The sequence below is a fragment of the Sphingopyxis sp. H073 genome, assembly GCF_001468395.1.
Taxonomy (GTDB): Bacteria; Pseudomonadota; Alphaproteobacteria; order Sphingomonadales; family Sphingomonadaceae; genus Sphingopyxis.
The window spans coordinates 1-57,538 of sequence record NZ_LNSG01000003.1; the positions used below are offsets into that span (position 1 = coordinate 1).

General features: G+C 64.4%; 52 protein-coding genes and 1 tRNA gene (1 of these 53 cut by a window edge). 22 read left to right on the plus strand and 31 right to left on the minus strand.

Going from position 1 to position 57,538, the window contains the following annotated elements; genetic code table 11:
• Positions 1-60: 60 nt before the first annotated feature.
• Positions 61-465 carry an Arm DNA-binding domain-containing protein gene (locus ATE64_RS21030; protein ID WP_231729091.1) on the minus strand — a complete coding sequence of 135 codons (405 nt, stop codon included), beginning with the start codon at positions 463-465 and terminating at the stop codon, positions 61-63.
• Positions 466-596: 131 nt separating this feature from the next.
• Here ATE64_RS21030 and ATE64_RS21530 point away from each other — a divergent pair.
• Positions 597-689: transfer RNA gene (locus ATE64_RS21530), tRNA-Ser, on the plus strand.
• Positions 690-699: 10 nt separating this feature from the next.
• Here the strand turns inward: ATE64_RS21530 and ATE64_RS22315 are convergent.
• Positions 700-981 (minus strand): helix-turn-helix transcriptional regulator, encoded by a 282-nt coding sequence (locus ATE64_RS22315; protein ID WP_082657881.1) that lies wholly within the window; start codon positions 979-981, stop codon positions 700-702.
• A gap of 24 nt (positions 982-1,005) precedes the next feature.
• Between ATE64_RS22315 and ATE64_RS05595 the strand changes: the two genes are divergently transcribed.
• Together ATE64_RS05595 and ATE64_RS05600 are read left to right on the plus strand one after the other, a co-directional pair.
• A complete protein-coding gene (locus tag ATE64_RS05595; protein ID WP_058456483.1) occupies positions 1,006-2,127 on the plus strand; it encodes a DUF5938 domain-containing protein in 1,122 nt (373 codons plus the stop codon).
• Positions 2,128-2,138: 11 nt separating this feature from the next.
• Positions 2,139-3,677: a long-chain fatty acid--CoA ligase gene (locus ATE64_RS05600; RefSeq protein WP_058456482.1), complete on the plus strand. Its 1,539-nt coding sequence runs from the start codon at positions 2,139-2,141 to the stop codon at positions 3,675-3,677.
• Between the two features lie 22 nt (positions 3,678-3,699).
• Here the strand turns inward: ATE64_RS05600 and ATE64_RS05605 are convergent, their stop codons facing one another.
• A complete protein-coding gene (locus tag ATE64_RS05605; RefSeq protein WP_058456481.1) occupies positions 3,700-4,788 on the minus strand; it encodes a flavin reductase in 1,089 nt (362 codons plus the stop codon).
• Between the two features lie 109 nt (positions 4,789-4,897).
• Positions 4,898-5,878, minus strand: a complete 981-nt coding sequence (locus tag ATE64_RS05610) for a nitronate monooxygenase family protein (RefSeq protein WP_058456480.1) — start codon at positions 5,876-5,878, stop codon at positions 4,898-4,900.
• A 118-nt stretch (positions 5,879-5,996) separates the two neighbouring features.
• Between ATE64_RS05610 and ATE64_RS05615 the strand changes: the two genes are divergently transcribed.
• From ATE64_RS05615 to ATE64_RS05650, 8 genes are all read left to right on the plus strand, one after another.
• A complete protein-coding gene (locus ATE64_RS05615) occupies positions 5,997-7,178 on the plus strand; it encodes an acyl-CoA dehydrogenase (protein WP_058456479.1) in 1,182 nt (393 codons plus the stop codon).
• Between the two features lie 124 nt (positions 7,179-7,302).
• Positions 7,303-8,397, plus strand: coding sequence for an acyl-CoA dehydrogenase family protein (locus ATE64_RS05620; protein WP_058456478.1), 1,095 nt, complete (start codon positions 7,303-7,305; stop codon positions 8,395-8,397).
• The gene (locus ATE64_RS05625; protein WP_058456477.1) at positions 8,394-9,599 is read left to right on the plus strand and encodes an acyl-CoA dehydrogenase family protein; all 1,206 of its coding nucleotides are present in this window, start codon (positions 8,394-8,396) and stop codon (positions 9,597-9,599) included. Before ATE64_RS05620 ends, ATE64_RS05625 begins: the two co-directional genes overlap by 4 nt.
• A 13-nt stretch (positions 9,600-9,612) precedes the next feature.
• Positions 9,613-10,395: an SDR family NAD(P)-dependent oxidoreductase gene (locus tag ATE64_RS05630; RefSeq protein ID WP_058456476.1), complete on the plus strand. Its 783-nt coding sequence runs from the start codon at positions 9,613-9,615 to the stop codon at positions 10,393-10,395.
• 65 nt (positions 10,396-10,460) lie between these two features.
• Positions 10,461-11,711, plus strand: coding sequence for an acetyl-CoA C-acetyltransferase (locus ATE64_RS05635; protein WP_058456475.1), 1,251 nt, complete (start codon positions 10,461-10,463; stop codon positions 11,709-11,711).
• A gap of 101 nt (positions 11,712-11,812) precedes the next feature.
• Positions 11,813-12,943, plus strand: a complete 1,131-nt coding sequence (locus ATE64_RS05640) for a CaiB/BaiF CoA-transferase family protein (RefSeq protein ID WP_058456474.1) — start codon at positions 11,813-11,815, stop codon at positions 12,941-12,943.
• Between the two features lie 102 nt (positions 12,944-13,045).
• A complete protein-coding gene (locus ATE64_RS05645; RefSeq protein ID WP_058456473.1) occupies positions 13,046-13,849 on the plus strand; it encodes a crotonase/enoyl-CoA hydratase family protein in 804 nt (267 codons plus the stop codon).
• 2 nt (positions 13,850-13,851) lie between these two features.
• Entirely contained in the window at positions 13,852-14,631 is a 780-nt protein-coding gene (locus tag ATE64_RS05650) for a tyrosine-protein phosphatase (protein ID WP_058456472.1), read from the plus strand.
• An 18-nt stretch (positions 14,632-14,649) separates the two neighbouring features.
• Here ATE64_RS05650 and ATE64_RS05655 read toward each other — a convergent pair whose 3' ends face one another.
• From ATE64_RS05655 to ATE64_RS05680, 6 genes are all read right to left on the minus strand, one after another.
• Entirely contained in the window at positions 14,650-15,975 is a 1,326-nt protein-coding gene (locus tag ATE64_RS05655; RefSeq protein WP_058456471.1) for an amidohydrolase family protein, read from the minus strand.
• Positions 15,976-16,067: 92 nt separating this feature from the next.
• Complete coding sequence (locus ATE64_RS05660; protein WP_058456470.1) at positions 16,068-16,481, minus strand: hypothetical protein; 414 nt, start codon at positions 16,479-16,481, stop codon at positions 16,068-16,070.
• 45 nt (positions 16,482-16,526) lie between these two features.
• Positions 16,527-17,132, minus strand: a complete 606-nt coding sequence (locus tag ATE64_RS05665) for a phosphatase PAP2 family protein (protein WP_058456469.1) — start codon at positions 17,130-17,132, stop codon at positions 16,527-16,529.
• Between the two features lie 142 nt (positions 17,133-17,274).
• Entirely contained in the window at positions 17,275-18,672 is a 1,398-nt protein-coding gene (lpdA, locus tag ATE64_RS05670) for a dihydrolipoyl dehydrogenase (RefSeq protein ID WP_058456490.1), read from the minus strand.
• A 31-nt stretch (positions 18,673-18,703) separates the two neighbouring features.
• The gene (locus tag ATE64_RS05675; RefSeq protein WP_058456468.1) at positions 18,704-19,093 is read right to left on the minus strand and encodes an endonuclease domain-containing protein; all 390 of its coding nucleotides are present in this window, start codon (positions 19,091-19,093) and stop codon (positions 18,704-18,706) included.
• A 69-nt stretch (positions 19,094-19,162) separates the two neighbouring features.
• The gene (locus ATE64_RS05680) at positions 19,163-20,479 is read right to left on the minus strand and encodes a pyruvate dehydrogenase complex dihydrolipoamide acetyltransferase (protein ID WP_058456467.1); all 1,317 of its coding nucleotides are present in this window, start codon (positions 20,477-20,479) and stop codon (positions 19,163-19,165) included.
• A gap of 171 nt (positions 20,480-20,650) precedes the next feature.
• Between ATE64_RS05680 and ATE64_RS05685 the strand changes: the two genes are divergently transcribed.
• On the plus strand, positions 20,651-21,106 hold the full coding sequence (locus tag ATE64_RS05685; RefSeq protein ID WP_058456466.1) for a universal stress protein: 456 nt from the start codon (positions 20,651-20,653) through the stop codon (positions 21,104-21,106).
• Here the strand turns inward: ATE64_RS05685 and ATE64_RS05690 are convergent.
• Positions 21,103-21,495 carry a hypothetical protein gene (locus ATE64_RS05690; RefSeq protein WP_058456465.1) on the minus strand — a complete coding sequence of 131 codons (393 nt, stop codon included), beginning with the start codon at positions 21,493-21,495 and terminating at the stop codon, positions 21,103-21,105. The two genes, ATE64_RS05685 and ATE64_RS05690, sit on opposite strands and share 4 nt — an antisense overlap.
• A 117-nt stretch (positions 21,496-21,612) precedes the next feature.
• Here ATE64_RS05690 and ATE64_RS05695 point away from each other — a divergent pair, with 117 nt between their 5' ends.
• Positions 21,613-22,395, plus strand: a complete 783-nt coding sequence (locus ATE64_RS05695) for a helix-turn-helix transcriptional regulator (RefSeq protein ID WP_058456464.1) — start codon at positions 21,613-21,615, stop codon at positions 22,393-22,395.
• Here the strand turns inward: ATE64_RS05695 and ATE64_RS05700 are convergent.
• Genes ATE64_RS05700 through phaR form a run of 3 tightly spaced genes read right to left on the minus strand, consistent with a single transcriptional unit; the run spans position 22,392 to position 26,829 of the window.
• Positions 22,392-24,722: a VacB/RNase II family 3'-5' exoribonuclease gene (locus ATE64_RS05700; protein WP_058456463.1), complete on the minus strand. Its 2,331-nt coding sequence runs from the start codon at positions 24,720-24,722 to the stop codon at positions 22,392-22,394. The two genes, ATE64_RS05695 and ATE64_RS05700, sit on opposite strands and share 4 nt — an antisense overlap.
• Positions 24,723-26,249, minus strand: coding sequence for a proline--tRNA ligase (gene proS / locus ATE64_RS05705; protein ID WP_058456462.1), 1,527 nt, complete (start codon positions 26,247-26,249; stop codon positions 24,723-24,725).
• A 40-nt stretch (positions 26,250-26,289) separates the two neighbouring features.
• Positions 26,290-26,829, minus strand: coding sequence for a polyhydroxyalkanoate synthesis repressor PhaR (gene phaR / locus ATE64_RS05710; protein ID WP_058456461.1), 540 nt, complete (start codon positions 26,827-26,829; stop codon positions 26,290-26,292).
• A 502-nt stretch (positions 26,830-27,331) separates the two neighbouring features.
• On the opposite strand from phaR, the gene ATE64_RS05715 reads away from it, so the two are divergent.
• Both ATE64_RS05715 and ATE64_RS05720 read left to right on the plus strand, forming a co-directional pair.
• On the plus strand, positions 27,332-30,541 hold the full coding sequence (locus tag ATE64_RS05715; RefSeq protein ID WP_082657887.1) for a TonB-dependent receptor: 3,210 nt from the start codon (positions 27,332-27,334) through the stop codon (positions 30,539-30,541).
• An 83-nt stretch (positions 30,542-30,624) separates the two neighbouring features.
• A complete protein-coding gene (locus ATE64_RS05720) occupies positions 30,625-31,623 on the plus strand; it encodes a 2OG-Fe(II) oxygenase (RefSeq protein WP_058456459.1) in 999 nt (332 codons plus the stop codon).
• A gap of 6 nt (positions 31,624-31,629) precedes the next feature.
• On the opposite strand, the gene alr is transcribed toward ATE64_RS05720, so the two are convergent.
• The gene (gene alr, locus ATE64_RS05725; protein WP_058456458.1) at positions 31,630-32,673 is read right to left on the minus strand and encodes an alanine racemase; all 1,044 of its coding nucleotides are present in this window, start codon (positions 32,671-32,673) and stop codon (positions 31,630-31,632) included.
• Positions 32,674-32,713: 40 nt separating this feature from the next.
• The gene (locus tag ATE64_RS05730; RefSeq protein WP_058456457.1) at positions 32,714-34,357 is read right to left on the minus strand and encodes an MFS transporter; all 1,644 of its coding nucleotides are present in this window, start codon (positions 34,355-34,357) and stop codon (positions 32,714-32,716) included.
• 194 nt (positions 34,358-34,551) lie between these two features.
• Here ATE64_RS05730 and ATE64_RS05735 point away from each other — a divergent pair, with 194 nt between their 5' ends.
• Complete coding sequence (locus ATE64_RS05735; protein ID WP_058456456.1) at positions 34,552-35,319, plus strand: cyclase family protein; 768 nt, start codon at positions 34,552-34,554, stop codon at positions 35,317-35,319.
• Positions 35,320-35,722: 403 nt separating this feature from the next.
• Here ATE64_RS05735 and ATE64_RS05740 read toward each other — a convergent pair whose 3' ends face one another.
• Positions 35,723-36,130, minus strand: coding sequence for an MAPEG family protein (locus tag ATE64_RS05740; protein ID WP_058456455.1), 408 nt, complete (start codon positions 36,128-36,130; stop codon positions 35,723-35,725).
• Between the two features lie 120 nt (positions 36,131-36,250).
• Between ATE64_RS05740 and ATE64_RS05745 the strand changes: the two genes are divergently transcribed.
• On the plus strand, positions 36,251-37,624 hold the full coding sequence (locus ATE64_RS05745; RefSeq protein ID WP_058456454.1) for a peptide MFS transporter: 1,374 nt from the start codon (positions 36,251-36,253) through the stop codon (positions 37,622-37,624).
• Here ATE64_RS05745 and ATE64_RS05750 read toward each other — a convergent pair.
• From ATE64_RS05750 to ATE64_RS05785, 8 genes are all read right to left on the minus strand, one after another.
• Positions 37,621-37,992, minus strand: coding sequence for a tRNA-binding protein (locus tag ATE64_RS05750; RefSeq protein WP_058456453.1), 372 nt, complete (start codon positions 37,990-37,992; stop codon positions 37,621-37,623). The two genes, ATE64_RS05745 and ATE64_RS05750, sit on opposite strands and share 4 nt — an antisense overlap.
• 4 nt (positions 37,993-37,996) lie before the next feature.
• Positions 37,997-40,003, minus strand: coding sequence for an acetyl/propionyl/methylcrotonyl-CoA carboxylase subunit alpha (locus ATE64_RS05755; protein ID WP_058456452.1), 2,007 nt, complete (start codon positions 40,001-40,003; stop codon positions 37,997-37,999).
• Entirely contained in the window at positions 40,003-40,218 is a 216-nt protein-coding gene (locus ATE64_RS05760) for a hypothetical protein (protein WP_058456451.1), read from the minus strand. The genes ATE64_RS05755 and ATE64_RS05760 overlap by 1 nt, the downstream gene beginning before the upstream one ends.
• Complete coding sequence (bioB, locus tag ATE64_RS05765; RefSeq protein WP_231729092.1) at positions 40,215-41,333, minus strand: biotin synthase BioB; 1,119 nt, start codon at positions 41,331-41,333, stop codon at positions 40,215-40,217. Before bioB ends, ATE64_RS05760 begins: the two co-directional genes overlap by 4 nt.
• On the minus strand, positions 41,330-43,477 hold the full coding sequence (gene scpA, locus ATE64_RS05770) for a methylmalonyl-CoA mutase (protein WP_058456450.1): 2,148 nt from the start codon (positions 43,475-43,477) through the stop codon (positions 41,330-41,332). The genes bioB and scpA overlap by 4 nt, the downstream gene beginning before the upstream one ends.
• Before the next feature lie 196 nt (positions 43,478-43,673).
• On the minus strand, positions 43,674-44,114 hold the full coding sequence (gene mce / locus ATE64_RS05775) for a methylmalonyl-CoA epimerase (RefSeq protein ID WP_058456449.1): 441 nt from the start codon (positions 44,112-44,114) through the stop codon (positions 43,674-43,676).
• Positions 44,111-44,440: a contact-dependent growth inhibition system immunity protein gene (locus ATE64_RS05780; RefSeq protein ID WP_156417345.1), complete on the minus strand. Its 330-nt coding sequence runs from the start codon at positions 44,438-44,440 to the stop codon at positions 44,111-44,113. The genes mce and ATE64_RS05780 overlap by 4 nt, the downstream gene beginning before the upstream one ends.
• Positions 44,441-44,463: 23 nt before the next feature.
• Entirely contained in the window at positions 44,464-45,996 is a 1,533-nt protein-coding gene (locus ATE64_RS05785) for an acyl-CoA carboxylase subunit beta (RefSeq protein ID WP_058456447.1), read from the minus strand.
• Positions 45,997-46,104: 108 nt separating this feature from the next.
• Between ATE64_RS05785 and ATE64_RS05790 the strand changes: the two genes are divergently transcribed.
• Positions 46,105-47,514: a helix-turn-helix transcriptional regulator gene (locus ATE64_RS05790; RefSeq protein WP_058456446.1), complete on the plus strand. Its 1,410-nt coding sequence runs from the start codon at positions 46,105-46,107 to the stop codon at positions 47,512-47,514.
• On the opposite strand, the gene ATE64_RS05795 is transcribed toward ATE64_RS05790, so the two are convergent.
• Complete coding sequence (locus ATE64_RS05795) at positions 47,511-48,404, minus strand: LysR family transcriptional regulator (RefSeq protein ID WP_058456445.1); 894 nt, start codon at positions 48,402-48,404, stop codon at positions 47,511-47,513. The two genes, ATE64_RS05790 and ATE64_RS05795, sit on opposite strands and share 4 nt — an antisense overlap.
• 117 nt (positions 48,405-48,521) lie before the next feature.
• Between ATE64_RS05795 and ATE64_RS05800 the strand changes: the two genes are divergently transcribed.
• A complete protein-coding gene (locus ATE64_RS05800) occupies positions 48,522-49,307 on the plus strand; it encodes an SDR family oxidoreductase (protein WP_058456444.1) in 786 nt (261 codons plus the stop codon).
• 34 nt (positions 49,308-49,341) lie between these two features.
• Here ATE64_RS05800 and ATE64_RS05805 read toward each other — a convergent pair whose 3' ends face one another.
• The 3 genes from ATE64_RS05805 to pgi form a co-directional block, all read right to left on the minus strand.
• On the minus strand, positions 49,342-50,358 hold the full coding sequence (locus ATE64_RS05805; protein WP_058456443.1) for an aldehyde reductase: 1,017 nt from the start codon (positions 50,356-50,358) through the stop codon (positions 49,342-49,344).
• A 159-nt stretch (positions 50,359-50,517) separates the two neighbouring features.
• A complete protein-coding gene (gor, locus tag ATE64_RS05810) occupies positions 50,518-51,864 on the minus strand; it encodes a glutathione-disulfide reductase (RefSeq protein WP_058456442.1) in 1,347 nt (448 codons plus the stop codon).
• A gap of 106 nt (positions 51,865-51,970) precedes the next feature.
• Positions 51,971-53,476: a glucose-6-phosphate isomerase gene (gene pgi / locus ATE64_RS05815; protein ID WP_058456441.1), complete on the minus strand. Its 1,506-nt coding sequence runs from the start codon at positions 53,474-53,476 to the stop codon at positions 51,971-51,973.
• Positions 53,477-53,590: 114 nt separating this feature from the next.
• Between pgi and lepB the strand changes: the two genes are divergently transcribed.
• From lepB to era, 3 genes are read left to right on the plus strand one after another with little or no spacing between them, the layout of a single operon-like run.
• Positions 53,591-54,484, plus strand: coding sequence for a signal peptidase I (gene lepB / locus ATE64_RS05820; RefSeq protein ID WP_082657889.1), 894 nt, complete (start codon positions 53,591-53,593; stop codon positions 54,482-54,484).
• On the plus strand, positions 54,481-55,164 hold the full coding sequence (gene rnc, locus ATE64_RS05825) for a ribonuclease III (protein WP_058456440.1): 684 nt from the start codon (positions 54,481-54,483) through the stop codon (positions 55,162-55,164). The genes lepB and rnc overlap by 4 nt, the downstream gene beginning before the upstream one ends.
• On the plus strand, positions 55,161-56,054 hold the full coding sequence (gene era, locus ATE64_RS05830; protein WP_058456439.1) for a GTPase Era: 894 nt from the start codon (positions 55,161-55,163) through the stop codon (positions 56,052-56,054). The genes rnc and era overlap by 4 nt, the downstream gene beginning before the upstream one ends.
• On the opposite strand, the gene ATE64_RS05835 is transcribed toward era, so the two are convergent.
• A complete protein-coding gene (locus ATE64_RS05835; RefSeq protein WP_058456438.1) occupies positions 56,051-57,172 on the minus strand; it encodes a lipase family protein in 1,122 nt (373 codons plus the stop codon). The two genes, era and ATE64_RS05835, sit on opposite strands and share 4 nt — an antisense overlap.
• A gap of 161 nt (positions 57,173-57,333) precedes the next feature.
• A protein-coding gene (topA, locus tag ATE64_RS05840) for a type I DNA topoisomerase (RefSeq protein ID WP_058456437.1) crosses the window boundary here: on the minus strand, positions 57,334-57,538 show its 3' portion. The gene runs 2,348 nt beyond the window's last position; the window shows 205 of its 2,553 coding nt (coding positions 2,349-2,553); its start codon lies off the right edge, out of view; the stop codon is at positions 57,334-57,336.

Consider the following 57,538-nt stretch of genomic DNA (forward strand, 5'->3'; position numbering starts at 1 on the left):
GCAACACCGCAAACTCGCCGCCTAATATCAACCCCCAGACGAGGCCCGCACTCCACTAATCTACGCCGCGAGTTGTGCCGAATGTTCTGACGACGGACACAGATAGTGTTGGACAAAACTGTCGGCATAGGTGTCAAAACTAAAGGCGCGTCTTCGAAGTTCAGCCTGTGCCTCCAACTGCTCCCGCGCCCTCGCTTCCTCCAGCAGTCGCCTCTCCTCTTCAACAGGGTCCACTCCACCGCGCACCTGGAGGAGCCGCCTCTCTGCTTCCCGACGCGCCGTTTCAGTTGTCCATGGATTGCCATGACCGCCAATCGTCATTCGACGCGCAGCTCGTCCCTTGATGCGATACTGGAACACGTATGACTTTACTCCCCCAGTACTGACGCGCAGGCCAAACCCGCTCAGCTCAGTGTCCCATATAAATTGGTCACCCCGAGGGGATGGCTCGGCCGCATCGACCACACGCTTTGTGAGCCTTGAATTTACCAATATCCGATTCCTGCGTAATCACCACGTAATCAGTTTTCCGAAAACTGCAGGATATTTTATCAAATGACAGAGTAGCAGTAAATGACTATTTTCTGCGGATTATAGTGCCCTGGAGTTCTCCCGGGCACCTCCAGCGCAGGCTCAAAAATTTACTTTTAATCAGTAGGTCGCTGGTTCGAACCCAGCAGGGCTCACCATATCTCGCCTTTACGGCGCGGGCGCCTTTTCGATCAGCTTCAGGCCAAGCATCATCGCGTTGACGACCGCTTCCTCGCGGCTGCCCGCGCGCAATTTGCGCATCACATTCTTGAGGTGCCATTTCACCGTTTCGGGCGCGAGGTGCAGCGTTCGGGCGATTTCCTTGTTCGACTCGCCGACATTGAGCGCGCTGAGGATTTCGATCTCGCGCTCGGTCAGGAACGAAAATGCCTCGCCGGGCGCTGCGCTGTATCCGCCCCGACGGCGGCTACACCGCCGTCTGATCCAAATCCTTCACAACTGGGACGACAATCCATGAGCAAGAAACCGGTCATCGTCTATGGCGCCTCGGGCTACACAGGCCGCCTCGTCTGCGAATATCTGCGCGAGCTCGGCATTCCGTTCATCGCCGCCGGGCGCGACGCGAAGCGCGTGCAGGAGGTGATGGACAAGGTGCCCGGCATCGAGACCGCCGACTATGAGGTCGCCGAGGTCGAACATAGCGTCGAAGCGCTGACGAAGCTGTTCAAGGGCGCAAAGGTCGTGTGCAACATGGTCGGCCCCTTCATCAAATATGGCCCCGAAACCGTCGAGGCGAGCCTCGCAGCGGGATGCCATTACCTCGACACCACCGGCGAGCAGGACTGGATGATGCTGGCGCAGGAAAAATGGGGCGAGGGTTTCGCGAAAAAGGGCCTGCTGCTCTCTCCGTGCGTCGCGCATATGTACACGACGGGCGAGATCGCGGCGAACATCGCGCTCGAAACCATGCCGGGGCTCGATACGCTCGACATGCTCGTGCTGTGGAAGGGCTTCCCGACCTATGCCTCGGTCCAGACGATCTTCACGATCCTGAAGGCCGACTGGTATTATCTGGATAACAATCAGTATGTCCAATGGCCGACGCTGACGACCACCGAATGCCATGTCCCCGGCCAGCACGCCACCGCGCTGACCCTGCCGTGGGGCGGGACATCGCACCCGCTCTGGTTCAAGGACGACCCGCGCGTCTCGACCGTCAAGGTCTATGGTGGCGTTTTCGCGCGCGAGGTGATGGACAATGTCGTGAACATGACCAAGATGATCGATACCGACATCAAGCCGCTCCCCTTCAAGGAACAGGAGGCGGCGCTCGCCAAGATGGCGGAATCGGTTCAGGGCGACATGCCGCCGCGCGAAAATCCGCGGCTCAACACCAGCATCGATTCGGTTCACGCCTCGGGCCCGCTCGGCCGCGTGCATGTGCTGATCCACGGCAATTGCAACTATAAGCAGACCGGCCTGATGCAAGCGTGGGCAGCGGTGAACCTGCTCCAGCAATCGCCGCGCCGCGTCGGCTTTGCGTCGGCGTGCCAGGCGTTCGGGCATCGCGAGATATTCGGCGCGCTGCGCCAGTTCGGGCTGGTGCTGAAACCGGTCGTCACGGTTCACGACTGAGGAGGCGGCGGATGCGGCTGGTCGACTGGCTCGACAAGGGGGCGTCGCTGGGCGCCGGCGCCCCCTGCCTGACGATGGACGGCAAGAGCCTGTCCTATGCCGAGGTGCAGGCGCTGACGCACCGCGTCGCACGCAGGCTGAACAGTGCGGGGATCACGCCGGGAAAGCATGTCGCGATCCTCTCGGGCAACGATCCCGTTGCCTTTGCCTGCGTCCTTGCGATCTCGCGCGCCGCGGCGGTCTGGTGTCCGATCAATCCGCGCAACGAGGCGGCCGAGAACGCCTATGTTCTCGACAATTTCGATTGTGCGGCATTGCTCTTCCATTCGAAGTTCGCCGATCTGGTCGACGAACTGCGTCGGCAGTTGCCGAAACTCGAGCTGCTCGTCTGCCTCGATGCCGAGCAGCCGTTCGCGCCGTCGCTCGACCAGTGGCTCGCGGGCGTCCCCGACGGCCCGTTTCAGGCGGAACCGGTCAGCGACCTCGCGATGCTCCCCGGCACCGGCGGGACGACGGGCCACCCGAAAGCTGTCATGCTGACGGGCCGCAATCTCGAGGCGATGACCGCGCTGACGCTGATCGGCTATCCGTTCGAGGGACGCCCGGTCTATCTGGCGATGGCACCGCTGACGCACGCCGCCGGTGTGCTGACCTTCCCGATCATGGCGCATGGCGGTGAGGTCGTGATCATGCCCTATCCCGATACCGGAGAGTTCCTGGCGCTGGTGTCGCGGCACCGCGTCACGCACAGCTTCCTGCCGCCGACACTGATCTACATGCTGCTCGATCATCCAGCGCTCGGCGCCACCGACCTCTCGTCGCTCCAGTGCTTCTGGTACGGCGCGGCGCCCATCTCGCCTGCGCGGCTCGAAGAGGCGATCGACAAGATCGGGCCGGTGATGGCGCAGCTTTTCGGTCAGACCGAGGCACCGATGATGATCTCGATGATGGCGCCGAACGATCATTTCAACCCGGACGGGTCGGTTGCGCGCCACCGCCTGTCGTCAGCGGGCAAGCCCGGCCCGCTCGTGCAAGTCGCCATCATCGATGAAAGCGGCAGCGAACTGCCGCAGGGCGAGCGCGGCGAGATCGTCGTCAGGGGCTCGCTTGTCATGGCCGGTTATTACAGGAACCCGGAAGCAACGGCCGAGGCGACGCTGAACGGCTGGCACCGCACCGGCGACATCGGCTATCTCGACGCCGACAATTTCCTCTACATCGTCGACCGCGCCAAGGACATGATCATCACCGGCGGCTTCAACGTCTATTCGGCCGAGGTCGAGGCGGCGCTGCTGTCGCACCCGGCGGTTCAGGACAGCGCGGTGTTCGGGCTTCCCGACGACAAATGGGGCGAGCGAGTCTGCGCGGTCGTGCAGCTTCGCGCGGGCCGGCAGGCCGCGCCCGAAGAGATCATCGCGCACGTCAAGGCGGCCATCGGCAGCGTCAAGACGCCAAAGGAGCTCGAAATCTGGGACGACCTGCCGCGGTCGAAAGTCGGCAAGGTACTGAAGCGCGAAATTCGCGCTGGCAAGCTCGGTTCTCCGGCCTGATTCGAAGCTGCGAGCCACCCGGTCAGGCGAAATGGAGCCGCCGGTACTTGCCGCGAAAATAAAGCAACGGGTCGCGGTGCGGCTCGAACTGCGCGCGCACCACTCGCCCGACGAGGATAAAATGGTCGCCCGCTTCATGCAGCGACTCGCGCTGACATTCGAACGAAACGAGTGAGCCGCCGAGCAACGGCACGCCGGTCTGGCCAGGCGCCCATGGCAGGTTGGCGAAGCGGTCCTCGCCCTTCGACGCGAAACGGTTCGACGCCGGTTGCTGCCCGATCTGGAGGACGTTGACGCCGAAATGCACCGCGTCGCGCAGGACCGGCGCGGTCCCCGACGTATTGGCGATGCAGACGAGCAGCAGCGGCGGGTCGAGCGACACCGAGGTGAAGCTGTTCGCCGTCAGTCCCGCCGGTGCCCCCGACGCGTCGAGCGCGGTGACGATCGTGATGCCGGTGGCGAAACAGCCCATCGCATCGCGCAGCGTGCGCGGGTCCGATCCAGCCTTGAACTCCATCGCTTCGCGCGGCTGGCGCCGTTCGAGGAATTCGAGCAGCTGGCCGAGCAGTGCCTCGTTGCGATCGACCGCGAACGCCAGGTCTCTGTCCTCGATATCGGCGCTTTCGCCGATCGGCAGCGCCGCGGTGAAAGCGTCGCTCGCCGCGGTGCATTCGGCGGGCGAAAAGCCGCCGCGAACGACCAGCGTCGGAAGCGCGAGGCGCGGCGCCGCCGCGACCGCCTCATCGCTCACCGGCATGTCGACCAGAATCAACCCCGCCGCGAGATGCGCGCCATCAGGGGCCAGCGCCTGCGTCGCGACCAATCCCCCTCGCCGCGCGGTCGCGACGACGGGGCGCGACCCCATCTGCGCCAGGATAGCGCGCAGATCCTCGACATGCGCAGCGATATCGCCCGCTTCCATTGCAGAGGCACGTGGCTCGACATTGACGACGCGTCGCCCGGACAGGACGAGCGCTTCGGCCGCTGCGCGCCAGACCTCGCGCCCCTGCCCCGGTTCGGGGAGCAGCAGGACGGCGGGATCATTTTCGTCGCCCAGAACATCGGCGGACAGACGAAGGCCGCCAAATCCCTTATATTCGATGATAGCCAAGCAGCCCCCTCGACGGGCCGGCGAGTAAAGAGGCCGGCAGGTTGGACCCTGCCAGCATAGCGGCACCCGTTGCCGGACCGCAAGGACGGAGCGCAAGGATGGGCGGGCGTCAGCTCCTGAAACCGGCAAGCCGCTGGTCGATGATCGCTTCGGCGTCGCCGATAATCCGGTCGATCAGTTGCTGACAGGTCGGGATATCGTGGATCAGCCCCTGCACCATCCCGGCCCAGAACACGCCCTTCGACAGGTCGCCGGTCTGGAGCAGTTCGCGCCCTGCGGCGCCCGACACCAACTCCTGCACGTCGCTGAACTGCGCATCGGGATTGGCGAGGCGACGCGCGACCTCTTCGCTCACCGGGCTGCGGCCGACGCGCGCGGTATTCTTGAAGTTGCGAAAGATCAGAAAGCTGCCGCGCTCGTCATTGTCGATATAGGCCTGCTTCACATTGTCATGGATCGGCGCCTCGACGGTCGCGCAGAAGCGCGTGCCCATGTTGATGCCCTCGGCGCCGAGCGACAGCGCGGCAACGAGGCCGCGCCCGTCGCCGAAGCCGCCCGAGGCGAGCATCGGAATCTTGACCTTGTCGGCGGCGGCGGGGATCAGGATCAGGCCCGGAATATCGTCCTCGCCCGGATGGCCGGCGCATTCGAAGCCGTCGATCGAGATGATATCGCAGCCCGCCTTCTCCGCCGACAGCGCGTGACGGACCGCCGTGCATTTGTGGAGGATCGTGACGCCATGGGGCTTCAGCATCTCCCAGATCTCCCGCACCGCCTGCGTGCCCGCGGTTTCGACGATCTTCACCCCGCCGTCGATGATCGCCTGCGCATAGGCTTTGTAATCGGGCGCGTTGATCGTCGGAAACACCGTCATGTTCACGCCGAAGGGCTTGCCGGTCATCGCGCGGCAGCGCTCGATCTCGGCGCGCAGGGCGTCGGGAGACGGCTGGGTCAGCGCGGTCAGGATGCCGAGGCCCCCCGCATTCGACACCGCGCTCGCAAGCTCGGCATAGCCGACGCTCTGCATACCGCCCTGAACGATCGGATGTTCGATGCCCAGCATCTCGGTGATACGCGTCTTGAAAGCCATGCCACGTCCTTCCCTAATTTTATTACCCTTACGGCACCGTCGTCTTTGCACATGAATTAACTTGACGCTTACGTCAACGTCGGGTTGAGCGATTGCAGAAGCGGCGAAGGGAATCGGGATGACGACGAACCAAGGCATATCGGATCGGGCGCTGGCGATTGCTGCAAAGGTTGAGACCTTCGTCCGGGAAACCGTCATCCCCTATGAACGCGATCCCCGCCGCGACCATCATGGCGCTCCGACCGACGAGCTGGTCATGGAAATGCGCGAGCAAGCACGCGCTGCGGGCGTGCTGACGCCGCACATCCTGCAAGACGGCAGCCACCTTAACCAGCGCGAGACCGCCGTGGTGTTGATCAACAGCGGCTTGTCGCCGCTCGGCCCGCTCGCCTGCAACACGATGGCGCCCGACGAGGGCAATATGTATCTGCTCGGCAAGGAGGGAAGCCCCGAGCTCAAGGCCCGCTTCCTCAAGCCGATGGTCGATGGCCATGTGCGCTCGGCCTTCTTCATGACCGAGCCTGCCGAAGATGGTGGCGCGGGCTCCGACCCGTCGATGATGAAGACGACGTGCCACCCCGACGGCAATCACTGGGTCGTCAACGGTCGCAAGACCTTCATCACCGGCGCGCAAGGCGCGCGGGTCGGCATCATCATGGCCAAGGCCGAGCAAGGAGCGTGCATGTTCCTGGTCGACTTGCCCGACCCCGCGATCCGTATCGACGAGATCCCGAATACGATCGACAGCTCGATGCCCGGCGGCCACGCCACGCTGACAATCGACAATCTGCGCATTCCCGCCGACCAGATGCTGGGCCAGGCAGGTGAAGGCTTTCGCTATGCGCAAATACGCCTGTCGCCGGCGCGCCTGTCGCATTGTATGCGCTGGCTCGGCTGCTGTATCCGGGCGCATGAGATCGCGACCGATTATGCCAACCGCCGCGAGGCGTTCGGGAAGCCGCTGATCGAGCATGAGGGCGTCGGCTTCATGCTCGCGGAAAATATGATCGATCTCAAGCAGGCCGAACTGATGATCGACTGGTGCGCAGGCGTCCTAGACACCGGATCGCTCGGCACCGTCGAAAGCTCAATGGCGAAGGTGGCGGTGTCGGAAGCGCTGATGCGCATCGCCGATCGCTGTGTCCAGGTCATGGGCGGCACCGGCGTCACTGACAAGACGATCGTGGAACAGGTGTTCCGCGAGGTCCGCGCCTTCCGCATCTACGATGGCCCGACCGAGGTTCACAAATGGAGCCTCGCCAAGAAGATCAAGCGCGATTGGAAAGCCGGCCACGCCTGAGCGCCGCGAAGTTTGTTGGCGCGGAATGATTTCGCTGCGCCCGAAACGTAACGTCAAAAGACTTGACGTTTACGTTAACGTACAGATGATGGGCACAAACAGACCAGGGTGAGGAATCGGGCCGATGTCGATATTGCACGATGAAGGACAGCAGGCGATCGCGACCGAGTCGCGCCGTGTTCTCGAAGCACGGATCAGCAAGGACGACCTGCTGCCGCTGCTGCAGACCAGCGGCCGTTACCACGAGGGCTTCTGGACGACGGCGAAGGAACAGGGCTGGACCGCCCTCGCCCTTCCTGAAGCCTATGGCGGTCTCGACCTCGGCCTCGTCGAACTCGGGCTGATCGCGCATCAGGCCGGACGCTCGCTGAGCGGCGCCCCCTTCCTGACCTCGGGTTTCGGCGCCGCGAAAGCAATCGAGCTCCTGGGCACCGATGCGCAGAAACAGCGCTGGCTGCCTGGCCTCGCCAGCGGCGAAGCCATCGGCGCGGTCGCCTTCGCCGCCGGCGCCGACCCGCTTCCCGCCCGACCGGACCTCACCTGTGCAAACGGCCATATCGAGGGGCGCGCGAGAAGCGTCACTGCGGGGCTGGCCGCCGATGTCGCCGTCGTTCTCGCCGACGAGGCCGGCACGCCGGTCCTCGCGCTCGTCGATCTCGCCGGGGTCGAACGATCGGCGATCGACAGCTTTGACAACAGCCGCCTCATCGCCGACCTCCGCTTCGCCGGGACGCCTGCCGAGGTGATCGCCACGGGTCCGGCGGCACGCGGCGCAGCGCTTCAAATTCTGACGCTGCAGGCCGTCGTCACCGCGCACGAACAGACCGGCGGCGCCGAGGCCTTGATGGAAATCGCCCGCGATTACGCCGTGACGCGCAAGGCGTTCGGGCAGCCGATCGGCGCTTTCCAGTCGATCAAGCATCGCATTGCCGAACTGTACGGACTGGTCGAGCTCGCCCGCGCGAACTGCATTCATGCCGCAGCACGCGTGGATCAGGCGGACTTCATCACGGCCGCAGCCGCGGCGCGCCTTTCGGCAACCGAAGCCTATGATACCGCCGCGCGCGACTGCGTGCAGATCCATGGCGGCATCGGGGTCACCTGGGAGATCGGGCTGCACCTTCACATGCGCCGTTCGCGCAGCCTCGCGCTCGAACAGGGAAACAGCCTTTTCTGGGAAGATATACTCGTCGACCGCCTGGCAGGAGAAGCCGCATGAGCGATCTCGAAGCCTTCCGCGCGAAAGCCGCTGCGTGGTGCGAATCGATGGTGCCCGCCTTCGGAAAGGCGGCGCGCAAGGGGCTGAGCGTCGAAGAGGATCTCGCGCTCGGCCGCCGCTATCAGAAGGCGAAATTCGATGCGGGCTTTGCAGGCATCAACTGGCCGACCGAATATGGCGGCCAGGGGCTCGGCCACATCGAGAAGATCACCTTTGAAGGGGAAGAGATGAAGCATGGCTTCCCCAACGTCTATTTCGGCATTTCGCTGGGGATGCCCGTCCCGGTCCTGATGCAGTTCGGTGCCGACAGGGACTTTGTGAAGGAGCGTGTCGTCAAGGCGCTGCAGGGCGAGGAAATCTGGTGCCAGCTCTTTTCGGAGCCGTCGGGCGGCACCGACCTCGCGGGCCTCCGCACGCGCGCGGAGCCCGACGGCAACGGCTGGAAGATCAACGGTCAGAAGGTCTGGACCAGCTGGGCCCAATATTCGGACTATGGCGTCATCGTCGTGCGCACCGATCCCACGGTCGCGAAGCACAAGGGCCTCACCTATTTTTGGGTCGACATGAAAGCGCCCGGCGTCACCGTGCGCCCGATCAAGCTCGCGGGCGGCGACAGCCACGTCAACGAAGTCTTCTTCGACGATGTAAAAATCAGCGACGATCACCGCATGTCGCCGGTCGGTGGCGGTTTCGCGGTTGCGCTCACCACGCTGATGATCGAGCGTTATGTCGCCACCGACAGCGCCGGTTTCGGTCCGCACCTCGACCTGTTCGTCGACCTCGCCAAAGATGTGAAGATCAACGGCAAGCCCGCGATCGAGGATGGCCGCATCCGCCAGCAGATCGCGCGCAACTATGCGATGCGCGCCGGACTCGACTCGATCAACCGCCGCGCACGGCTGATGATGCAGGCGGGGATGACCCCGGGGCCTGAAGGCTCGCTCAACAAGCTCGTCGCGGTGCGGTCGCGCCAGAAGCTGTCGGAGCTCGCGCTCGACCTGCAGGGCACTGACGGCTTCCTGTTCGACGAGCATGCCTCGCCGAAAGATGACTGGGCGTCGAGCTGGATCAACGCGCCGACCGGGCGCATCGCGGGCGGGTCGGACGAGACCTTGCTCAATACCATCGCCGAACGCATCCTTGGCCTGCCGCAGGACCATCGCCCCGACAAGGGCATCCCGTTCAACAAGATTCCGGCCTGAAGGAGCCTGCTTCATGATTATCGATTCCTCGACCGCAGCCGTCGTAACCGGCGGCGCCTCCGGCCTCGGCCGCGCGACGGCCGAGGCGCTTGCCGCAGCGGGCGTGAAGGTCGCGATCTTCGACATCAACGACGCGCTCGGCGAAGAGGTCGCGAAGGCGATCGGCGGGCTGTTCGTCCATGTCGACATCACCGACGAGCAGTCGGTCCTCGATGGCTATGCCAAGGCCCGCGCGGCGCATGGGCAGGAGCGCATCTGCGTTCACTGCGCGATGACCTCGCGTCGCGGCAAGACGCTCGCTTATGACAAGGAGACCGGCAAGTTTCGCCGCACCCCGACCGAGGATTATGCCTATGGCGTCGCGGGCATCCTGACCGCGAGCTACCGCATCGGCTCGATCGCCGCCGAGGGGATGGCGGGACTGCCCGAACTCGAGGACGGCGAACGCGGTGTGATCATCTTCACCGCCTCGGTCGCCGCGCAGGATGCGCAGATCGGACAGGTGATCTATGGCTCGGCAAAGGCGGGGGTGAATGGGCTTGTCCTGCCGATGGCCCGCGACCTGATGGACCTTGGCATCCGGGTCAATTCGATCATGCCCGGCGTGTTCGAAACGCCGCTGCTCGGCAACATGAACCCGAAGGTCAAGGAAAGCCTGGAGGCCTCGGTCCCCTTCCCCAAGCGCCTCGGCAAGGCGAGCGAATATGCCAGCCTCGCGATGGAGATGGCGCGCAACAGCTACTTCAACGGCCAGGCTGTGCGCCTCGACGGCGCGATCCGCATGGCACCCCGCTGATCACGCCGACGACGCTTCTTCAATCCCCTGACGACCCGGATAAATACCCAAGAAAGGAACTCCCCATGGCAGACGCCTACATCATCGACGCCGTCCGCACCCCGCGCGGGATCGGCAAGCCCGGCAAGGGCGCGCTGTCGCACCTGCACCCTCAGCACCTCGCCGCGACCGTCCTCGCCGCGATTCGCGACCGCAACAATCTCGATACCGCGACGGTCGACGACATCGTCTGGTCGACCTCGTCGCAGAACGGCAAGCAAGGCGGCGACCTTGGCCGCATGGCGGCGCTGTCGGCGGGTTATGACATCAAGGCGAGCGGCACCACGCTCGACCGTTTCTGCGGCGGCGGTATCAGCTCGGTGAACTTCGCCGCGGCCAGCGTGATGAGCGGCATGGAAGACTGTGTTATCGCCGGCGGCACCGAAATGATGAGCTACACCGCTGCTTATGCGGCCGAACAGGCGAACGCCGGGCTACCCCCGCGCATGATGGGTTCGGGTCACGAGGCGCTCGACGCCCTGCATCCGCAATCAAACCAAGGCGTGTGCGGCGACGCGATTGCGACGATCGAAGGGATCAGCCGCGAGGATCTCGACGCGCTCGCGCTCGTCAGCCAGCAGCGCGCCGACCGCGCCATCAAGGAGGGCCGCTTCGCCAAGTCGGTCGTGCCGGTGCTCAATCCCGACGGCAGCGTCGCGCTCGACCACGAGGAGTTCCCGCGTCCCGAAACGACCGCCGAAGGACTGGCCGCGCTCAAGCCCAGCTTCGCAGCGCTCGCCGACTTCGACCTCGGCGGCGGCGTGACCTTTCGCAAGCAGATCAACCGCCGCTATCCCGATGTCGACATCCAGCATTTCCATCATGCGGGCAATTCGTCGGGCGTCGTCGACGGTGCCGCCGCGATCCTGCTGACTTCAAAGCAGTACGCCGACAAGCACGGCCTGAAGCCGCGCGCCCGCATCGTCGCCTATGCCAATATCGGCGACGATCCGACGTTGATGCTCAACGCCCCGGTTCCCGCGGCGAAGAAGGTGCTCGAGAAGGCCGGTCTCGGGAAGGACGACATCGATGTCTGGGAAATCAATGAGGCGTTCGCCGTCGTCGCCGAAAAATTCATCCGCGATCTCGATCTCGACCGCGAGAAGGTCAATATCAATGGCGGTTCGATGGCGCTCGGTCACCCGATCGGCGCTACCGGGTCGATCCTGATCGGCACCGCGCTCGACGAGCTCGAACGCTCGGGCGGACGGTACGGCCTCGTCACCATGTGCGCCGCGGGGGGCATGGCGCCGGCGATCATAATCGAACGACTCTAAATTCGTCACCCCGGCCCGTGTAGCCACGGGAGGCATCCTGCCAGCCGACCGCCCATCGGCTGGCAACGCCTTCCAGATATAGCATTCGAAAGGAATATGATGTGACTGGTCCCCTCAAAGGCATAAGGATCGTCGAGTTCGCCGGCCTGGGCCCCGGCCCCTTCGCCGGCATGATGCTCGCCGACCATGGCGCCGAAGTCATCCGTATCGACCGCCCCGGCGCCGCGCTCGATCCGCGCGATCCCTTGTCGCGCAACCGGACGTCGATCGTTCTCGATATGAAAAATCCCGAGGCGCTGAAAGTGGCGCGGGAATTGTGCAAGAGCGCCGACGGCCTCATCGAGGGCTACCGCCCTGGCGTCATGGAACGCCTCGGCCTTGGCCCCGACGTGCTGCTCGCCGACAATCCAAAGCTCGTTTACGGCCGCATGACAGGCTGGGGCCAGTTCGGCCCATACGCGCAGGCGGCAGGGCACGACATCAATTATATCGCGCTGTCGGGCGTGCTGCATACCGTGGGGCGGGCGGGCGAGAAGCCGGTGCCGCCGGTCAATTATGTCGGTGATTTCGGCGGCGGCGGCATGATGCTCGCTTTCGGCATGGCGAGCGCGCTGCTGCACGCCGCGAAGACCGGCGAAGGCCAGGTGATCGACTGCGCGATGACCGACGGGTCGGCCGTACTCGCGGCGATGACCTGGGGTTTCTTCGGCGCCGGACGCCTGAAGGACGAGCCCGGCGTCAACATGCTCGACACCGGCGCGCATTTCTATGACACCTACACCTGCTCCGATGGCAAATTCATCTCCATCGGCTCGATCGAGCCGCAATTCTATGCGCTGCTGCGCGAGAAGACCGGGCTCGACAAGGATCCGGCGTTCGACGCACAGATGGACCCGTCGCAGTGGGGACCGCTCAAGGACAAGCTCACCGCATTGTTCGCGACCAAAACGCGCGACGAATGGTGCGCGATCATGGAAATGACCGACATCTGCTTCGCACCGGTGCTCTCGCTCGCCGAAGCACCGCAGCATCCGCACAATGTCGAGCGTGAAACCTTCCTGACCGTCGGTGGCGTCGTCCAGCCCGCCCCCGCCCCGCGCTATTCGGCAACGATCAACGATACGCCGTGCGCGGCACCGACGTGCGGCGCCGATGCCGATGCCCTGCTCGCCGGTCTCGGCTATGACGCGGCGGGTATCGCCGCGCTGCGCGACAGCGGCGCCGTCGGCTGACGCTTTGGGTGGCCGGGCGCCGGCGCGCGTCGGGTCGCCATCCTTGGCTTGCAACACCGACCCGTGAGGCATAGCCTGCTTCGCGAACGAGGAGAGTTTTTGATGGGTGAGTTTCTGAGTGTCGAGCGACGGGGCAAGATCGCGATCCTGACGATGATCAAGCCCGAAAGCATGAATGCGATCGGCACGCACGAGGATTGCCAAGACATCATCGACACGCTTCGCGCGCTTGGCGACGAGCGCGGCGTCAGCGCGATCATCCTCACCGGCAGCGGCAAGGCCTTCAGCGCCGGTGGCAATCTCAAAGGGATGCAGGACCGCACCGGCATCGGCGTCCTCGACCAGCCCGATTCCACCCGCGCCAATTACCGCAAGGGCGTCCAGGCGGTGATCCGTGCATTGATGGACTGCGAGGTGCCGATGATCGCAGCGGTCAACGGCCATGCGATTGGGCTCGGCTGCGACCTCGCCTGCACCTGCGACATCCGCATCGCGTCCGAGAGCGCGAAGTTCGCGTGCAGCTTCATCAAGGTCGGGATCGTTCCCGGCGACGGGGGCGCCTGGTTGCTCCAGAAGATACTCGGCTATCCGCGCGCCGCCGAACTCTTCCTGACCGGCGACCGCTTCGACGCCACTACCGCGAAGGATTATGGCCTCGTCACCGAGGTCGTGCCCGACGATCAATTGCTCGACCGCGCGATCGCAATCGCCGACCGCATCGTCTGCAACCCGCCGCGCGCGCTGCGCCTGACGAAACGCCTGCTCCGCGAGGCGCAGCACAGCCGGATGAGCGACATCCTCGAACTCAGCGCCGCCTATCAGGCGATCGTCCATGAAACCGCCGACAATCGAGAGGCGATCAACGCCTTCGTCGAAAAGAGGGAGCCGGTGTTCACAGGAGAATGAAAATGTTGGCCGAGCGTGTCCTGCCCCTGTCGGGGATTCACAATTTCCGCGACTATGGCGGCTATGCCGTCGAAGGGAACGGCCGCCTGCGCGACAATTTCCTCTGGCGGTCGGCGCACCATGAAGCAGCGAGCGACGACGACCTTGCCGCGGTCGATGCGCTCGGCCTCCAAACGGTGATCGACCTGCGCGGCGACGACGAACGCGCGTTGCACCCGTGCCGGCGGTCGCCGAATTTCGCAGGACGCGTGCTGTTCGCCGGCGGGATCACCGCCGGCCTCGCGCCGCATTTGCAGGCGGCGGGCGGCGCGATCGATGTCGAGACGGCGCGCGAGCGGATGATCGATACCTACGCCGGGATGCCGTACCGGCCCGCGCTGGTCGCGACGCTGCGGCTCTATCTCGCGGCGCTGGCGGACACGGACGCGCCCAGCCTTGTCCACTGCGTCGCGGGCAAGGACCGCACCGGCTTTGCCGTCGCGGTCGTTCACCGGCTCCTCGGCGTCCATGAGGACGATTTGATGCACGATTATCTGCTCACCAACACCGCCGGCAAGATCGAGGAACGGATCGAACAGGGCGCGGCGCATATCCGGATGCGCTATGGCGCCGAGATCAAGGACGATGCGATCCGCGCGCTGATGTCTGTCAATCCCGCCTATCTCGACGCCGCGCTCGCGACCGTGCGCCGCGATCATGGCGATATCCCGACCTATGCCGAAACGGTCCTGAACCTGACGCCGGAAAAGCGCGAGGCGATGATCGACCGGCTGGTAATCTAGGGTCCTGACCGTAGCGCCTCACTCGCCCTTCACCAGCACCCCGCCCTTCACCACCGCATCGACGCCTTCCAGCTGGCGAACGTCGCTCAGCGGATCGCCGTCGACCGCGATGATGTCGGCGTAACGGCCCACCGCAATCGCACCGACGTCCTTTTCGCGGTCGAGCGCCTGTGCGGCGTTGCGCGTCGCGGCCTGGATCGCCTCGATCGGGGTCATTCCATATTCGACCATGACGCGGAACTGCTTGCCGACCTCGCCATGCGGCATCACGCCGGCGTCCGATCCGAACACCATCCGTACGCCCGCCTTGTGCGCCTTGCGGAAATTGTCGCGCTGGGCCTGCGCAATCTCGCGATCCTTACGGAGATTATCTTCGAGCACCCCGTTCTTCGCGCCTTCGGCCTGCGTATATTCGGTGTTGTAAATATCCATCGAGAACCAGACGGGCCGCTTGCGCGTGACCGCCATCCGGATGCCTTCGTCATCGACAAGGCTGGCATGCTCGATCGTGTCGATCCCGGCGCCGATCGCGGCGCGAATGCCGCTCGCGCCATGCGCGTGCGCGGCGACGCGAAGGCCCCATTGATGCGCCTCGTCGGCGATCGCCTTGAGTTCGGCGTCGGTCAACTGCTGCTGCCCCGGTTCGGTGTTGCGCGAAAAGACGCCGCCGGTCGCGCAAACCTTGATCACCTCGGCGCCATATTTGCGCTGGCGGCGGACCTGATAGCGCAGCTCGTCGGGCGTATCACCGATCCCCTCTTCCTTGCCGTCCTTCTTTTCGAGGCTGGGCGGCAGGAAGGTGCTGTCGCAATGCCCGCCCGTCGCGCCGAGCGCATAGCCCGCGGGCACGATTCGCGGCCCGACGGCGTAACCCGCATCGATCGCTTCCTTGAGCCCGATATCGTTGCGGTTGTCCGAGCCGACGTTGCGGACGGTCGTGAAACCCGCGTCGAGCATGTCGTGGGCATTCTTGACCGCAGTCATGCCCCAGAAGCTGTCGGTGAATTCGAGCCCGCGATAGCCGCCGATATCGGCGGGGCCGTCAAGGTGGACGTGCATGTCGATAAGCCCCGGCAGCAAGGTCTTTTCGCCAAGGTCGATATGCTTGACGTTCGAGCCCCAGCGCACGGTACGCGCGTCGGCGATCCCGGTGATACGGCCATCGGCGCCGACAAAGATCGCGGGATGCTCTACCGTCTTGCCGGCCAGCACATCGACGTAGCGCGCGGCGGTGATCACCGTCTGGCCCGTCCCGTCCTGCGCCACTGCCGACGCCGAAAGGAGGGCGGCGGAACCACAAGCGATTCCCCGCAGAAAACTGACAAACTTCACCCGCGATTGCATGTCCGACCCGCCTGTTGTTGGTGCCCTCTACCTAGATGGCAAAACCGGCGGCTGTAGGACAGCGGAAAGTGATGGCCCGCTTTCGAAGGCGATCAGACGCCTTTGCGCCCAAATCCCCCGGGACGCGGGGTGAAGGGGCGCAGGTCGTCGCCGATGGCGTCGGACGCGATCGGGGGCGGGGGAGCCGAATCGCGGCCCCGCATATAGTTGGCGAAGGCGGCATCGGGGTCGAAGCCCTGCGTATCGGCCAGCGGCTCGCCCGCGGCGGCGCCGGCACCCGGTACGCGATTGGTCCCGCTGACGACGCGCAACAACTTGATGACGAGCGGCAGGGCCAGGAGAAGCCCGACGATCGCGAGGCCGATCACGGTCGGACCAAGGCCGATGCCGACGATCCCCTCGGCGCTGTTGCCGCCCACGCCCGCGAAATACCAGAGCATCGCGCCGATATAGACGATCGGAATGAGCGCGAAGACCCAACTGAACACACCGCCGATCAAACGCATCGCAGCCACTCCCCTGCCGATGCGTGCCGGTTTAGGTCAGAATGCTTACGATTGTCTTAGGCCGCGCCGCGCGACCGCCCATGTGCCGAACAGCGCGAACGCGGCGCCGAGCATCGTGCCGCCGACGATATCGCTCGCCCAATGCACGCCGAGCATGATGCGCGAAAAGCCGTTGAGGATGATCATGGCGAAAGCAAGCGTCCAAGCGAGCGGTCGCCAGCGCGGCGGCGCGAGCGAGGCCAGAAGCAGATACACCGCGGCGGCGCTCGTTGCATGGCCGCTGGGGTAGGAAAAACTGGTCTGATGGTCGAGATGGTCGATCAGATCGGGCCGCGCGCGGCCGAAGCCGAGTTTGAGCAGGCTCGACGCGAGGTTCGACAGCAGCGAGACGCAGCCGAGCGCAGCAGCACAGCGCGGGCCGCACCAATGCCAGACGAGAGCGCAAAGCAGGATAACGATGATCCAGCGCGGCGTGCCGCCACCGATCCAGCTTACGCCCTGCATGAAGGAGATGACGGTTGCGCTGCTTTCGCCGGCGCGGAACGAAAGCGCGTGCGCGATGCGCCAGTCGGCCGAGTCGGTCCATCCCGCACCGACCGCAAGGCCAAGCAGGATAACCGCGAGGAGCAGCCCCGCGGCGATGATCGGCAATCGCGAATGACGGTCCAGACAATCCTCCCTGTGGCGGAGCCATGGGGAGGTGGCGGCCCCGCAGGGGCCGACGGAGGGGCCCCTCCACCACCCTGGGGGTGGTCCCCCTCCCCATCGCTGCGCGACGGGGAGGATCGAAATATCAAATATGCAGCGGCCGTCCGAATGCCGCGAGCACGCCCTCGTGCATCGTTTCGCTGAGCGTCGGATGCGGGAAGACGGTGCCGATGAAATCATCCTCGACCAGCTCGGCGGTTTTGCCGATCGTATAGCCCTGGATCAGCTCGGTGACTTCGGCGCCGATCATGTGCGCGCCGAGCAGTTCGCCGGTCTTGGCGTCGAACACGGTCTTGGTGAAACCTTCGGATTCGCCAAGCGCGATCGCCTTGCCGTTGCCGATGAAGGGGAAGGTCCCGGCCTTGACCTCGTAACCGAGCTCCTTCGCCTTGGCTTCGGTCAGCCCGACGCTGGCGATCTGCGGGCGGCAATAGGTGCAGCCCGGGATGTTGCGCGGATCCATCGCGTGCGGATGGCCCCCCGCGATCGCTTCGACCGAAATCACCGATTCATGCATCGCCTTGTGCGCGAGCCAAGGCGGCGCGGTGACGTCGCCGATCGCCCAAATGCCGGGGACGTTGGTTCGGCACATCGCGTCGGTGTCGATATGGCCCTTGGTCGTCTTCACGCCGAGCGCTTCGAGCCCGATATTTTCGGTGTTCGGGACGATGCCGATCGCGACGATGGCGTGGCTGAATTCGGCAGATTCGGTCTTGCCGTCCTTGGTCTTGATCTTCGCGGTGACGCCGGTCGCGGTCGCCTTCAGCTCCTCGACCCCGGCACCGGTGTAGATCGTCATGCCCTGCTTCTTGAGCGCCTTTTCGAGGAAGGCCGAGACATCGGCATCCTCGACGGGGACAAGCCGGTCGAGCATTTCGACGACGGTGACTTCGGCGCCCATGTCTTTGTAGAAACTCGCAAACTCGATGCCGATCGCGCCCGACCCGATGACGAGCAGTTTCTTGGGCATTTCGGGTGGGACGAGCGCGTGGCGATAGGTCCAGATGCGCTTGCCGTCGGCAGGGGCGAACGGCAGGTCGCGGGCGCGGGCGCCGGTCGCGACGATGATGTTCTTGGCGGTCAGGGTCTCGCTGCCCTTCTCGCCCTTCACTTCCAGCTTGCCCGGCGCGGTCAGCTTGCCCTCGCCCATGTGGACGCTGATCTTGTGCTTCTTCATCAGAAAGGCGACGCCCTGGCTGAGCTGTTTCGCGACGCCGCGGCTGCGCTTCACGACCGCGTCGATGTCGGCGCTGATCTGCTGCGCAATCAGGCCGTAATCGCCTGCATGCTGCATATAATGATAGATTTCGGCCGAGCGCAGCAGCGCCTTGGTCGGAATGCAGCCCCAATTGAGACAGATGCCGCCCAGATTCTCGCGCTCGACGATCGCGGTCTTCAGCCCGAGCTGAGCCGCCCGGATCGCCGCGACATAACCGCCGGGACCCGAGCCGAGGACGATGAGGTCGTAGTTGGTGTCAGCCAAGATTTGCTCCATCTTCAATCCCCTCTCCCATTTAGGGAGAGGGAGGGGCCCATTGCGAAGCAATGGGAGGGTGAGGGTCCGAGAGCGCGGCAAGGATTGCCGTCAACACACCGGACAGATTGCCAGTCACTTCATTGTTCCACACGCGGAGTACGCGATAGCCCTTGTCGTTCAGGAAGGCGTCGCGAGCCGTATCGGTTTGCGATTCTGCATGCTGCGATCCATCGATCTCGACGATCAGGCGTTGGTCTTGGCAGACAAAATCCGCTATGAAGGGCCCGATAGGCTGTTGCTTGCGAAATTTGAAACCGCCGAGGCGGCGATCGCGCAAGGCACCCCAAAGCTTCTTTTCCTGATCGGTGAGCGCATGTCGCAGACTTTTGGCGCGTGCCAGCGTTTCTTGCGAATAGCCTGCCGTCATACCCTCACCCTCCCACGCGCTGACGCGCGCGGGCCCCTCCCTCTCCCTTGAAGGGAGAGGGGTTATTCTTCACGCCACCAGCCCCAGCGGGTTCTCCACCAGTTCCTTGAAGGTCTTCATCAGCAGCGCGCCGTCTGCCCCGTCGATCGCGCGGTGGTCGAAGCTGCCGGTCGCCGACATGACCGTCGCGATCGCGAGCGCGTCGTCGACCACATAGGGTCGCTTCTCGCCCGCGCCGATCGCCATGATCATGCCCTGCGGCGGGTTGATCACCGCGGTGAACTGTTTGATCCCCATCATGCCCATGTTCGAGATCGAGGCGGTGCCGCCCTGATATTCATTGGGCTGGAGCTTGCCCTCCTTCGCCTTCGCGGCAAGTTCGGACATTTCGGTCGAGATTTTCGACATCGACTTGCCGCCTGCGTCGGTGATGATCGGAGTGATCAGGCCGCCCGGGATGCTGACCGCGACCGAAATATCGGCGCGCTTGTAGAAGCGCATCACATCGCCGCCGAAGCTGACGTTGCACGCGGGGACGCGTTCGAGCGCAACCGCAAGCGCCTTGATCAGCATGTCGTTGACGCTGAGCTTGACGCCGCGGCTTTCGAGGCTGGCGTTGAGTTCGCCGCGCAGCTTGAGCAGCGCGTCGAGGCGGATGTCGACGGTCAGATAGATGTGCGGCGATTCCTGCATCGACTGGGTCAGGCGGCGCGCGATCGTCTTGCGCATGCCGCTCAATTTTTCGTCCTCGTGCGGGATGCCGAAATCGGGGATCGGGCCCGCGGCGGCAGGAGCCGGTGCGGCGGCGGGAGCAGCGGCCGGGGCGGCGGCTGTGGGAGTTACCGTTGCGGCAGGGGCAGGCGCGCCGGAGGGTGCGCCTTCGAGGTCGTCCTTGACAATGCGGCCGCCGGGGCCGCTGCCCTTCATCGTCGAGAGGTCGATGCCGCGCTCGGCCGCGATGCGCTTGGCAAGCGGGCTCGCCTTGATACGGTCGCCCGAAGCGGCGGGGGCCGGAGCGGCGGCAGCCGGTGCCGGCGTCGGAGCAGGAGTTGGCGCCGCAGCAGGGGGCGCTTCCTGTTTTGCGGCGGGGGGCGACGCAGCGGCGGCAGCCGGCGCCGGAGCAGCCTTGGCGCTCGCATCCTCACCCTCGCCCGCGATCACCGCGATCACGGTGCCGACCTTCACATTGTCGGTGCCTTCAGCGACGACAATCTGGCTGATCACGCCGTCGTCGATCGCCTCGAACTCCATCGTCGCCTTGTCGGTCTCGATCTCGGCGAGCAGGTCACCCGATTTGACCGTATCCCCCTCCTTCACCAGCCATTTGGCGAGCGTCCCTTCCTCCATCGTTGGCGAAAGGGCTGGCATTTTGAGTTCGATCGGCATCGTCGCTTTTTTCCCTCGGTCTTTGTGCGTGAGTCTTGCAGGCCGGACCTGCCGCTACGGATTGTTCCTCGCCATAAGCCCTGCACCGGTCAAGGTCCAGCGGGGCAACTTGCCTTTCATACGAATGTGACGCACTCTCCACGCACAAAAAGCATAGCGAGGGGTCGGGCGATGCGGACGTATCTGGTGGTGATCGACGACAGTCCCGAGGCCAGCCTGGCGCTGCGCTTTGCCGCGCGGCGCGCGGCGCGAACGGGCGGCGGGGTCGCGGTGCTGGCAATCATCCCGCCGCAGGATTTCGTGGCGTTCGGCGGCGTCCAGGCGACGATCGAGGCCGAGGCGCGCGAACATGCCGAGCAGCTTGTGGCGGCGGCGTCCGATGCGGTGATGCAGGAAGGCAATATCGTCGCGCAGACGATGATCCGCTCGGGCAAGCCCGTCGAGGTCGTGCGCGACGCGATCGGCGAGAATGACGAGGTCGCGGCGCTGGTACTCGCGACCGCGGCGAGCGGCGCACCCGGGCCGCTGGTGGCGCACTTCACCGGGCAGGATGCGGGAACCCTCCCCTGCCCGGTGATGATCGTGCCGGGCGGGATCGATATCGCCCGGCTCGATGCGCTGAGTTAGGCGGCGACCGCGCGCGGCAGCGCGGCGGCGCCCTTCGCTTCCAGAACGGCGAGATCGAGAACGACGAGCGCCTGCACCGCGACGATGGCGATGCCGAGCCAGCTCATCTGCCCGGCGAAGATCGCGAGGACCGCAAAACTCGCCGCAACCCAGCCGAGATTGCCGGTCGCGATCAGGTTCGCGAGTCCCTTGCTCGGCTCCGTCTGGCTGGCGACGAACAGCATCAGCGCCGCCGACGGCAGCCCGATCCAGCCCGCGACGGTCACGACGCCCGAGGGGAGGCCGAGCAGCGCGGCGACCGTCGCGGTGGCGAACACGCACAGCAGGAACAGCGCCCCGCACGTGATCGCGTCGATGATGAGAGTGTTCTTGAGATTGAAATAGGACATGGCGGTTCTCCTTTCGACCCCGACCAAATGAACCCCGAATTGAATGGCGTCGATTACGCGGGAGGTAATGGAAATCGGAACGGCGCCCGGCTAGGCCGGACGGCGAAGGAGAAGGCCATGCAAGTCGCACCCCTCGGCGAGCAGCTTCGCGAATGGCGCACCCGCCGCCGGATGAGCCAGATGGACCTCGCGCTCGATACCGAAATATCGACGCGGCACCTGAGCTTCATCGAGACTGGACGCTCGAAGCCGAGTGCGGCGATGCTGCAGCGGATCGCCGACTGCCTCGAAGTGCCGCACCGTGCGCGCAATGCGCTGCTGCTCGCGGCGGGATATGCGCCCGATTTCCAGGAGCGACCGCTCGACAGCCCTGAAATGGCGGGCATGAAGGCGATCGTCGAGCATGTGCTGAAAGGGCACGAGCCTTATCCCGCACTCGCGGTTGATCGCCACTGGAACATGATCGCAGCGAACGCCGCGAACGCAATCCTGATCGAGCAGGTTTCGCCCGCGTTGCTCGCGCCGCCGGTCAATGTCCTGCGCATCGCGCTACATCCCGAGGGGCTTGCGCCGCAGATCGTGAACTACGGCCTGTGGCGCGCGCATATCCTGCACCGGCTCGATCTGCAGATCGAGGCGAGCGCCGATCCGCTGCTTGCGGCGCTGCGCGAGGAGATTGCGGGTTACGCGATCGAAGCAAACGACAATGAAGTCGGCGCCGTCAGCAGCATCGCGGTGCCGCTGGTGCTCGATACGGTCGCGGGACGGATCAGCTTCGTGTCGACGGTGACGATCTTCGGGACGCCGGTGGATATCACGCTGTCGGAGCTGGCGATCGAGGCGTTCTTTCCGGCGGATGCGGAGAGTGCGGCGTTGTTGCGGAAATTCGCTGCGAGTTAGCGCTTGCGACCCTGATGCCGGATATTCCCCGGCCGCCCGCGCTTGCCGACCATATGCTTGCCGGCTCCGTCTTTCTTGTGGCCCTTGCCCTTCACCCCGTCGCGGCGTGGTGGACGATTGCGGAAGCCGCCTTCGGGCGCGTCGGGAAGCTCGAAGCGCAAGGCGCCGCTGATCGGGTTCGCCTCCATCAACCGCAGTTCGAGCCGCTGCCCGATCGAATAGCTCACCCGCCCGTGCTCGCTGTCGAGCGTCCGCGCCGCCTCGTCGTAGAAAAAACGCTCGCTGCCCAGGGTCGATACCGGCACCAGCCCGTCGCCGCCAAGCCCGTCTACCGTCGCGAAGAAGCCGAACGGCTGTACCCCGGTGATCCGAGCGGGCACGATTTCGCCCGTCTTCGTCGCAAGATAGGCCGCAACATAGCGGTCGATCGTCTCGCGCTCGGCCTCCATCGCGCGGCGTTCGAGCGCGCTGATCGCCTCGCCGATCCGCGACAAGCCCTTGCGGTCGGCGTCGCCGAGTCCGGTTCGTTCGGGAAGGCCCTTGGGCTTGCCGGGCACTTCGAGGCGATAGCTGTCGACCAGCGCGCGGTGGACGATCAGGTCGGCGTAGCGGCGGATCGGCGAGGTGAAATGCGCGTAGCTGCCGAGCGCGAGGCCGAAATGGCCTGAGTTGGCCGGACCATAATAAGCCTGCGTCTGGCTGCGCAGGATCGCCTCCATCAGCTGCGGCAGGCGGTCGTCGCCCGAAAAGCCGTCGATCAGGCGATTGAACACCGCGGGCGTGATGACTTGCCCCAGCGCGAAACTCTGCTCGAAGGTTTCGAGATAGTCTTTCAGGCTGACGAGCTTTTCGCGGCTCGGCGGTTCGTGGATGCGGTACATGACGGGCGACTTCTTCGCCTCGAGCGCCTTTGCCGCCGCGACGTTCGCCGCGATCATATAATCCTCGATCAGCCGCATCGAATCGAGCCGCTCGCGCACCTTGATCTCAGCGATATTGCCTTGTTCGTCGAGCCGCACCTGCCGTTCGGGTAGGTCGAGATCGAGCGGAGCGCGGGCGGCGCGAGCTTTTGCGAGCAGGGTCCAGCAGCCCCAGAGATTTTTGAGCGTCGGGAGAACATCGGCGTCCCAGCCCTCGTCGGGCAAATCGGCGTCATAGGCCGCTTGCGCGCGTTCATAAGCGATGTTCGCGCGAAGCCGCACCAGCGCGCGCGTGAAACGCCATGACGTCACTTTGCCATGTTTGTCGATGGTCAGATGGCACGCCATCGCCGCGCGGTCCTCGCCCGCCTTCAGCGAGCAGACACCCGCCGAAAGCGTTTCGGGGAGCATCGGCACGACCTGATCGGGAAAATAGACGCTGTTGCCGCGCCGCCGTGCCTCGCGGTCGAGCGCGCCATCGGCACGAACATAATAGCTGACGTCCGCAATCGCGACGATCGCCTTCCACCCGCCCTTGTTCTTCTCATCCTCGTCGGGGACAGCCCAGACGGCATCGTCATGGTCGCGGGCGTCGATCGGGTCGATCGCGACGATCGGCAGGTCGCGCAGATCCTCGCGACCGCCGGGAGTCAGCGGCAGCTTCGCGGCGCGCTCGGCTTCCTCCAGCGTCTCTTCGTGGAAGACATGGGGAATCTCGTGCCTCGCGATTGCGATCATGCTCAGTGAGCGCGGTGCGAAGGGGTCACCGATCACGTCGATCACGCGCGCTTTGGTCGCCGGCCCGCGCCCGGACAGTTCCGCGCGAACAAGATCGCCGATTTGCGCATCGCCCATGTCCGAGACGACAAAATCAAAACGCGCGCGTTTGTCGGCGGGGCGCAGCCAGGTCATCGGCTTGCCGCCGGGGCCGGTGTCAGTGACGAGCACGCCGATAATCGCCTCGCCGCCCGCCTGCAGCTTCTTCATCGGGTGCGCTATATGGCCGCTGCCCCGCTCCTCGGTCCGCGACAGGATGCGGTCGCCGATCCCCAGCGCGCCCTTGCGGCCCTTCTCCATTACGCGAAGCCGCGGCGGCGGGCCGCTGCCTCCCCAGCGATCGGGCACGGCCCACACGACATCGCCCTCGACCGCCGCAACGCGCAGCACGGTGACCTTCGGAAGCCCGCCATGCTTGTGGAAAGCCCGCCCCGGCGCCATGTCGACGAGCCCCTCGTCGGTCATGTCCTTGAGCAGCGCCTTCAGCGCAATCTTGTCGGCGCCGTGCAGTCCGAAATGCTTGGCGATCTCACGCTTGCCGACCGCGCCGGGGCTGTACTCGATGAAGCGCAGGATCTGCTCGCTCGTCGGCAGCCCGGCGGGTTGCGGCCGTTTCGGTGCTTTGGCCAATTAATAGGTCCGTCCTATGAGCACGCGTTCGACCGCGGGTTCGCCGGTGAAGAAGCAGGCACCGTCGGCGGGCGCGGCGTCGAGCGGCGTGTTGCGCATCGTCAGCTTGAGTGCCTTGAGCTGTTCGACGATCTTGTCCAGCGCGGCGCCGGTCGGACGCGACCATTGCACTTCGACCCAGCCGACGAACTTGTCGTCGCCGGCAAAATGGGCCGCGAGGTCGGTGACGTCGCGGCGAATGTTCGAATGCAGCCGCTCCTTCGCCTCGGCATGGAGGTTCGCCTGAATGTCGGTCAGCGTCGCGACGGCACTCGCCACGAACTCGCCCTTCGGGACGAACGCCGTGTCGAGCTTGCCGCTCTCCTGATAGAGGCGATCGCGGCGGATCACCGCGACATTGCCGCCCGCAACGTCGCGCGGGCCGACTTCGACGATGATCGGAGCCCCCTTCTTGACCCAGCCCCAACGCTTGGTCTGCGCCTTGGCCCCGCTGGTATCGAGCAGCACGCGCACCGGCTCGCGGAAGGCGTCGAGCGCCTTCAGCTGGCTTTCGAGGTCGCGGCAATAGTCGAGGATCGCGGCATCTTCTTCATTGTCGCGCAGCATCGGGACGATGACGATCTGGTGCGGCGCGATACGCGGCGGACAGCGCAGGCCATCATCGTCGCCGTGCGTCATGATGACGCCGCCGATCATGCGCGTCGAGGTGCCCCAGCTCGTCGTGTGGCAGAGGCTGTGGCCGCCATCCTTGTCCTGATAGCGGATGTTCGCCGCCTCGGCGAAGCCCGTGCCGAGATAGTGCGACGTGCCGGCCTGCAACGCCTTCCCGTCCTGCATCATCGCCTCGATCGAATAGGTCGCGACCGCGCCGGGGAAACGCTCGTTCTCCGGCTTCTCGCCGGCGATCACCGGCATCGCGAGGACATCCTCGGCAAAGCTGCGATACATTTCGAGCGCGCGCAGCGTCTCGGCCATCGCCTCGTCGCGGTCGGCGTGCGCGGTATGGCCCTCCTGCCACAGGAATTCGCTGGTGCGCAGGAACATGCGCGTGCGCATTTCCCAGCGAACGACGTTGGCCCACTGGTTGACCTTGAGCGGCAGGTCGCGCCAGCTCTGGACCCAGCGGCTCATCGCATTGCCGATCACGGTTTCGGACGTGGGGCGGACGATCAGCGGCTCCTCGAGCTTCGCGTCGGGATCGGGGATCAGCTTGCCCTTCGCGTCCTGGATCAGCCGGTGGTGCGTGACGACCGCCATTTCCTTCGCGAAACCATCGACATGGTCGGCTTCCTTCTCGAAGAAGCTCAAGGGGATGAACAGCGGGAAATAGGCGTTCTGGACGCCGGCATCCTTGATCGCCGCGTCCATGACCTTCTGGATGCGCTCCCAGATGCCGTATCCCCACGGCTTGATCACCATGCAGCCGCGCACACCTGATTCCTCGGCAAGGTCGGCTTCGGCAATGACGTCCTGATACCAGGCCGCGAAGTCGGCCTGACGGGTTACGCTGAGCGCATGCTTGATCATCTGTCCTGTTTTCTAATCTGGGAGCGGGAGAGCGCTCCGGTTATTTCTTGCCGGCAAGCTCGGCCTTGAGGTCGGCGATTTCGGCCTTGAGCGCGGCGATTTCGGCATCTTTCGATTTGCTGCCCGCAGCGCCTGGCATAAAGGCGCCCGCTGCCTGCTGGAACATCTCGAGATTCCGACGGGTCAACTCCGCCAATGGATTCGCCCCGAGCGCGCCTTCGAAGGCGGCGCGGACATCTTGCTGGTTCTTGCGGAACGACGCCATCGAGGCTTCGAGATACTGCGGCACCACCGACTGCATCTTGTCGCCATAGAGGCCGATCAAATGGCGGAGGAAATTGACGGGCAGCAAAGTCTCGCCCTTGGTCTCGGTATCCATGATGATCTGCGTCAGGACATTATGGGTGATATCCTCGCCGCTCTTGGCATCGACCACGCGGAAGTCGCGCCCGTCGCGGACCATGGCGCCAAGATCGTCCAGCGTGATGTAGCAACTGCGTTCGGTGTCATAGAGGCGCCGGTTCGCATATTTTTTGATGGTAACGACGCCGTCATCCCCGGTCGTCTTCGATTTTGTCATGCTGACCCAGGCTCCTGTACCCCATGGCCGGGTTCCCCCGGCCGTACTCCCGCTTTTCGGTGCGGCCATGGCAATAGCATCAAATCATGATGCGCCGCAACATGCGTGCCCGGGACCGAATCGGTGGCCGCGGATGCCGTCAGCGTAAACGCCCCTCGGGACGGGCAATACACAGCCTGCAAGCATTTTTCAGCGGCCGCGCGCTCCGCTTAGGGCGGGTCGGTCAAACCGCCTCCCGCAATTTCGTTACAACAGATACCAATTTGAGGAACTTTTTTGATGCGATTTCGCCCCTGGCCGTCAAAACATATCGCAACTGCGAAATGTCCTTTTCCCGCGGACGCGTCGCCCGGTGTTGCCAAAATGACACAACGCGGGCGCTCACGTTGCATATCTGTGAAAATTCATCCCGCGGGACTTGTGTCGCCGCAATTTTCCGTCTTTCTAGACGGCAGGCCGTTCTCTTTTCAGTCTCTCAGAACGGTAAACGGGGAAACATACCATGAAAAAGACTAGCTTGCTGGTCAGGGGCTCTGCCCTGACTCTTGCATTGTTCAGCGCCATGCCGGCGTTCGCGCAGGGCGCGACCGATTGCGTCGATGCCGACAGCAACGGCGTTTGCGATTCCGAGGAATCGGGCGCGATCGTTGTCACTGGCTCGCGCATCCGCCAGCCGAACCTTGAATCGGCTAACCCGATTGCGGTCGTGACCGGTGACGAGATTTTCGAAACCGGCGGCATTTCGGTCGGCGACCTTCTCAACGACCTCCCGCAGCTCCGCAGCACCTTCAGCCAGCAGAACTCGACGCGCTTCCTCGGAACGCGCGGTCTTAACCTGCTCGACCTTCGCGGTCTCGGCACCCAGCGCACGCTGGTCCTCGTCAACGGCCGCCGCCACGTCGGTTCGGACGTGCTGTCGAACGGCGTGTCGGTCGACACCAACACCATTCCGTCGGACCTCGTCGAGCGCATCGACATCGTGACCGGCGGCGCATCGGCCGTTTACGGTTCGGACGCCATCGCAGGTGTCGTCAACTTCGTTCTCAAGGACGACTTCGAAGGCGTCCAGGTCCGCGGCCAGGGCGGCATCTCGAAGTACAAGGATGCGGGCAACCAGTTCCTTTCGGTCACCGCAGGCCAGAACTTCGCCGAAGGGCGCGGCAACATCGCGATCAACCTCGAATATGCGCACAGCCAGGACTTCTATGCCTCGGGCCGTCCGTATCTCGACACGAACGACGCCTTCCTCGTCGTCGAAGCCGACGCTCCGGGTTCGCCGAATGGCGCGGCCGGCGGGTTCGACCGCTACTTCTTCCGCGATATCCGCTCGACGACGATCAGCCTCGGCGGCATGGTTGCGGCCTATCCGAACCCGACGACGGCTCCCTGCGGCCGCGGCGGCGGCACGGCCTTTACCTGCGCCTTCCTGTTCCAGCCCGACGGCAGCCTGATCGCGCAGACCGGCGACCGCGCAGGCCTCGGCCCGACGGGTCCGTTCATCGGCGGCAACGGCTACACGGGCCGCGAAGGTCGCCTGATCGCGCTTTCGCCGCAGCTTCAGCGCTATTCGGCTAACCTCATCGCGCATTTCGAAGTCTCGCCGGCGTTCGTTCCGTTCCTCGAGGCGAAGTATGTCCGCTCGGAAGCCCAGGGTTCGCAGAGCGGTCCCTTCTTCTCGCAGGGCGCGACGCTGGGTGATCCGGGCGGCCGCGAACGCCTCCGCCTCGACAACCCCTATTTGTCAACGCAGGCACGCCAGATCTTGACCGACACCTTCCTGGCATCGACGGTCAATCCGAATACCGGTGCGGCTTTCACAGACACTGTCGTCAACGGCGTCGTGACGGTTACTGCGGCGCAAAAGCTGGCCACTCAGCGAGCGCAGATCAGCGCAGGCACGTTCCGTTTCAGCCTGCGTCGCAACTGGACCGACTTCGGCACCCGCGACGAAGAAATCACGCGTGAAACCTATCGCGCCGTGATCGGTGCGCGCGGCGAGTTCAACGACGACTGGAACTACGAAGTCTTCGCGAACTACGGCGAGCACAAGGAAAAGAACCTCATCAAGGGCAACGTCAACATCCAGCGCTATCTGCTGGGTATCGACACCACCCGCGATGCGAACGGCAACATCGTCTGCCGCTCGAAGCTCCCGGGCAACGATCCGCTGTCGTACGTGTACGGCACGCCGCTCAGCGCCGGTGACGATCCGCGCCTGGCGGCCGACGTCGCGGCCTGCGTTCCGATCAATCCGTTCGGCGAAGGTTCGGTTTCCGAGGCGGCGCGCAACTATGTGCTCGTCGACTCGCTCGCGACCGGCAAGATCACGCAGCTCAACATCGGCGGCTATGTCGCCGGCGACACGAGCGAATTCTTCAACCTGCCGGGCGGCCCCGTGGCCTTCTCGCTGGGTGCGGAATATCGCCGTGAAACGCTGAAGTACGACCTCGACGACCTTACGCAGGAAGGTTACGCCTTCTACAACGCGATCCCGAGCTTTGACTCGCCCGCGTTCGAAGTGAAGGAAGTCTATGGCGAAATCCAGCTTCCGCTGCTGCGTGACGAAACGCTCGCCCATGAACTGACGCTGCGTGCCAATGGCCGTATTTCGGACTATAAGGGCGGCGCCGGCACCACCTACACCTATGGTGGTGAAATCATGTGGAAGCCGATCGAAGACATCGGGTTCCGCGGCACCTATGCCCGCGCGGTCCGTGCTCCGAACCTCGCCGACCTCTACTCGGCGCAGGGTCAGAACTTCGCTCCGGGCTTCGGCGACCCTTGCTCGGCGGTCAACCTGGCTACCGGTTCGGCGAACCGTCTCGCCAATTGTACGGCCGCAGGCCGTCCGGCTGGCTATGACTATCGTTACAGCTCGTCGCTCGAAATCCTGAGCGGTGGTAACGAAAACCTGAAGGCGGAGAAGTCGGACTCGTACACCGTTGGTGTGCTGCTGCAGCCGCGGTTCATCCCCGGTCTGTCGCTGTCGGCCGACTATTACACCATCACGGTCGACGACGTGATCACCGCGCCTTCGGCGCAGCAGATCGCGAACGCCTGTTACGACCTGCCGGACATCAACAACAACCCGTTCTGCTCGCTCTTCCAGCGTGCCGGTGCGGGTGGCGGTCCCCGTGGTGAAATTCCGTTCCAGATTCTCGAGGGCTCGCTGATTCAGATCAGCCAGAACTATGCGAAGCTGAAGGCACGCGGTATCGATGCGCAGATCGACTATCGCTACACCGACGGCGACTGGACGTTCACCTTCGGCGGTCTCTACACGCGCGTCCTGCAGCGTGACGAGTTCCTGAACCCGGCGGACCCGACGTTCAAGAACCGCATTCTCGGCGAGCTCGGCGACCCGAAGAACCAGGTCAACGTCAACCTGAGCGCCAAGTACAAGAATGTCACCTTCGGCTACCAGTTCCGTTGGATCGACAAGATGTACCTGAACACCTACGAGGACTTTAACGAGCTCAACGGCCTTCCGCCGCAGAACCTCGATTATGCCCCGGTTCAGAAATATCCGTCGGTGGCCTATGTCGACATCCGCGCTGCGGTTGATGTCTCGGAAGGCTTCAACTTCTACGCCGGTATCGACAACGTGTTCAACCGCAAGCCGCCGTTCGGTCTAACCGGCGTCGGCGCGGGCTCGGGCATTTACGACAACCGCGGCCAGTATTTCTACGCTGGTATCGTGGCCAAGTTCTGATCGAACTTGACGTCGAAAAAGGGGAGGGTCGGACGCTTGTCCGGCCCTCTTTTTTTGTCCCCGATCCTTCGGTAGGAGGCGACATGGTCACTCCAGCCTCCCTCTCGATCCGCGCGCGGCGGCTGCTCGAAGCCGGCGACACCGCGCAAGCCATCGAGCTGGTATCCGACGCCGCGCGGCGCGGCGATGGCGAGGCGCTCAACGAGCTTGGCCTGTGGCATGTCTATGGACAGCCTTTGCAGCGCGACTTTGCCCGGGCGCGGTTGTTTTTCGGTCATGCCGGTCGCGCGGGGTACCAGCCCGCGACAACCACCTATGCCGTTTTTGTCGCACTCGGCGCCGGCGGCGAACCCAGATGGAAGGAAGCCTTCGAGTTACTCGAAGCCGCTGCGCCCGAAGACGCAATGGCGGCGCGGCAGGTCGAACTGTTGCGCGCGATGGATATTGGCGGCGACGGTCGGCCGCAATCCCTGCCCCCGGAGGAGGTGCTCGCACGGTCACCGGTCGCAGCCCGTCGACGCGCCCTATTCTCGCCCGCGGAATGCGCGCACGTTATCGACCTTGCGAAACCGTTTCTCGCACCGTCGGTCGTTGTCGATTCCCGGACCGGACGGCAAAGCCCCAATCCGATCCGCACCTCGTTCAACGCCGTACTGGGACCGATCCAGCAGGATCTGGTGCTCCATGCGCTCAATCTGCGCCTCGCCGCGGCCACAGGCACCGACGTCGAGGCCGGCGAGCCGCTGATCGTCCTCCGTTACGAACCCGGACAGCAATATCGCGAGCATCATGATTGCCTGCCCGGCGAAGCCAACCAGCGCGTCCGCACGGCGATCGTCTATCTGAACGAGGATTATCAGGGCGGCGAAACGAGTTTTCCCGCAGCGGGCCTCGACATCAAGGGGCGCACCGGTGACATGCTCACCTTCGCGAACACGCGCCCCGACGGCCAGGTCGATCTGGACAGCCGCCACATCGGGCAGGCCGTCACCAAGGGGACGAAGTGGATCTGCACGCGCTGGATCCGGCGCGCGCGCTTCGATCCGTGGGGGCTGCGCACCCCTTCGCCGCTGATCCGGTAGTGGGCGTCAGTCCCAGACGCGCTCGAACCGCGCGCCGAGCCCGGTCAGCAGTTCATATTGCGACAGCCCGCTTTGCGCCGCAACCGAAGGCAGGTCATAATCGATCGTCAGCCAGTCGCCTTCGGCGGCGTCCGGGGCTCCGCTCGCGTCGAAGGCGATCAGATCCATCGAGACGCGCCCGATCAAGGGCAACGCCTGCCCTTCCCGCGTCGCACCGCCGATCCCGGCATGGCAACGCAGATAACCGTCGGCATAGCCCATATTGGCAATGACCACGGGCGTGTCGCGCTGCGCGGTCCAGGTCGCGCCATACCCCACCGTCTCGCCCGCACGCGCAACGCGTCGCTGGATGATGCGCGCCTCGGGATAGGCGACCTGCCGGATATGTCCGTCGGCGGACGCGCGGGGAATCCCGCCGTAGAGCGCCAGCCCGGGCCGCGTCAGGTCGAAGCCATAGTCGGGGCCAAGGCAGATGCCCGCGCTGTTCGCAAGACTGTAACGCCGCGCCGGAACACGCGCGCGGACCGCACGAAAGGCCGTCAGCTGCCGCGCATTCTGATCGCTGTCCTCATCTGCCGACGCGAGATGGCTGAGCAACGTTTCGATTGCGAGGCCGTCGAGCGCGCCACTCGCGGCCTCCTCGGGACGCAGGCCGAGACGGTTCATGCCGGTATCGACCATCACGTCGCATGGCCGCCCCTCCCCTCCTTCGCGCCAGCGCAGCGCCTGTTCGACGCTGCACAGCACCGGACGCGCCGGGAGGGTGCGGGCAGCGACCATATCGCTCGCGCCGACGCCGTGAAGGACCGACAGCGACACGTCGCCGGCGAGCGGCATCAGCGCCGCCGCCTCGCTCCAGCTCGCGACGAAGAAGTCGCGGCATCCCGCCGTGGCGAGATGGCGCATCACCTCGCGCGCGCCAAGGCCATATCCGTTCGCCTTGATCGCCGCGCCGCACGCCTTGCCCCCTTGCGCCGCCAGCCAGCGCCAGTTGGAAACGAGCGCGGCGGAATCGAGGCGGAGACGCAGCGGCGATGCAATATCGATCATGCCCAAGCCCCTAGACGGCTTTACCGGCAGCGCCAATGGGTCAGGCGGCATCGCCCGCGGACGGTGCCGGCTTGTCCCACTGCCCCTCGACCGGCTCTTTCAGCAGGAAGACCGACACGAGGAACGCGACCAGCACCACGACCCAGGTGTACCACAGCCCGGCATAGGCATTGCCCGTCTTGGCGACGATGAAACTCGCGATCAGCGGCAGGAAACCGCCGAAATAGCCGGTGCCGAGGTGATAAGGGATCGACAGCGACGAATAGCGGACATGCGGCGGGAACATTTCGGACAGCAGCGCCGCGACAGGGCCATAGGTGAAGCCCGACAGCGCACTGAGCCCGAGTAGCGCGACGAGGATGACCGCCATGCCGAACGGCGCCGGAATCTGCTTGTCGAAGCCATAGCCTATCGCCTCGAGCGCGGGTTTGAGCAGCACCGGATCTTCGCTCGCGACCTCGCGGTCGCCGATCATCACCTTCACGCTGTCGAACCCCGTTTCGTTCGACACGACCTGGTAGGGAACACCCAGCTTGGTGAGCTCGCCGAGTGTCTTGCCGCACGCAGTTTCCTGCGTCTGCGCAAAGGGATCGAAGCTGCACTTGGATCCCGTGACGACGACCGGCGCCTTTTCCGCCGCCGCGGTCAGCGCCGGATTGCCGACGCTGCCCATCAGCCAGAAGAGCGGAAAGAGCAACACCAGCGTCGCGGCGTAGCCCCAGACGATCGGCTTCTTGCGCCCGATGCGGTCGGACAGGCGTCCCGCCAGGAGAAAGAATCCCATGCCCAGCGCTGCGGCGATCCCGACGATGATTTCGGCGGCCGTATCCTCGACCTTCATCGGCCCTTTGAGGAAGGAGAGGCCGGAGAACATTGCGGTATACCAGATCACCGTCAGACCTGCCGCGATGCCGAACAGTGCAACGAAGATGCGTTTCGGATTGCCGGGGTAGGTGAAGCTTTCCTTGATCGGATTCTTCGCGATCTCACCCTCGGCCTTCATCGCCTGGAACACCGGGCTTTCGGAGAGTTTGAGACGCATCCACAGCGAAATCGCGAGCAGGATGAGCGACAGCAGGAACGGAACACGCCAGCCCCAGCTTTCCCACACGGCGTCCGGCATCATCGCCTTGCAGCCAAGAACGACAATCAGGCTGAGGACAAAGCCGCCAACGACGCTCGCCTGAATGAAGCTGGTATAGAAGCCGCGTTTTTCAGGCGGCGAATGCTCCGCCACATAGACCGCCGCGCCGCCATATTCGCCGCCGAGCGCAAGACCCTGCAGAATACGGAGCAGCAACACGATGACTGGCGCCGTGAAGCCGATCGTTGCGGCAGACGGGATCATGCCGACGCCTGCGGTCGCGATACCCATCAGGGTCACTGTCACGAGAAAGGTGTATTTGCGGCCCAGGCGGTCACCCAGAAAGCCGAACAGCACGGCGCCGAGCGGACGGAAGCCGAAGCCGACCGCGAAGCCCGCCCAGACGAGCAGGATTTCGAGCGTGGCATTATCGCTAGGGAAAAAGGCCTTGCCGATGATCGCCGCGAGCGTGCCATAGATGAAGAAATCATACCATTCGAAGATCGTCCCCGCCGACGAGGCGGCGATGACCATGCGGATATCCTTCGCGGTCGGCTGGTAGGCGGCGGCGTGGTCGGCGGCCGCGGCGGCGTCGGTCATAAACTCTCCCTTGGCCTCTCGGGCCTGTCCCCCTCCCGCTCGCATCGAGCGAAGTCGAGATGCCTTGACGGCGTACACGCCCGATGGGTGTCTCGAATTGGCTCGACACGAACGGGTTTGGGCCGGTGTAGCTGTCCGGCGGCGCCGCGCAAGCCTTCTTGGCGCAGCGTCATTCCGGTGGCAGACTGCGCGCCATGCAGTTCATCGACCTCTCGATCCCGATAACCAACGATGTCGTCTCCGACCCGCCGGTGATGCGCCCGCAGATCACATACATGACGCACGAAAATACGTGGGAACAGATCGCGATGTTCTTTCCCGGACTGACGAAGGACGACCTGCCCGACGGCGAAGGCTGGGCGGTCGAGAGTCTGACGCTCAGCACGCACAACGGCACGCACATGGATGCGCCGTGGCATTTCCATTCGACGACCGACGCCGGCGCCAGCGCCGCGCCGAGCATCGACGAGGCGCCGCTCGACCTGTTCTTCCGTCCCGGCGTGAAACTGGACTTTTCCAACCGCCCTGCGGGGCACGTCGTGAGCGGGGCCGAGGTCGAAGCCGAGCTGGCGCGGATCGGCCACGCGCTTCAGCCGCTCGACATCGTGCTCGTCCAGTCTGGCGCGGTCTATGGCACCGACAATTTCACCGATCAGGGCTGCGGCATGGGCGCCGAAGCGACGCTATATCTGACCGAGCGCGGGGTCAAAGTCGTCGGCACCGACGCATGGAGCTGGGACGCGCCGTTCAGCCACACGGCCAGGCGCTGGGCCGAAACGCGCGACCCGTCGATCATCTGGGAAGGCCATAAGGCGGGGCGGATCAGGCCCTATTACCAGATAGAGAAATTGACAAACCTCGCCGCCCTGCCCTCCACCGGCTGGACGCTGAGCTGCTTCCCGGTGAAGATCGAGCGCGCCAGCGCGGGCTGGATCCGCGCGGTGGCGCTGGTCGAGGATTGAACGCGGGTTTTTGTATGTCCGCAATCGACCGAAAGCTGACCTATCTTTCATCGTCACCCTGAACTCGTTTCAGGGTCCATGGTCTGCCGTTTCCTTCAACGCAGCGGCCGATGAGAGGTCGGCCCATGGATGCTGAAACAAGTTCAGCATGACGAGCTTGGGGCGACCGCTTCCCACCCCAAACCCGCCATCGCCTTCAAATAGGCCTTTCCTACATTATCCGGCTGTGTCAGCTTTCATCTGGTGGGCAAAGGCGGTCGCCGGGTACGGCCGCGGGCGAGATGCGTTCGGCAATTTTCCCGGTCCAGAACGGGGCGCGCAATGGGCTGAACTTTCCTGAACTTTGAAAAATCCATGCCGCGATGACCAGGCAAGGCATGGCCGCGCCCACCCCGAAGTCGCCCTATAAATTGAGCGTCGCGAGCATCCACAGCGTCCACAGGCTGAGTGCGAGCAGCGTGCCGAAGGTTGCGACGACGCCGACCTGCCGCCCCAGCGGCGCCTCGCCGGGTTCCGACGGCGTGTATAGGCCGATCACATGCGCGACGCGGCCGATCAGGAAGATCGCGCCGATGATCATCAGCGCCAGATGATTGGCGCGAACCGTCTCGAGCAGGCCAAGCAGGATGATCGTGATCGGCGCATATTCGGCAAGGTTGCCGTGCGCGCGGCTGGCGCTGATCAGCTTCGGATCGCCATGGTCGCCAAACGCGGCCTTCAGACGCAAGCGCTGGCGCACCGTGTCGATCGCGGTGACGAGCAGCAGCAGTGCGCAGACCGCCGCAACGAACGCAGTTACCGGTAAAGTCATCGACCCTCTCCCCTTGTTTGCCCGCGCGCAGCCTAAGCCGGTCGTTCGTCGAACGCCACTGGCAAGTTTCAGGTGAAACTTTACCGTCGCGGGACACCAGAATGACCGGGGAGTGACTGAATGACCATCGCCGAGGCGACGCCCGATTTCGAGGCGGACCGCAACGATCGCGCCTTTCTGGGGCACCCCAAGGGACTTGGCTACCTCGCCTTCGTCGAGGGGTGCGAACGTTTTTCCTATTATTCGATGCAGACCTTGCTCGTGCTCTACATGGTCAAATATCTGCTGTTGCCCGAGAATGCGGCGGGGGTGATCGGGCTGTCGGCGCTGCGCGACTGGTATGGCGGGATCGACGGCCAGCCGCTCGCGTCGAAGATTTTCGGCGACTATACCTCGCTGGTCTATCTGACCCCGATTGCCGGCGGCTTCATTGCCGACCGCTGGCTGGGTCGGCGCACGACCTTGATCCTTGGCGGCCTGTTCATGGCGGTCGGCCATTTCCTGATGGCGTTCGAAGGCGCGTTCCTCTTCGCGCTGCTCGCGCTGATCGTCGGCGTGGGGCTGTTCAAGGGCAATATCGCGAGCCAGGTCGGTGAGCTTTATGGCCCCAACGACCTCCGCCGCGCGATGGCGTTCCAGATCTTCTATATCGCGATCAACGTCAGCGTCATCGTCGCGCCGCTGATTTCGGGGACGCTGGGCGAGAAGGTTGGCTGGCACTGGGGCTTCGGCACCGCGGGCGTGGTGATGGTCGCGGGGCTGATCCTGTACATCTACGCCAAGCCCTGGTTGCCCGCCGAGAGCCGCGAGCTTCGTGCGGAGAAGGCTCGGAAGCCAAGGGAACCGTTGACGCGGGACGATTGGATACGCGTAGCCGCGCTGCTGATCCTCGTGCCCGCGCTGGCGGTCGCGCTGCTCACCAATCAGGAGATTTTCAACGCCTATCTCGTCTGGGCCGACCAGCATTTTCAGCTGACCTTCTTCGGAACGACGCTGCCGACAAGCTACATGATCACGATCGACGCCACGGCAAGCTTCTCGATGCTGGTTGCGGTTGCGGCCTTCTATGTCTGGTACGGCAAACGCTACAAGGAGCCCGACGAGCTCGGCAAGATGATCATCGGCAGCCTCTTCACCATCGCGGGCGGGCTTTGCCTGTTCACGGCGGCAGCGGCGCAGGGCGATGGCAAGATCGGGCTGTTCTGGCCGGTCATGTTTCACCTGTTTAACAGCATCGGCTTCGCGCACATCCTGCCGGTCAGCCTCGCGCTCTTCACCAAGGTCGCGCCGCGCGCGCTCAACGCGACGGTGGTCGGCATCTATTATCTCGCCTTCTTCGGGGCGAACAAGATCGTCGGCGAGGTCGGCGGCTGGTATTCGTCGATGCCGACGACGAGCTTCTGGCTGTTCCACGTCGCGACGGCGGTGGTCGGGCTGGTCGCCTTCGTGCTGTTCAAGCTCTTCCTCGGGAAGCGACTGACGACAGCCGCCTAGAAGAGGCGCGAGCCATTCGGCACCGCTCGGTCGGGCGCGAAGAGGATTACCGCGCCCTTTTCGTCGGCAAATCCCAAGGTCAGCACTTCGGACATGAACTTGCCGATCTGGCGCGGCGGGAAGTTGACCACCGCGGCGACCTGCCGCCCCGCCAGCTCTTCGAGCGTGTAGCGGTCGACGATCTGCGCGCTGCTCTTCCTGATGCCGATGGCGGGGCCGAAGTCGATCTTCAATTTAAACGCGGGTTTGCGCGCCTCGGGAAAGGGCTCGGCCTCGACGATCGTGCCGATACGGATGTCGACCTTCAGGAACTCGTCGAAGGCGATTGGGTCGGCCGCAGGGGCATCCTGATCGTGATGGGCGTGCAAGGCCTCACTCCATCTCAAGAATGATCTCATCGACCGCCAGACTGTCGCCTTGCGCCGCGTTGACGCTTTTCACGACGCCCGACTTTTCGGCGCGGAGGATGTTTTCCATCTTCATTGCCTCGACCGTCGCAAGCGGCTGGCCCGCCTCGACCTTGTCGCCTTCGCCGACGTGGAGCGCGACGAGCAGACCCGGCATCGGGCAGATTAGGAATTTCGACAGATCAGGCGGGATCTTCTCGATCATATGACCCGCCAGCGGCGCAATATGCCAGGGGAGTACGCGGACGTCGTGAATATGTCCGCGCGTCGTCATCTTCCAGCCTGCGCGGGTTTTCGCGACCTTCACAGCCAGCTCGCTATCATCGATTTCGGCAACGACGAGCCGGTCGCCCGGCGTATATTCGAGCGCGATGTCGATCTTGTCGCCGTCGACCTTGATATGCTTCTCGCCGATCTTGACCTTGTGGGCCGTGCCGTCGATCGACACCTGCCACTTCGCCGGCGGTTCGAGCCGGTCGCCGAGCTGGCCGTCGGTGCGCCGCGCGCGGTCGGCCTCGGCGCTCGCCATGAAGCCCGCGATCGCGGCGAGTGCGCGCGTGATCTTCGAATCGGTCGGGGCGCCGTGGAAGCCTTCAGGATATTCCTCGGCGATAAAGCCCGTCGTCAGCTCGCCCGAGCGGAAGCGCGGATGCTGCATGATCGCCGAGACGAAATCGATATTGTGGCCAAGGCCTTCGAGTTCAAACCGGTCGAGCGCTGCGATCTGCAAATCGGCGGCCTCGTCGCGCGTCTCGCCCCACGTCACCAACTTGGCGATCATCGGGTCGTAGAAGATCGACACCTCGCCGCCCTCCTCGACCCCGGCATCGACACGCACGCCATCGACGCCGCGCTCGTCGCCTTCCCATGCGGGAACCGGCGTGCGGTAGCGGACAAGGCGCCCGGTCGAGGGCAGGAAGCCGCGATAGGGATCCTCGGCATAAACGCGGTTCTCGATCGCCCAGCCGTCGATCTTGATATCGTCCTGCGTCATTTCGAGCTTTTCGCTCGCGGCGACGCGGATCATCTGTTCGACGAGGTCGATGCCGGTAATCGCCTCGGTCACCGGATGCTCGACCTGCAGCCGCGTGTTCATTTCGAGGAAGTAAAAGCTTTCGCCCGTCGGGTCGGCACCCGACACGATCAGTTCGACCGTGCCCGCGCTATAATAGCCGACCGCGCGCGCGAGCGCGACGCACTGCTCGCCCATCGCCTGCCGCATCTTGGGCGTGACGAAGGGCGACGGCGCCTCCTCGACCACCTTCTGGTGGCGGCGCTGGATGCTGCACTCGCGCTCGTTCAAATAGAGGATATTGCCATGCTGGTCGCCGAGGATCTGGATCTCGATGTGCCGCGGATTGAGGATGAATTTCTCGATAAACACGCGGTCGTCGCCGAAGCTGTTGAGCCCTTCGCGCTTGGTCGCCTCAAAGCCCTCGCGGACGTCCTTTTCGTCATAGGCGAGGCGCATCCCCTTGCCGCCGCCACCCGCCGACGCCTTCATCATCACCGGATAGCCGATCTCGTTCGAAATCTCGACCGCATGCTCGGTGTCGCGGATCTCGCCAATGAAGCCGGGGACGACATTGACCCCCGCTTCCTTCGCGAGCTTCTTCGACTCGATCTTGTCGCCCATCGCGGCGATCGCGTTCACCGGCGGGCCGATGAAGGCGATGTTTTCCTTGGCGAGTGCCTCGGCAAAGCTGGTGCGTTCGGACAGGAAACCATAGCCCGGATGCACCGCCTCGGCGCCTGTCGCCTTGCACGCGGCGATGATCTTGTCGGCGATCAGATAGGATTCGGATGCGGGCGACGGGCCGATATGCACGGCCTCGTCGGCCATCTGCACGAACGGCGCGCGCGCGTCGGCGTCCGAATAGACGGCCACCGTGGCGATGCCCATGCGCCGCGCGGTCTTGATGACGCGGCAGGCGATTTCGCCGCGATTGGCGATCAGGATTTTCTTGAACACTAGGGCCTCCGAATAAAGCCAACGACGGCCGAACCGAAAATGAAGATAAAAAACAGGCCGATGATGAACAGCGGCATGGATGAGGTAACGGGAGAATTCTTAGCGATACGCACCGCGATGCCGAGGACGACAAGCGCGATGGCTCCACACACAGCAAAGCTGAGCAGCGAAGAGACCCCCGCGAGCAATTTTTTCCAGATCGGAACGGACTTCACTCCGCCGCTTCCATCCGCATCGGCTCTTCGCTCTCCATCGGCCGCAGCCCCAGCTTCGCGAACAGCGCCGCGTCGGCATTGTCGCCCGCGTTCGCGGTCGTCAGCAGCTTGTCGCCGGTGAAGATGCTGTTCGCGCCCGCCATGAAGCAGAGCGCCTGCGTCGCCTCCGACATGCTTTCACGGCCTGCCGACAGGCGCACCATACTGCGCGGCATGGTGATCCGCGCCACCGCGACGGTGCGGACGAACTCGATATCGTCGATTTTCGCGAGCGGCGTGTCCGCCAGCATGTCGCCCAGCACGGTGCCCTTCACCGGCACCAGCGCGTTGATCGGCACGCTGCCGGGATGTTCGGGCAGGGTCGCGAGCGCGTGGATGAAGCCGACGCGGTCGGCGCGCGTTTCGCCCATGCCGACGATGCCGCCCGAGCAGACATTGATCCCGGCGCTGCGCACTTCTTCCAGCGTGTCGAGCCGTTCCTGAAAGGTGCGCGTCGTGATGACATTGCCGTAATGTTCCGGCGAGGTGTCGATATTATGGTTGTAATAATCGAGCCCCGCAACCGCGAGCGTTTGCGCCTGTTCCTTGCTGAGCATCCCCAGCGTCATGCAGGTTTCCATGCCCATCGCGCGCACGCCCTCGATCATCTCGACGATCGCGGGCATGTCGCGGTCCTTGGGGTTACGCCAGGCGGCGCCCATGCAGAAGCGCTGCGACCCCGAATCCTTCGCCTGCGCCGCGGCTTGCAGCACCGCGCGCACATCCATCAGCTTGGTGGCTTTCAGCCCGCTGTCGGCGCTTTTGCTTTGCGAGCAATAGCCGCAATCCTCGACGCAGCCACCGGTCTTGATGCTGAGCAAGGTGCAAAGCTGGATCTCACCGCGCGCGTGGTGGCGGCGGTGGACGCCCTGCGCCTCCCACATCAAATCGTCGAACGGCAGATCGAACAGGTCGGCGATTTCCTCGCGGGTCCAGTTGTACCGACACTCGTCGGTACACCCCCGCGAAGGCGGGGGCCCATCACCTGCCCGCGCAGCAAATGCGGCGTCAGATACAGGCACCTGGTGATGGGCCCCTGCCTTCGCAGGGGCACGGGTGGTTCGGGTAGTGGTCATGCGGCATCCTCCAAGGGGGGCATATTATGGCCAAGCAAACGCAGCACATCGGCCGCGCATTCGACGACGTTGGAGCCGGGGCCATAGATGCCCTGCACGCCCGCGTCGCGGAGATAGTCATAATCCTGCGGCGGAATGACGCCGCCCGCGATCACCTTGATGTCGCTGCGGCCCGCTTCGCGAAGCTTGTTGATCAGCTCGGGGATCAGCGTCTTGTGCCCCGCGGCAAGGCTCGACGCGCCGACAACGTCAACCCCGCTGTCGAGCGCCAGCACCACCGTCTCGTCGGGGGTCTGGAACAGCGGCCCCGACACGATGTCGAACCCCATGTCGCCAAACGCCGATGCGATGACATTCGCGCCGCGGTCGTGCCCATCCTGCCCCATCTTCGCTACCAGCAGCTTGGGTTTGCGGCCGAGTCGCCGCGTGACCGCCTCGACCCCGTCGAGCACCTGCGCCCAGCGCGCATCGCCCTCATAAGGCGCCGCATAGACGCCCTTCACCGGAGTCGGCTGGGTGGCATAACGGTCGAAACTTTCCTCCATCGCCGAGCTGATTTCGCCGAGCGTCGCGCGCGCGCGGGCAGCTTCGACAGCGAGCGCGAGCAGGTTGTTCTCGATGCTCGACGGTTTCGCCGCGCCATCGCGCAGCGCGGTCAGCGCCGCCTGACACGCCGCCTCGTCGCGCTCGGCCTTGGTTTTCTTGATTCTCGCGATCTGCCCCTCGCGCACCTTGGCATTATCGACCTCGAGGGTTTCGAGCAGATCCTCATCCTTCAGGCGATATTTGTTCACGCCCACGATGACATCGTCGCCGCGATCGACCCGCGCCTGCCGCGCCGCGGCGGCGGTTTCGATCATCGCCTTGGGCCAGCCTGCCGCGACCGCCTTCGCCATGCCGCCTTCGGCCTGGACACGGTCGATGATCTCCTGCGCCTTGTCGACCAGCTCCTGCGTCAGCGCCTCGACGTAATAGCTACCACCCAGCGGATCGACGACCTTGGTCATCCCCGTCTCTTCCTGAATCACAATCTGGGTGTTGCGCGCGATGCGCGCCGAGAAATCGGTGGGCAGCGCAATCGCCTCGTCGAGCGCGTTGGTGTGCAGCGACTGGGTGCCGCCCAGCATCGCCGCCATCGCCTCGATCGTCGTGCGCATGACATTGTTGTACGGGTCCTGCTCGGTCAGGCTGACCCCCGACGTCTGGCAGTGCGTACGCAGCATCTTCGACCGCTCGTCCTTGGCGCCGAGGTTGGTCATCACGCGGTGCCACAGCACGCGCGCGGCGCGCAGCTTCGCGATCTCCATGAAGAAGTTCATGCCGATCGCGAAGAAGAAGCTGAGGCGCCCGGCGAACTTGTCGATGTCGAGGCCGCTGGCGACGCCGTAGCGCACATATTCGGCGCCGTCGGCGATCGTGAAGGCGAGCTCCTGCACCTGCGTCGCGCCGGCTTCCTGCATATGATAGCCGCTGATTGAAATGCTGTTGAACTTCGGCATCTCGCGCGACGTGTAGCCGAAAATGTCGCTGATGATCCGCATCGAGGGCTCGGGCGGGTAGATATAGGTGTTGCGGACCATGAACTCCTTGAGGATGTCGTTCTGGATGGTCCCGTCGAGCAATTTACGGTCGACCCCCTGCTCCTCGCCCGCGACGATGAAGAAGGCGAGGATGGGGATCACCGCGCCGTTCATCGTCATCGACACCGACATCTGATCGAGCGGGATGCCGTCGAAGAGGATTTTCATATCCTCGACGCTGTCGATCGCGACGCCCGCCTTGCCGACGTCGCCGACGACGCGCGGATGGTCGCTGTCATAACCGCGGTGCGTGGCGAGGTCGAACGCGACGCTCAGGCCCTTCTGGCCGGCGGCGAGGTTGCGGCGATAGAAGGCGTTCGATTCCTCAGCGGTCGAAAAGCCTGCATATTGCCGTATCGTCCACGGCCGCCCCGCATACATCGACGCGCGCACCCCGCGCGTGAAGGGCGCGAAACCGGGCAGGCCGGGGTCGGTCATGACATCCTCGGCCGTGTAGAGCGGCTTGACGCCGATCCCCTCGGGCGTGTGCCAGGTGAGGTCCTTGCCCTTCACTTCCTTGGCAGCGGCTTCGGCCCATTGGTCGAGGGTGGGTTTGTCGGTCATAATTCAGTTCCTAACCCCCTCTCCCCTTGTGGGAGAGGGTTGCGAAAACTTGGCAGCTTGCTGCCTAGTTGAAGCTGGGTGAGGGGTTGCGGTCCAAAGGACCGCGCGAGCTTCGCTCGCAACCCCTCATCCAAGTCCGGCTAGTCAGCAAGCTGACAAGCCTCCCTATCCTTCTCCCACAAGGGGAGAAGGTCTATCAATGCGCACCCTTCGGCGTCTCCATAATCTCGGTCAGCACCCCGCCCATATCCTTGGGGTGGAGGAAGAAAATCAAAGTCCCGTGGGCCCCGATCCGCGGTTCGCCGAGCACCCGCTTGCCCATCGCTTCGAACTCGGCCTTGGCGGCATGGATATCGGGGACTTCGTAGCACATATGATGCTGCCCCCCCGCCGGGTTCTTCTCCAGAACCCCCGCGATCGAGACATTGCCCGGCAGCGGCTCGATCAGCTCGATCTGCGTCCCGTTGAGCGCCCCGTCCGCCCCCGGCGTATCGACGAAGCACACCTTAACCCCCTGCTCGGGCAGGTCGAACGGTTCATGGATCTTCGTCGCGCCCATCACATCGCGGTAAAAGACGATGCTGTCGGCAATCGACGGCGTCGCAACGCCGATATGGTTGAGGCGGCCTAGTTTCATGGCTTCCAGTCTTTCACTTCTTTCCGGATCGAAACGACAAGCCTGTCGTAAACCAAGTTCATGAACTGTCGTGCTTCTAGAGGCGTGTCGAACCAAACTTCGACCCCAAGGCCATCATTGATCGCCGGCCTTGGATCAGCATTCGAGCCCTCAACGGCATTCCAATTCCACCACTGTCGTGCCACGGCTTGACGCTGTTCCAAACTATGCTCGGCGATAGCTAAATCGACGGCAGCCTCCGGCGTTCCGCTATCCTCTGGCCAATCCTGATGAAGGTAAGCCCCGAGAAACTGATAGAGGTGCGGCCACCGCTCTTCGGCGTTCAATCGCCTCTGCCTCGTCGCGCGTGTCATAGCGGAATATTATCGTGCTTCTTCCACGGATTCTCCAACTGCTTGTTCCGCAGCTTCCGCAGCCCCAGTGCGATCCGCCGCCGCGTCGAATGCGGATAGATCACCTCGTCGATATACCCCCGCTGCGCCGCCACGAAGGGGTTGGCGAAACGGTCCTCATATTCTTTAGTGCGCTCGGCGATCTTTTCGGGGTCTCCGATGTCGCTGCGGAAGATGATCTCGACCGCGCCCTTCGCGCCCATCACCGCGATCTCGGCGGTCGGCCAGGCATAGTTCAAATCGCCGCGCAGATGCTTCGACGCCATCACGTCGTACGCGCCGCCATAGGCCTTGCGCGTGATCACTGTGATCTTCGGCACCGTCGCCTCGGCATAGGCGAAGAGCAGCTTCGCGCCATGCTTGATGATGCCGTTATATTCCTGCGCGGTGCCGGGCAGGAAGCCGGGCACGTCGACGAAGGTGATGATCGGAATCTCGAACGCGTCGCAGAAGCGGACGAAGCGCGCCGCCTTCTTCGACGAATTGATGTCGAGCACGCCTGCGAGCACCAGCGGCTGGTTCGCGACGATGCCGATCGTGCGCCCCTCGATACGGCCGAAACCGCAGATGATGTTCGCGGCATGCGCCGGCTGCACCTCGAAGAAATCGCCCTCGTCGACCGTCTTCCGGATCAGCTCGTGCATGTCATACGGCTGGTTCGCATTCGGCGGGATCAGCGTGTCGAGGCTCATTTCGGCGCGGTCGAACGGGTCGCTCGTCGGGCGCACCGGCACGCCGCTGCGGTTATTCTCAGGAAGATAGTCGAAGAAATCACGCGTCGCGAGCAGCGCCTCGATGTCGTTCTCGAACGCGATGTCGGCGACCGAGCTTTTCGTCGTGTGCGTGATCGCGCCGCCGAGTTCTTCCTGCGTCACCACCTCGTTGGTCACCGTCTTCACGACATCGGGGCCGGTGACGAACATATACGAGCTGTCCTTCACCATGAAGATGAAGTCGGTCATCGCCGGGCTGTACACTGCGCCGCCTGCGCACGGGCCCATGATCAGGCTGATCTGCGGCACCACGCCCGACGCCAGCACATTTTTCTGGAACACCTCGGCATAGCCGCCGAGCGAGGCGACGCCCTCCTGAATACGCGCACCGCCGCTGTCGTTGAGGCCGATCACCGGCGCCCCGACGAGCATCGCCTTGTCCATGACCTTGCAGATCTTCTCGGCATGGCGTTTCGACAGCGAGCCGCCGAAGACGGTGAAATCCTGACTGAAGACATAGACGAGGCGGCCATTGATCGTCCCCGATCCGGTGACGACGCCGTCGCCCGGAACCTTCTGATCCTGCATCCCGAAATCGACGCAATCATGCTCGACATAGGTGTCGAGTTCCTCGAACGAGCCTTCGTCGAGCAGCACGTCGAGCCGCTCGCGCGCCGTCAGCTTGCCCTTGGCATGCTGCGCATCGATGCGCTTCTGGCCGCCCCCAAGGGCGGCGGCGGCGCGGCGGCGTTCCATTTCGGCGATATTGGCGGACACTCGGCTTCTCCGTCAGAATGGGAATGTGCCGTCTGCGCCGAATGCCCGGTTCATGCAAATGTGAATTTGCAAAGTTGCAAAGTCCAAGTTTGCAAAGTATCGAAGCGCATGGCCCGCCAACGCATCTTCGCCGGCAACCGGCTGCGGCAGCTACGCAGCGAGCGCGGTATCCGTCAGGCCGAGTTCGCCGAAACGCTGGGAATCTCGACCTCCTACCTTAGCCAGATCGAGCACGACGACCGTCCGCTGACGCCAGCGTTGCTCGACCGGCTGCAAAAGCTGTTCCCGCTCGAATGGGAAGAAGTCGCCGCGGATGCGGGCGATCGCCGCGCTGGCGCATTGCGCGAAGCCGCCGCCGATCCGCTCTTCGCTGCATCGCCCCTGCCTCCCGAACAGCTCGAGCGCGCGGCGCTCCAGCAACCGCAGTTCGCCGACCAGTTCGTCGCACTCCACGCCGCCTATCGCCGTGCGGGACAGCGGCTCCAGATCATCGACGAGGCGCTGACCGGCGGCACCGCCGAGGGGAGCCGCCTGCCATGGGAAGAGGTGCGCGACTGGTTTCACGACGCGGGCAATTATGTCGACAGCATCGACCGCGCGGCGGAGGCGCTCGCGGAGCAGCTGCGCGGCAAGGAGCCGTCGCCCGCGGTCGAGACGATCGAGCGGCGGCTGCGCGACGCGCTCGGCATCTCGATCGTCTATCAGCAGACTATCAGCCTACGCGATTTCGACGCCACGATGCGGCATCTGGTGATCGATCCATCCCAGCCCGCTGAAAGCCGACGCTTCCAGCTTGCGCACCAACTCGCGGCACTCGCACTGGCGGACGAGATTGCTACGGTCGTCGAAGCCTCGCCGCTCCGTACTGCGGCGGCGCGACAGTTGCTCCACGTCGGGCTTGCCAACTACGCCGCGGGTGCGGTGCTGATGCCTTACGCCCCGTTCCGCGCCAGCGCGCGCGCCGTGCGCCACGACATAGACCGGCTGCGGCTCGAATATGGCGTCAGCTTCGAACAGGCATGCCATCGCCTTTCGACGCTTCAGCGTCCCGGCGCGCGCGGGATTCCGATGTTCTTCTGCCGCGTCGACATGGCAGGCAATATCACCAAGCGGCACAGCGCTACACGCCTGCAATTCGCGCGCTTCGGCGGCGCCTGTCCGCTCTGGATTGTGCACGAGGCGGCGGCGATCCCCGACCGCATCCTGTTCCAGCTTGCCGAGACACCCGATGGCCTCCGCTATGTTTCGATGGCGAAGGGGCTGGTGAAACCCTCGGGCAGTTATGCGCGATCCCCACGCCGCTATGCCGTCGCGCTGGGGTGCGAGGCGCAATATGCTGCGGATTTCGTGTACGCCGACGGGGTCGACGTTACCGCACCGCAGGCCGCGACGCGCATCGGCCTCTCATGCCGCATCTGCCCGCGCGACGATTGCGATCAGCGAGCCTTTCCGCCGAGCGACCGCCCGATCCTGGTCGATCCAGACCGGCGCGATGTCGTGCCGTACCGGATCGGCTAGGGCGCGATCACCAACTCCTCGTCGAGGAAATCGAGGAAAGCACGAATGCGCGCCGCGGCACGATCTTCGGGCGCGTAGAGTGCGTGAATATCCTCGCCGTCGCCGGGGTGGTAATCGCCGAGCACTTCGACCAGCCGCCCTGCCGCAAGATCGCCCGCGACATGAAAATGGCCGTGGCGCGAAATACCGCCGCCCGCTACCGCAATCTGCCGCACCATATCCCCCGAATTGCCGAAGAAGCTGCCATGTACCGGGCGGTGAACGACGCGCCCGCCGATACGGAAAGGCCAACTGTCGATCGACCGGCGAAAGCTGAAGCGCAGGCAGTCGTGCGCGTCGAGATCGTCGGGCGTCTGCGGCGTACCGCGCCGCGCGAGATAAGCGGGGCTCGCGACCAGCGCCATGCGGCTGTGCCCGAGTTTCTTGGCGCGCAGGCTCGTGTCGCGAAGCGGGCCGATCCGGATCGCGATGTCGGCGCGCTCCTCGACCAGATCGACGATCGCGTCGGATAATGCCAAGTCGAGAATGATCTCGGGATAGCGCGCCATGAAGCGCGGCAGGATCGGCAGCAACGGCACGCCGATCGACGGCGAGGCGTTGATGCGCAGCAGCCCCCGCGGGCCTTGCTTGTCACGGCCAAGGCCGTTTTCGACCGTCTCGATCTCGGCGAGCAGCACGCTCATCCGGTCGCGATACGCGCTTCCCTCGGCGGTGAGCGCGAGCGAGCGCGTCGTCCGGCGGAACAGGATCGTGCCGAGCCGCTCTTCGAGCCGGGCGATACTGCGGCTAACCGCCGAAGGCGTAAGTCGCAGCGCCTTGGCGCCCGCGGCAAAGCTGCCACCGCTCGCCACCGCAAGGAAGGTCTCGATATCGCCGAACCGGTTGTCCATCGTCATTCCTGATTTTGAATCACCACTGAAGTGATAAAGCGCATTCTAATCAACAATGGGACGAAACGCTATCTTCGGCGCATCGAACAAGCACCAACGCGTGAAAGGAATTCACTCATGGACCTGAAACTCAAGGGCAAGACCGCCATCGTCACCGGATCGACCGCGGGCATCGGCTATGCGATCGCCAAGCGCCTCGCCGAAGAGGGCGTAGAAGTCGTCATCACCGGACGCAACCAGGCGAAGCTCGACGAAGCGGCGGAGGAGCTGTCGCGATCGGGCACGATCCGCGCCGTCCTCGCCGACCCTGCCACGGCCGAGGGTGCCGATGCGCTGATCGCCGCGGTTCCCGCGACCGATATTCTCGTCAACAATCTCGGCATCTATGAGGCCAAGTCTTTCGCAGAGATCAGCGACGCCGACTGGCACCATATTTTCGAGGTGAATGTGGTCAGCGGCGCGCGGCTGTCGCGGCATTATTTTCCGAAGATGCTGGAGAAAAATTGGGGCCGCGTAATCTTCATCGCCAGCGAGAGCGGCCTGCTGCCACCCGCCGAGATGATCCACTACGGCATGACCAAGACCGCGCAGCTGACGATCGCGCGCGGCCTTGCCGAACAGACGCGGGGTACGGGTGTTACCGTCAACACGGTGCTGCCGGGGCCGACGCGCTCGGAAGGCATCGTCGACTTCATCCGCTCGGTTGTCTCGAACCCCGACGCGCCCGAAGCCGAGCGTGAAAAGGCCTTCTTTGAGGAACTGCGTCCGCTGTCGCTGATCCGCCGCTTGATCGAAGCTGACGAGATCGGATCGATGGTGACCTATCTCGCCAGCCCGCTCGCCGCGGTGACCAACGGCGCCGCAATCCGCGCCGAGGGCGGGATCGTCCCGACGATCGCGTAAGAGTCTCCCCTCCCGCGTGCGGGAGGGGGCTCGCTCACACCTTCACGATTCCGCGCTCGATCAGGCTATGCGCCGTCGCAAGGATCGCCTCCTCGGGCGGCCGCACCGTCCAGCCAAGCGTGTCCATCGCGTGACGGCTGTCGCCGCCGCGCACATTGCCGAGCTCGGCGACGAGCTGCTTGAGTTCGGGGCGGACGAGCGCGAACAGCTTGAGCAGCCAGTCGGGCATTTTCCGCGTTGGCACCTTTCTCGCCTTATCGCCAAGGTTGGCGGTCAGTATGTTCGCGACATCGATCATCTTCAGGAACGGCCCCGAACAGACATAGCGTTCGTTGCGAATGTCCGGCGCGGTCAGCGCGCGATAATGGAGGTCGGCGACATCGCGCACATCGATGATGCCGAACCCGATATCGGGGCACATCGGCACCTTGCCTTCGAGCAGTTGCTTCACCAGTTCGATCGAGGTCGACAGGTCGTCGGACAGCAGCGGCCCGAATACCGCCGCCGGATTGACCGAGGCGAACTCGAGGTCGCCGCCCTCGGCCGCCACCCAGTCGCGCGCCGCGCGTTCGGCGACGGTCTTCGAGCGCGGATAAGGCATGACACCGGGGTTATCGAGATTGGTCCAGTCGGACTCGTCATAGAGTTCGCGGTCCTGGCCATGGCCATAGGCGATCGCCGCCATCGACGAGGTCAGGACGAACCGCCGGACACCCGCACCCTTGGCAAAGCGCAGCGCGCGCAGCGCACCTTCGCGCGCGGGAACAACCAGATCGTCGGCATGTTTGGGAACGTCCAGCGGAAAGGGCGAAGCGAGATGCGCGACATGGCTGCATCCCGCCATTGCCTCGGCCCAGCCGGCGTCGTTCTCGAGATCGGCGGCGAAGAAGCGAAGCTTGCTGTTATCGACCTGCAGCCAGCCGCGAACCTCGTCCTCGCGCTTCAGGCTGCGCACGGTGGTGTTCACCGTCCAGCCGTTTTCGATCAGCTGCCGGATCAGGAAGCCCGCGATATATCCGCTACCTCCAGTGACCAGTACCGTGCCCGTCATGCGCCTCTCCCTTGCTTGTAATGGCTGGAAGATAGCATGTCGGTTGCGATTAGAAATCTTTTCCGTTTCATCGTCATCCCGGCGAAGGCCGGGATCTCGCCGGTGCGTGATGATACAAGGTCGAGACCCCGGCCTTCGCCGGGATGACAATGAGTGGGGCTATTTCAGCAGCACCAGTTCCTCGGCCATGCTTGGATGCAATGCGACCGTTTGATCGAAATCGGCCTTGGTCAGTCCCGCCTTCACCGCAATTGCGGCCGCTTGCAAAATCTCCGGCGCGTCGGGGCCGATCATGTGGAGCCCGACGACCTGATCGGTCGCTGCATTGACCACCATTTTGTAGAGCGCGCGCTCGTTGCGGCCCGCGAGGACATTCTTCATCGCGCGGAAATCGCTGGTGTAGATGCGCACCGTGCCGAGCTGATTGCGCGCCTGCGCCTCGGTCAGCCCGACCGCGCCGATCGGCGGATGGCTGAACACCGCGCTTGGGACATTCTGATAGTCGACGACCGTCGGTTTGCCGCCAAACACGCTGTCGGCGAACGCCTGACCTTCGCGGATCGCTACGGGGGTGAGCTGGATGCGGTTGGTGACGTCGCCGACCGCGTAGATGCTCGGCACCGACGACTGGTTCGTGTCGTCGACCTTGATCGCGCCTTGATCGTCGAGCTCGACGCCGACCTCTTCCAGCCCGATGCCCCTCGTATTGGGCACTCGGCCGGTCGCCATCAGCACCGCGTCGACGATGAACGGATCGCAATTTTCCAGATGGACGGTCAGCGTGCCGTCGTCATTCTTCTCGATCGACTGGAAGGGCACGTTGAATTTGAAGTGGATGCCCTTGGTCATAGAAATCTGAAGCAGGCGATCGCGGATCTGCTCGTCGTAGCCGCGCAATATCGTGTCGCCGCGGTTGACGATCGTCACCTGGCTGCCGAATTCGTTGAAGATACCGGCGAACTCGTTCGCGATATAGCCGCCGCCCGCGATCATGATCCGCTTCGGCAGCCTCTCCAGATGAAAGACCTCGTTCGAGGTGATCGCGTGCTCGCTGCCCGGAAACTCGGGAACGTGCGGCCAGCCGCCGGTCGCGATCAGGATACGCTCGGCGGTCATCTCGGTGCCGTCGGCGAGCCGGACCTTCTGCGGCCCGACAATCGTCGCGCGTGTTTTGAAGACGGTGACCTTGTGGTTATCAAGCGTCTGGCCATAGAGGCCCTCGAGCCGGTCGACCTCGGCAAGCACATTGTCGCGCAGCACGTTCCAGTCGAAACGGCACTCGGGAACGTCCCAGCCGAACTTGCGCGCGTCGTGAATATCCTCGGCGAAATGAGCTCCGTAAACGAGCAGCTTCTTGGGCACGCAACCGCGGATCACGCATGTGCCGCCGACCCGATGCTCCTCCGCCACCGCAACGCGCGCGCCGTGCGAGGCCGCCACACGCGACGCGCGCACGCCGCCCGAACCGGCGCCGATGACGAAGAGATCATAGTCGAAGTCGCTCATGAATTACCCCTGAAATGGTCAGGCAGACATTCGCCGCCGACGTCAATGTGGTTACGCGCCGGCGGCTTGCCAATCGAATTTTGCGGTCAGAGACAGCGAGGGAGCCTCAGGCGCCGAGTGCCGCCTGCATCAGCGCCTGCGTCGCGGAATCGAATTCGATCGTGCCTTCGGCGAGCCCCTTCGCCATCTCCTTGCCCAGCTCGACCCCGAACTGGTCGAACGGGTTGATCCCGAGCAGGACCGCGTTGGCGAAGACACGATGCTCGTAAAAGGCGATCAGCGCGCCGAGGCTGCGCGGTGTCAGCTGGTCGAGCAGGATCGTCGTCGACGGGCGGTTGCCGGGATAGGCGCGCGCGCCGTCCGCGCTCGCGCGGCCCGCCATCAGCGCCGCCCCCTGCGCGATACAATTCGCGACGAGCGTTTCGTGATGCGCATCGTCGAGCAGATGATCGGGCTCGCGCGCGACGACGAACTCGACCGGAATGAGGTGGGTGCCCTGATGGAGCAGCTGGAATACAGCGTGCTGCGCATCGGTGCCGACGCCGCCCCAGGTAATCGGCGCACTTTGCTGCACGAGCCGCTTGCCCTCAAGGGTCACCGACTTGCCGTTCGACTCCATTTCAAGCTGCTGGAGATAGTCGGGAAGCAGCCGCAGGCGTTCATCATAAGCGAATACCGCACGCGTCTGGCAACCGAGGCGGTTGGCATAGATCTGGTCGGCGAATGCCGCGAGCAGGCAGATATTGCCGGCGCCCTCCGCAAGGCGGAAATGCCGGTCCATTTCGGCCGCGCCTTCGAGCAGGTCGGCGAACGCATCCCAGCCGAGCGCGAGCGCGGCGGGAAAACCGATCGACGACCACAGCGAATAACGCCCGCCGACCGTCTCGCTGAACGGCAGGATGCGCGTTTCGTCGATCCCCCATTCCATCGCGCGCTCGGGCATCGCCGTCAGCGCGATGAAGCGGCCGAGCGGATCGTCGACGCCGCCCTCTTCCAGCCATTGCAGTGCCGACGACGCGTTGAGCAACGTCTCGGTCGTCGTGAAGGTTTTCGATGCGACCGCGACGAGCGTGTAGGCCGGATCGAATTTCGCGAAGGCCTCCGCCAGCGCGGCGCCATCGACATTCGAAACGACCGCGACATCATAACGCTCGCTATGCCGTCCCAATGCATCGACGAGCAGGTCGGGGCCAAGCGCCGAACCGCCGATGCCGATGTGGAGCAAGTGCCGGATTTCTCCGAACGCGCCCGCTTCGATCGCATCGACCATCATCCGCATCCGCTGATGCAGCGCCTGCGCGACATGGACGGACTCGGGGCTCCCCTCGCCGCGTTCGGCGCTATGCTCGGCGGCGCGATTTTCGGTGGGATTGGCAATGCCGCCCGAAAACAAGGTCTTGCGGCGCCCGGCAAAGTCCTGCGCGGCGGCGAGGCCACCCAAAATGCCGATCGCCGCATCGTCTAGATGGGTTTTGGCGAAGTCGAAGCGGATATCGGCGACCGTACGAACCAGCGCCCGCAACCGCGCCTCGGGATCGGCCGACACAAGATCGGTCAGCTTCTGCGGCTGCCAGTCGGCAAGCGCCTGCCAGGCCTGATCGGCGGTCGTCATGTCGCAGCTCCTTCAATATCGGGCCACGCCTCTACGCCAGCGGCAGCCGCCGCGCCAGCGCGATCCGCCGATATTTGCTTGACGCGCAGACCTATTCGTCGCCAATGCCGGGCGATGACCGACGCCAGCCTGACCGCCGACAATTCGCCCGCCGCCCAGCCCGGCCCCGCGACGCCCGAACCGGCGCCGGTATCGGCCAGAGAAGAGGCGGTCGATACCGTCCGTTTCCTCGCGCTGCTGGCGATCGCGGTACTGATTTTCCGAAGCTTTTTCCTGTCGCCGTTCAACATTCCCTCGGAATCGATGCAGCCGCGCCTGTTGATCGGCGACTATCTGCTCGTGAACAAGATGGCCTATGGCTATTCGAAATACAGCCTGCCGTTCAGCGTGCCGCTGATTCCGGGCCGCGTCTTCGCCCGCACGCCCGAGCGCGGCGATGTCGTCGTATTCAAGGCGCCGCCGGTCAACGACAATGACTATATCAAGCGCGTGATCGGCCTGCCCGGCGATACGGTGCAGGTGAAGGAAGGCATCGTCTGGTTGAACGGCAAGCCGCTGAAGCGCGAGCCGATGGCCGATTTCGTGATCCCGGTGACGCAGAACATGCTCGACGCCTCGCGCACCACGGGCTCCCTGCCCTGCTACGCCCCGCAGTTCGAAGAGATCGGTGCGAATGGCCAGCGCCAGTGCCGGTACCGGCAGTTCCGCGAGACGCTTCCCAGCGGCAAGAGCTATGCGATCCTCGACATCACCACGATCCCCGAGGACAATACCGAACTCGTGACGGTGCCCGCCGGACACCTGTTCCTGATGGGCGACAACCGCGACCGCAGCGCCGACAGCCGCTTCGAGGCGCAGGAAAATGGCGGCATCGGCCTGGTTCCCGAAGAGAATCTCGTTGGCCACGCGCTCGTCGGAATGTTCTCGACCGACGGTTCGGCAAGCTGGATCAACCCGATCAGCTGGTTCACCGCCGCGCGCTGGAGCCGTATCGGGGAAGGCTTTTGAGCGACCGCGTTTCCGCGGAGACGATCGCTGCCCTCACCGGCGCCTGCCCCCGCAACCTGAGCCTCTATCAAGAGGCGCTGACCCACGGCAGCAGCGGCGCGGGCGACTATCAGCGGCTCGAGTTTCTCGGCGACCGCGTGCTTGGCCTCGTCATCGCGTCCGAATTGTTCCGCCGTTTTCCAAAGGCTGCCGAGGGCGAGCTTTCGTCGCGGCTTCATGCGCTCGCGTCGGGCGAGACGTGCGCGCGGATCGCGCAAGGGCTCGACCTCAATGCGCATGTCCTTTTCGGAAGCCAGGCGATCGGCGACGGCGGGCGGCATAGCGACAATATTGCCGCCGATGTGCTCGAGGCGCTGATCGGCGCGCTCTGGCTCGATCTTGGTGACGACGCCGCGCGCGCCTTCATCGTCGCCAAGTGGGGCGAGATGATCGACGGACAGGTCGCGGCGCCCAAGCACCCCAAGGCAGCGCTCCAGGAATGGGCGCTCGCGCGCAAACGTCGGCCGCCCGAATATCGCCTCGTCCGCCGCGACGGCCCCGACCATGCGCCGCGCTTCCTGGTCGCGGTTGCAGTGGGCAAGCTTGCAGAGGCCGAAGGCGAAGGCGCGTCGAAACAGGCAGCCGAAAAGGCCGCAGCGGCGGCGCTGCTCGAACGATTGATACAGGAAGAAGCAAAATGACCCAGCGCTGCGGCTTCGTCGCCGTCGTCGGTGCGCCGAACGCCGGCAAATCGACCCTCGTCAACGCGCTCGTCGGCCAGAAGGTCGCGATCGTGAGTCCGAAGGCGCAGACGACGCGCACGCGGCTGATGGGCGTCGCGATGGAGGGCGATGCGCAGATCGTGCTGATCGATACCCCCGGCATCTTCGCGCCGACGCGCCGGCTCGACCGCGCGATGGTTGCGGCCGCGTGGAGCAGCCTCGAGGAGGCCGAAGCGATCCTCGTGATGGTCGATGCCGCCGCCAAGCTGACGGGCCGCGTCGAGCGCGTCCTGGAGGGCATCGCGAACCGGCCCGAGAAGAAATATCTGATCCTCAACAAGGTCGATCTGACCAAGAAGGACAAGCTGCTGACGATCGCGAACGAGCTCAATGCTAAGGTCGCGTTCGACGAAACATATTTCATTTCGGCAAGCAGCGGCGACGGGGTCGCCGAGCTCAAGGCCAATCTCGCGGGGCTGATGCCCGAGGGGCCGTGGCACTTCCCCGAGGACGAAGTCAGCGACGCGCCTGAACGCATGCTCGCTGCCGAAATCACGCGCGAACAGCTCTACCGCCAGCTCCACGAGGAGTTACCCTATCAGTCGACGGTCGAGACCGAGCTGTTCAAGACGCGCCCCGACGGCAGCGCCGAAATCCACCAGCAGATCTTCGTCGCGCGCGACAACCAGCGCGCGATAGTGCTCGGCAAGGGGGGCGCCCGCATCAAGGAAATCGGTGCCCGTGCCCGCGCCGAACTGACCGAATTGATGGGCCGCAAGGTCCACCTGTTCCTGCACGTCAAGGTCAAGGAAAACTGGGACGAGGACCGCAGCATCTATCGCGACATGGGGCTCGACTGGGTCGATTAAATCCGCCGGCAGTCGTTCGGCGGGGCATTGCCGTCGAAGCGTGCGGTGATCCAGCCGATCGTTTCCTGCGCGCTGTCCTTCGCGCTGGAACCATGATCGCCCGCCATGTCGATCCAGCGTGTCGGCGTTCCGCGCCTGCAGACCGCCTTCGCGAACTTGCGCGTGACGGCGGGCGCGACGATCGTGTCCTTGCTGCTCTGCGCGATCAGCAGCGGGCCCGGCACGCGCGCGGGATCGACGCTGTTGGCCCGCGCGAAGGTGCCGAAGGGCTCGATCTTTGCGATATCCTTCGTTCGCGTCGCCCGCGCGATGGTGAGGATACCGAGGATCGTGCCGAGCTTCGGCTTCTTGTTGAAGGCGACGCAATTATTTTCGGCCAACCGGCGGATGATGCCCTGGTTGGTGCGATTGGCGATGCTGTCCTGCGGGAAGCCGTAGAGCGTCGACCAGCTGTGCAGCGCAAAGGATAACAGCAAGGCGCGCGCATTCTTGTCGCTGCCATCGCGCAAATTGGCCGCCAGATCGGTCGGCGGCGCCGCGGCAGCGGTGCCGACGAGGGTCAGATCGGGCGCGTAGCTGCGCGCCGCCGTCGCCGTCCACAGCGCCGCATGGCCGCCCTGCGACTCGCCCCACACCGCGAAGCTGCCGCCCGCTGCAGCGCCCGGGATCGCCCGCGCCGCGCGCACGGCGTCGAGCACCGCGTTCGCCGTGTCGGGACCGACCAGAAATGGATGCATCGTCGGGCTCGCGAGGCCGATATAATCGGGGGCGACGACGACATAGCCCGATCGGACGGCGTCCATCCCGGCGCTATATTCGAAGAAATTCGGACTCAGCGACGGAGCGCATTTCTCCGCAACACCCCACGCGCCATGCGTCCAGGCGATGACGCGGCGCGGGCGCGGCGGGATCGCTTCCATCGGTGCCGCGACGATGCCGGTGACCTGGAAACGCTGGCCGCTGCCATTGCTCGTCCAGTAGAGGATTTTCCACGCCTGCACCCCCGGCGGGGTTGCGTCTATCGGCTCGGCCGAAATCAGAGCGCCGGGTTGCTGCGCCGCGGCGGGCAGCACGAACAGGGCAAGAAGGGCGGACAAGGCGGCAAGCAAGCGTCGCATCGAAATACCTCCCGATGCGCCGACGTTAACACGACCCGATCATATTCCAAACGAGGCAAACGGCGGTGCGCTCCCGCGAAGGCGGGAGCCCATCACCCGGTCGCGCGATGCGGAGCCTGCCGGTGATGGGTCCCCGCCTTCGCGGGAAAGCACGATTTGGACTATTCCTCCGCAGCTTTCTTTTTTGCCGGAGCTTTCTTGGCCGGGGCTTTCTTCGCCGCAGCCTTTTTGGCGGGCGCCTTCTTCTTGCCCTTCGCCGGCCCTTTCGCCGCGCGCGCATCGATCAGCGCGATCGCCTCTTCCTCTGTCAGCGCATCGGCCTCGACCGTCTTCGGCAGCGTTGCGTTGGTCGTGCCGTCGGTCACA

Bases quoted from the DNA above. Each gene is read 5' to 3' on its own strand.
- ATE64_RS05740 (WP_058456455.1), bottom strand. From the start codon at position 36,130: ATGACTTTACCGGTAACTGCGTTCGTTGCGGCGGTCTGCGCACTGCTG.
- ATE64_RS05600 (WP_058456482.1), top strand. From the start codon at position 2,139: ATGCGGCTGGTCGACTGGCTCGACAAGGGGGCGTCGCTGGGCGCCGGC.
- ATE64_RS05715 (WP_082657887.1), top strand. From the start codon at position 27,332: ATGAAAAAGACTAGCTTGCTGGTCAGGGGCTCTGCCCTGACTCTTGCA.
- ATE64_RS05650 (WP_058456472.1), top strand. From the start codon at position 13,852: ATGTTGGCCGAGCGTGTCCTGCCCCTGTCGGGGATTCACAATTTCCGC.
- ATE64_RS05790 (WP_058456446.1), top strand. From the start codon at position 46,105: ATGGCCCGCCAACGCATCTTCGCCGGCAACCGGCTGCGGCAGCTACGC.
- ATE64_RS05595 (WP_058456483.1), top strand. From the start codon at position 1,006: ATGAGCAAGAAACCGGTCATCGTCTATGGCGCCTCGGGCTACACAGGC.
- ATE64_RS05695 (WP_058456464.1), top strand. From the start codon at position 21,613: ATGCAAGTCGCACCCCTCGGCGAGCAGCTTCGCGAATGGCGCACCCGC.
- ATE64_RS05690 (WP_058456465.1), bottom strand. From the start codon at position 21,495: ATGTCCTATTTCAATCTCAAGAACACTCTCATCATCGACGCGATCACG.
- ATE64_RS05660 (WP_058456470.1), bottom strand. From the start codon at position 16,481: ATGCGTTTGATCGGCGGTGTGTTCAGTTGGGTCTTCGCGCTCATTCCG.
- bioB (WP_231729092.1), bottom strand. From the start codon at position 41,333: ATGACCACTACCCGAACCACCCGTGCCCCTGCGAAGGCAGGGGCCCAT.
- scpA (WP_058456450.1), bottom strand. From the start codon at position 43,477: ATGACCGACAAACCCACCCTCGACCAATGGGCCGAAGCCGCTGCCAAG.
- ATE64_RS05730 (WP_058456457.1), bottom strand. From the start codon at position 34,357: ATGACCGACGCCGCCGCGGCCGCCGACCACGCCGCCGCCTACCAGCCG.
- ATE64_RS05615 (WP_058456479.1), top strand. From the start codon at position 5,997: ATGACGACGAACCAAGGCATATCGGATCGGGCGCTGGCGATTGCTGCA.
- ATE64_RS05795 (WP_058456445.1), bottom strand. From the start codon at position 48,404: ATGGACAACCGGTTCGGCGATATCGAGACCTTCCTTGCGGTGGCGAGC.
- ATE64_RS05675 (WP_058456468.1), bottom strand. From the start codon at position 19,093: ATGACGGCAGGCTATTCGCAAGAAACGCTGGCACGCGCCAAAAGTCTG.
- ATE64_RS05625 (WP_058456477.1), top strand. From the start codon at position 8,394: ATGAGCGATCTCGAAGCCTTCCGCGCGAAAGCCGCTGCGTGGTGCGAA.
- alr (WP_058456458.1), bottom strand. From the start codon at position 32,673: ATGATCGATATTGCATCGCCGCTGCGTCTCCGCCTCGATTCCGCCGCG.
- ATE64_RS05620 (WP_058456478.1), top strand. From the start codon at position 7,303: ATGTCGATATTGCACGATGAAGGACAGCAGGCGATCGCGACCGAGTCG.
- gor (WP_058456442.1), bottom strand. From the start codon at position 51,864: ATGAGCGACTTCGACTATGATCTCTTCGTCATCGGCGCCGGTTCGGGC.
- era (WP_058456439.1), top strand. From the start codon at position 55,161: ATGACCCAGCGCTGCGGCTTCGTCGCCGTCGTCGGTGCGCCGAACGCC.
- ATE64_RS05610 (WP_058456480.1), bottom strand. From the start codon at position 5,878: ATGGCTTTCAAGACGCGTATCACCGAGATGCTGGGCATCGAACATCCG.
- phaR (WP_058456461.1), bottom strand. From the start codon at position 26,829: ATGACAAAATCGAAGACGACCGGGGATGACGGCGTCGTTACCATCAAA.
- pgi (WP_058456441.1), bottom strand. From the start codon at position 53,476: ATGACGACCGCCGATCAGGCCTGGCAGGCGCTTGCCGACTGGCAGCCG.
- ATE64_RS05685 (WP_058456466.1), top strand. From the start codon at position 20,651: ATGCGGACGTATCTGGTGGTGATCGACGACAGTCCCGAGGCCAGCCTG.
- ATE64_RS05720 (WP_058456459.1), top strand. From the start codon at position 30,625: ATGGTCACTCCAGCCTCCCTCTCGATCCGCGCGCGGCGGCTGCTCGAA.
- mce (WP_058456449.1), bottom strand. From the start codon at position 44,114: ATGAAACTAGGCCGCCTCAACCATATCGGCGTTGCGACGCCGTCGATT.
- ATE64_RS05735 (WP_058456456.1), top strand. From the start codon at position 34,552: ATGCAGTTCATCGACCTCTCGATCCCGATAACCAACGATGTCGTCTCC.
- ATE64_RS05745 (WP_058456454.1), top strand. From the start codon at position 36,251: ATGACCATCGCCGAGGCGACGCCCGATTTCGAGGCGGACCGCAACGAT.
- proS (WP_058456462.1), bottom strand. From the start codon at position 26,249: ATGATCAAGCATGCGCTCAGCGTAACCCGTCAGGCCGACTTCGCGGCC.
- ATE64_RS05835 (WP_058456438.1), bottom strand. From the start codon at position 57,172: ATGCGACGCTTGCTTGCCGCCTTGTCCGCCCTTCTTGCCCTGTTCGTG.
- ATE64_RS05630 (WP_058456476.1), top strand. From the start codon at position 9,613: ATGATTATCGATTCCTCGACCGCAGCCGTCGTAACCGGCGGCGCCTCC.
- ATE64_RS05680 (WP_058456467.1), bottom strand. From the start codon at position 20,479: ATGCCGATCGAACTCAAAATGCCAGCCCTTTCGCCAACGATGGAGGAA.
- ATE64_RS05655 (WP_058456471.1), bottom strand. From the start codon at position 15,975: ATGCAATCGCGGGTGAAGTTTGTCAGTTTTCTGCGGGGAATCGCTTGT.
- ATE64_RS05635 (WP_058456475.1), top strand. From the start codon at position 10,461: ATGGCAGACGCCTACATCATCGACGCCGTCCGCACCCCGCGCGGGATC.
- lepB (WP_082657889.1), top strand. From the start codon at position 53,591: ATGACCGACGCCAGCCTGACCGCCGACAATTCGCCCGCCGCCCAGCCC.
- ATE64_RS05645 (WP_058456473.1), top strand. From the start codon at position 13,046: ATGGGTGAGTTTCTGAGTGTCGAGCGACGGGGCAAGATCGCGATCCTG.
- ATE64_RS05800 (WP_058456444.1), top strand. From the start codon at position 48,522: ATGGACCTGAAACTCAAGGGCAAGACCGCCATCGTCACCGGATCGACC.
- ATE64_RS05805 (WP_058456443.1), bottom strand. From the start codon at position 50,358: ATGACGGGCACGGTACTGGTCACTGGAGGTAGCGGATATATCGCGGGC.